The 56297-nt window shown below is 74.3% G+C and carries 47 protein-coding genes (1 of these 47 running past the window's edge); 16 read left to right on the forward strand and 31 right to left on the reverse strand.

From position 1 onward, the window contains the following. Positions 1-233 precede the first annotated feature (233 nt). The 4 genes from ABT048_RS19970 to ABT048_RS19985 form a co-directional block, all read right to left on the reverse strand. Positions 234-1868 (reverse strand): purple acid phosphatase family protein, encoded by a 1635-nt coding sequence (locus ABT048_RS19970; protein ID WP_350522748.1) that lies wholly within the window; start codon positions 1866-1868, stop codon positions 234-236. Between the two features lie 261 nt (positions 1869-2129). Further along, positions 2130-2957: an SAM-dependent methyltransferase gene (locus tag ABT048_RS19975; RefSeq protein ID WP_502894043.1), complete on the reverse strand. Its 828-nt coding sequence runs from the start codon at positions 2955-2957 to the stop codon at positions 2130-2132. Between the two features lie 203 nt (positions 2958-3160). Next, positions 3161-4513: an MFS transporter gene (locus ABT048_RS19980; protein ID WP_350522750.1), complete on the reverse strand. Its 1353-nt coding sequence runs from the start codon at positions 4511-4513 to the stop codon at positions 3161-3163. 160 nt (positions 4514-4673) lie between these two features. Next, complete coding sequence (locus ABT048_RS19985; protein WP_350522751.1) at positions 4674-5027, reverse strand: 5-carboxymethyl-2-hydroxymuconate Delta-isomerase; 354 nt, start codon at positions 5025-5027, stop codon at positions 4674-4676. A 603-nt stretch (positions 5028-5630) separates the two neighbouring features. On the opposite strand from ABT048_RS19985, the gene ABT048_RS19990 reads away from it, so the two are divergent. Further along, a complete protein-coding gene (locus ABT048_RS19990; RefSeq protein ID WP_350522752.1) occupies positions 5631-8081 on the forward strand; it encodes an ATP-binding protein in 2451 nt (816 codons plus the stop codon). A gap of 122 nt (positions 8082-8203) precedes the next feature. On the opposite strand, the gene ABT048_RS19995 is transcribed toward ABT048_RS19990, so the two are convergent. Beyond that, positions 8204-9274 carry a phosphatidylinositol-specific phospholipase C domain-containing protein gene (locus tag ABT048_RS19995; protein ID WP_350522753.1) on the reverse strand — a complete coding sequence of 357 codons (1071 nt, stop codon included), beginning with the start codon at positions 9272-9274 and terminating at the stop codon, positions 8204-8206. 326 nt (positions 9275-9600) lie between these two features. Here ABT048_RS19995 and ABT048_RS20000 point away from each other — a divergent pair, with 326 nt between their 5' ends. Beyond that, positions 9601-10245: a dihydrofolate reductase family protein gene (locus tag ABT048_RS20000; RefSeq protein WP_350522754.1), complete on the forward strand. Its 645-nt coding sequence runs from the start codon at positions 9601-9603 to the stop codon at positions 10243-10245. A 69-nt stretch (positions 10246-10314) separates the two neighbouring features. On the opposite strand, the gene ABT048_RS20005 is transcribed toward ABT048_RS20000, so the two are convergent. Further along, entirely contained in the window at positions 10315-11193 is an 879-nt protein-coding gene (locus ABT048_RS20005; protein ID WP_350522755.1) for a geranyl diphosphate 2-C-methyltransferase, read from the reverse strand. A gap of 59 nt (positions 11194-11252) precedes the next feature. Next, positions 11253-12671, reverse strand: a complete 1419-nt coding sequence (locus tag ABT048_RS20010; protein ID WP_350522756.1) for a family 2 encapsulin nanocompartment cargo protein terpene cyclase — start codon at positions 12669-12671, stop codon at positions 11253-11255. A gap of 597 nt (positions 12672-13268) precedes the next feature. Between ABT048_RS20010 and ABT048_RS20015 the strand changes: the two genes are divergently transcribed. Then, positions 13269-14597, forward strand: a complete 1329-nt coding sequence (locus ABT048_RS20015) for a radical SAM protein (RefSeq protein WP_350522757.1) — start codon at positions 13269-13271, stop codon at positions 14595-14597. Between the two features lie 63 nt (positions 14598-14660). Here the strand turns inward: ABT048_RS20015 and ABT048_RS20020 are convergent, their stop codons facing one another. Beyond that, complete coding sequence (locus tag ABT048_RS20020) at positions 14661-15479, reverse strand: thioesterase family protein (RefSeq protein WP_350522758.1); 819 nt, start codon at positions 15477-15479, stop codon at positions 14661-14663. A 162-nt stretch (positions 15480-15641) separates the two neighbouring features. Beyond that, positions 15642-16619, reverse strand: coding sequence for a sphingomyelin phosphodiesterase (gene sph / locus ABT048_RS20025; RefSeq protein WP_350522759.1), 978 nt, complete (start codon positions 16617-16619; stop codon positions 15642-15644). Positions 16620-16915: 296 nt separating this feature from the next. Here sph and ABT048_RS20030 point away from each other — a divergent pair, with 296 nt between their 5' ends. Beyond that, a complete protein-coding gene (locus ABT048_RS20030; protein ID WP_350522760.1) occupies positions 16916-17614 on the forward strand; it encodes a hypothetical protein in 699 nt (232 codons plus the stop codon). A gap of 83 nt (positions 17615-17697) precedes the next feature. Here ABT048_RS20030 and ABT048_RS20035 read toward each other — a convergent pair whose 3' ends face one another. Beyond that, entirely contained in the window at positions 17698-18969 is a 1272-nt protein-coding gene (locus ABT048_RS20035; RefSeq protein ID WP_350522761.1) for a YncE family protein, read from the reverse strand. A gap of 166 nt (positions 18970-19135) precedes the next feature. Here ABT048_RS20035 and ABT048_RS20040 point away from each other — a divergent pair, with 166 nt between their 5' ends. Next, positions 19136-19708: a hypothetical protein gene (locus ABT048_RS20040; RefSeq protein ID WP_350522762.1), complete on the forward strand. Its 573-nt coding sequence runs from the start codon at positions 19136-19138 to the stop codon at positions 19706-19708. Positions 19709-19812: 104 nt separating this feature from the next. On the opposite strand, the gene ABT048_RS20045 is transcribed toward ABT048_RS20040, so the two are convergent. Then, entirely contained in the window at positions 19813-20532 is a 720-nt protein-coding gene (locus ABT048_RS20045) for a hypothetical protein (RefSeq protein WP_350522763.1), read from the reverse strand. Positions 20533-20942: 410 nt separating this feature from the next. On the opposite strand from ABT048_RS20045, the gene ABT048_RS20050 reads away from it, so the two are divergent. Continuing rightward, positions 20943-22205, forward strand: coding sequence for a hypothetical protein (locus tag ABT048_RS20050; protein ID WP_350522764.1), 1263 nt, complete (start codon positions 20943-20945; stop codon positions 22203-22205). Positions 22206-22327: 122 nt separating this feature from the next. Here the strand turns inward: ABT048_RS20050 and ABT048_RS20055 are convergent, their stop codons facing one another. From ABT048_RS20055 to ABT048_RS20070, 4 genes are all read right to left on the reverse strand, one after another. Then, positions 22328-22534 (reverse strand): hypothetical protein, encoded by a 207-nt coding sequence (locus tag ABT048_RS20055; RefSeq protein ID WP_350522765.1) that lies wholly within the window; start codon positions 22532-22534, stop codon positions 22328-22330. 108 nt (positions 22535-22642) lie between these two features. Continuing rightward, on the reverse strand, positions 22643-23347 hold the full coding sequence (locus ABT048_RS20060) for a ribonuclease H family protein (RefSeq protein WP_350522766.1): 705 nt from the start codon (positions 23345-23347) through the stop codon (positions 22643-22645). Positions 23348-23500: 153 nt separating this feature from the next. Next, on the reverse strand, positions 23501-24253 hold the full coding sequence (locus ABT048_RS20065) for an MBL fold metallo-hydrolase (RefSeq protein ID WP_350522767.1): 753 nt from the start codon (positions 24251-24253) through the stop codon (positions 23501-23503). A gap of 66 nt (positions 24254-24319) precedes the next feature. Continuing rightward, a complete protein-coding gene (locus tag ABT048_RS20070) occupies positions 24320-25324 on the reverse strand; it encodes a GlxA family transcriptional regulator (protein ID WP_350522768.1) in 1005 nt (334 codons plus the stop codon). Between the two features lie 169 nt (positions 25325-25493). Here ABT048_RS20070 and ABT048_RS20075 point away from each other — a divergent pair, with 169 nt between their 5' ends. Further along, positions 25494-26138 (forward strand): DUF4937 domain-containing protein, encoded by a 645-nt coding sequence (locus ABT048_RS20075; RefSeq protein ID WP_350522769.1) that lies wholly within the window; start codon positions 25494-25496, stop codon positions 26136-26138. Between the two features lie 32 nt (positions 26139-26170). Here ABT048_RS20075 and ABT048_RS20080 read toward each other — a convergent pair whose 3' ends face one another. Next, positions 26171-26530: a hypothetical protein gene (locus ABT048_RS20080; protein WP_350522770.1), complete on the reverse strand. Its 360-nt coding sequence runs from the start codon at positions 26528-26530 to the stop codon at positions 26171-26173. A gap of 100 nt (positions 26531-26630) precedes the next feature. Between ABT048_RS20080 and tsaA the strand changes: the two genes are divergently transcribed. After that, positions 26631-27077, forward strand: coding sequence for a tRNA (N6-threonylcarbamoyladenosine(37)-N6)-methyltransferase TrmO (tsaA, locus tag ABT048_RS20085; protein ID WP_350522771.1), 447 nt, complete (start codon positions 26631-26633; stop codon positions 27075-27077). A 41-nt stretch (positions 27078-27118) separates the two neighbouring features. On the opposite strand, the gene ABT048_RS20090 is transcribed toward tsaA, so the two are convergent. The 8 genes from ABT048_RS20090 to ABT048_RS20125 all read right to left on the reverse strand — a co-directional run bounded on the left by ABT048_RS20090 (position 27119) and on the right by ABT048_RS20125 (position 37940). Further along, positions 27119-28276: a baeRF2 domain-containing protein gene (locus ABT048_RS20090; RefSeq protein WP_350522772.1), complete on the reverse strand. Its 1158-nt coding sequence runs from the start codon at positions 28274-28276 to the stop codon at positions 27119-27121. A 124-nt stretch (positions 28277-28400) separates the two neighbouring features. Further along, positions 28401-28814, reverse strand: a complete 414-nt coding sequence (locus ABT048_RS20095) for an ATP-binding protein (protein ID WP_350522773.1) — start codon at positions 28812-28814, stop codon at positions 28401-28403. A gap of 39 nt (positions 28815-28853) precedes the next feature. Continuing rightward, positions 28854-29462: a hypothetical protein gene (locus tag ABT048_RS20100; protein ID WP_350522774.1), complete on the reverse strand. Its 609-nt coding sequence runs from the start codon at positions 29460-29462 to the stop codon at positions 28854-28856. 188 nt (positions 29463-29650) lie between these two features. Then, positions 29651-31963: a SpoIIE family protein phosphatase gene (locus tag ABT048_RS20105; RefSeq protein ID WP_350522775.1), complete on the reverse strand. Its 2313-nt coding sequence runs from the start codon at positions 31961-31963 to the stop codon at positions 29651-29653. Positions 31964-31985: 22 nt separating this feature from the next. Next, positions 31986-36176 carry a HAMP domain-containing protein gene (locus ABT048_RS20110; protein ID WP_350522776.1) on the reverse strand — a complete coding sequence of 1397 codons (4191 nt, stop codon included), beginning with the start codon at positions 36174-36176 and terminating at the stop codon, positions 31986-31988. A 238-nt stretch (positions 36177-36414) separates the two neighbouring features. Then, positions 36415-36786 (reverse strand): STAS domain-containing protein, encoded by a 372-nt coding sequence (locus ABT048_RS20115; RefSeq protein WP_350522777.1) that lies wholly within the window; start codon positions 36784-36786, stop codon positions 36415-36417. A 228-nt stretch (positions 36787-37014) separates the two neighbouring features. Beyond that, on the reverse strand, positions 37015-37482 hold the full coding sequence (locus ABT048_RS20120) for an ATP-binding protein (RefSeq protein WP_350522778.1): 468 nt from the start codon (positions 37480-37482) through the stop codon (positions 37015-37017). A gap of 11 nt (positions 37483-37493) precedes the next feature. Continuing rightward, positions 37494-37940 (reverse strand): STAS domain-containing protein, encoded by a 447-nt coding sequence (locus ABT048_RS20125; protein ID WP_350522779.1) that lies wholly within the window; start codon positions 37938-37940, stop codon positions 37494-37496. Positions 37941-38285: 345 nt separating this feature from the next. Here ABT048_RS20125 and ABT048_RS20130 point away from each other — a divergent pair, with 345 nt between their 5' ends. The 3 genes from ABT048_RS20130 to ABT048_RS20140 all read left to right on the forward strand — a co-directional run bounded on the left by ABT048_RS20130 (position 38286) and on the right by ABT048_RS20140 (position 41092). After that, complete coding sequence (locus tag ABT048_RS20130) at positions 38286-39029, forward strand: hypothetical protein (protein ID WP_350522780.1); 744 nt, start codon at positions 38286-38288, stop codon at positions 39027-39029. A 25-nt stretch (positions 39030-39054) separates the two neighbouring features. After that, positions 39055-39675 (forward strand): GNAT family N-acetyltransferase, encoded by a 621-nt coding sequence (locus ABT048_RS20135; RefSeq protein WP_350522781.1) that lies wholly within the window; start codon positions 39055-39057, stop codon positions 39673-39675. A gap of 535 nt (positions 39676-40210) precedes the next feature. Further along, positions 40211-41092, forward strand: coding sequence for a S1 family peptidase (locus tag ABT048_RS20140; protein WP_350522782.1), 882 nt, complete (start codon positions 40211-40213; stop codon positions 41090-41092). 81 nt (positions 41093-41173) lie between these two features. Here ABT048_RS20140 and ABT048_RS20145 read toward each other — a convergent pair whose 3' ends face one another. Then, positions 41174-44398, reverse strand: coding sequence for a bifunctional cytochrome P450/NADPH--P450 reductase (locus ABT048_RS20145; protein ID WP_350522783.1), 3225 nt, complete (start codon positions 44396-44398; stop codon positions 41174-41176). A gap of 193 nt (positions 44399-44591) precedes the next feature. Between ABT048_RS20145 and ABT048_RS20150 the strand changes: the two genes are divergently transcribed. Next, positions 44592-45260 carry a LuxR C-terminal-related transcriptional regulator gene (locus tag ABT048_RS20150; RefSeq protein WP_350522784.1) on the forward strand — a complete coding sequence of 223 codons (669 nt, stop codon included), beginning with the start codon at positions 44592-44594 and terminating at the stop codon, positions 45258-45260. A gap of 134 nt (positions 45261-45394) precedes the next feature. Further along, the gene (locus ABT048_RS20155) at positions 45395-46558 is read left to right on the forward strand and encodes a methyltransferase (protein WP_350522785.1); all 1164 of its coding nucleotides are present in this window, start codon (positions 45395-45397) and stop codon (positions 46556-46558) included. A 31-nt stretch (positions 46559-46589) separates the two neighbouring features. Here ABT048_RS20155 and ABT048_RS20160 read toward each other — a convergent pair whose 3' ends face one another. From ABT048_RS20160 to ABT048_RS20175, 4 genes are all read right to left on the reverse strand, one after another. Then, the gene (locus tag ABT048_RS20160; RefSeq protein ID WP_350522786.1) at positions 46590-48167 is read right to left on the reverse strand and encodes a PucR family transcriptional regulator; all 1578 of its coding nucleotides are present in this window, start codon (positions 48165-48167) and stop codon (positions 46590-46592) included. Positions 48168-48383: 216 nt separating this feature from the next. Further along, complete coding sequence (locus ABT048_RS20165) at positions 48384-51137, reverse strand: molybdopterin-dependent oxidoreductase (protein ID WP_350522787.1); 2754 nt, start codon at positions 51135-51137, stop codon at positions 48384-48386. Further along, complete coding sequence (locus ABT048_RS20170) at positions 51134-51976, reverse strand: FAD binding domain-containing protein (RefSeq protein WP_350522788.1); 843 nt, start codon at positions 51974-51976, stop codon at positions 51134-51136. The genes ABT048_RS20165 and ABT048_RS20170 overlap by 4 nt, the downstream gene beginning before the upstream one ends. Positions 51977-52173: 197 nt before the next feature. Then, positions 52174-52983 carry an SAM-dependent methyltransferase gene (locus tag ABT048_RS20175; protein ID WP_350522789.1) on the reverse strand — a complete coding sequence of 270 codons (810 nt, stop codon included), beginning with the start codon at positions 52981-52983 and terminating at the stop codon, positions 52174-52176. A gap of 86 nt (positions 52984-53069) precedes the next feature. Between ABT048_RS20175 and ABT048_RS20180 the strand changes: the two genes are divergently transcribed. From ABT048_RS20180 to ABT048_RS20190, 3 genes are all read left to right on the forward strand, one after another. Then, positions 53070-53294, forward strand: coding sequence for a hypothetical protein (locus ABT048_RS20180; protein ID WP_350522790.1), 225 nt, complete (start codon positions 53070-53072; stop codon positions 53292-53294). A gap of 136 nt (positions 53295-53430) precedes the next feature. After that, positions 53431-54126 (forward strand): hypothetical protein, encoded by a 696-nt coding sequence (locus tag ABT048_RS20185; RefSeq protein ID WP_350522791.1) that lies wholly within the window; start codon positions 53431-53433, stop codon positions 54124-54126. 78 nt (positions 54127-54204) lie between these two features. Further along, entirely contained in the window at positions 54205-54780 is a 576-nt protein-coding gene (locus ABT048_RS20190) for a helix-turn-helix domain-containing protein (RefSeq protein WP_350522792.1), read from the forward strand. Positions 54781-54825: 45 nt separating this feature from the next. Here ABT048_RS20190 and ABT048_RS20195 read toward each other — a convergent pair whose 3' ends face one another. Both ABT048_RS20195 and ABT048_RS20200 read right to left on the reverse strand, forming a co-directional pair. After that, a complete protein-coding gene (locus tag ABT048_RS20195; RefSeq protein WP_350522793.1) occupies positions 54826-55728 on the reverse strand; it encodes a dihydrodipicolinate synthase family protein in 903 nt (300 codons plus the stop codon). Between the two features lies 1 nt (position 55729). Further along, positions 55730-56297: the 3' portion of an aldolase gene (locus tag ABT048_RS20200; protein WP_350522794.1), read on the reverse strand. The gene runs 254 nt beyond the window's last position; only the last 568 of its 822 coding nucleotides appear in the window; the start codon falls outside the window, past its right edge; the stop codon is at positions 55730-55732.

The following is a 56297-nucleotide window of genomic DNA, read 5'->3' on the forward strand; positions in this document are numbered from 1 at the left end:
GGCGGCGGGGGCCGGGGTGAGCGAGCGGGCCAGGTACTCCTCGGCGAGCACCTCCAGGGTGAAGGTGCGACGGCCGGGCTTCTCCAGGTAGGCGGGCCGCGGCCCCCGCCCTCCCCGCTCAGCGGCGCAGCTGGTGGGACGTGCTGACCGGCATCTTCCGCCGCTGAGGGAGGGGACCGGGTGCGAGGGCCGGGGGCGGGTGCGTCCCCGCCCCTGGCCCTCACCCCCCGGTCTCAGCCGTCGCGACCGTCCGTCCGGCGCCGGTACAGCGTGAAGGTGTCCACCGGCGTGAGGTCGCCGTGCGGCCCGTCGAAGGTGTAGTAGGTGACCTTCATGGTGGTGGTGCCGCCGCGCCGGTCACCGGGGTCGACCTCGAAGGCCGCGAAGCCGTGGGCGTGTTCGCGGTCCTGGACGGCGGCCCACGGCGCGTCCTCGGTGAGCCAGACCGATTCCCGGTACGGCGCGCCCGGCTTGGGGTCCTCCAGGCCGATGACCACCCGGCCCTTGGGCTGCTCGAAGAGGTCGTCCTGGGTGGTGGCCGCGTTGCCGCCGGCGCCGATGATCATGTGGACGGTTCCCCGCCCGGTGTCGATCATGTCCGTGCGGGTGTCGGTCGGCACCGGGGTGCGGGTGTCGTTGGGCAGGGTGCCGCGGACGGGGTGGGAGCGCTCGTAGTAGTGCTCGTGGCCGCACACCACCAGGTCGACCCCGTAGGCGTCGAACAGCTTGCCCCAGGTCTCGCGGATGCCGAGGTCGCTGCCGGCGCCGTGCATCGAGCTGGAGATCATCGGGTGGTGCATGCACACCACGATCCAGTCGATCGACCGGTTGCTCCGCGCCGCCCGCAACTCTCGCTCCAACCAGCGCTGTTGGGCACCGCCGGAGTAGCCGCGCAGATAGATGTCGCCGGAGTTCTGGATGGCCACGTCGTCGTTGGCGAGGCTGATAAAGCGCACCGAGCCCACGGTGAAGGCGTACCACATGCCCCGGGTCTCCTCGTCGGAGGAGGCCGTGGAGTCGGGGAGGGAGAAGTAGGCCTGGTAGCCGAGCGCGCCGATCGGGCCGTTGCCGCCCTCGTTCTCGTGGTTGCCGACGCAGGGCATCCAGGGGCGCAGCCGGGTGGAGCGGCTGTTGCTGATGAACCAGTCGGCCCAGGTCGCGGTGCGGCTCTGGCCGTGGCGGCCGGCGTAGGAGGAGTAGCAGAGGTCGCCGTTGATCAGGTTGAACAGCGGCCCGATGCGTTCGACGGCGGCGACGATGTCCGCGGAGGCCGCGGTGCCCACCTGGCTGCTCATGAACACCGGGTACTTGCCGAGCGGCGAGGGCATGCCGTCGGGGAACGTGACCAGGCGCCGGAGGTTGGGTGCGGCCTGGTCGCCGAAGCTGGTGAAGGTGAAGGGCGCCCGGCCGCGCGGGGCGGTGGTGAAGGTGCCGGTCTCGGGATTGGCCCCGTCGTGGCCGGCGCTGTACAGGTAGGTGGTGCCCGGGCGCAGGCCGGTGAGGCGCGCGTGGTGGACGTACACCTCGACCTTGTCGATCGAGTCCCGGTAGGTCCGGGTCTCGGCCTGGACGACCCGGCCGAGGCCGCCGTCGGGCGTGCCGTAGCGGACCTGCGGGCGGCGGACGGACTGCGGGGTGAGCCAGGAGACGGTCATCTCCGCACCGGGGTCGTTGCCGAACTGCAGGTGCAGGCCGATGACGCCGGCTGCGCCGCTGCGGTGCGGGGTGGACTGCAGGAGCGGGCTGGTGGGGGCGTCATCGGCCGGTTGGGCGGCCGCGGGTTGCGCGGCCGCCGTCGTGCCTGCTGCCACGAGGGCGGCTCCGGCCGCCGAGGTGCCTTTGAGGATGGACCTGCGTGCAATGGTCATGGGGACTCCGCTTGCCGAGTGGGGGTTCGACAGGCAGTCACTTTAATGACATGCGCACGTAAGGTCGATCGTTTCGGCAAGCTCCCGTTTGACGGTCGTCGAACTGACGGAATATCGGCGGTGGCCGGCCGCGCGGGGGCCGGATCTCGCCGGAGCGGACCTCGCCCGGCCGGACCTCGACGGGCCGGACCTCGACGGGCCGCACCTCGCCCGGCCGGACCTCGACGGGCCGCACCTCGACGGGGCCGGACCCCTGGGCGGTCAGGCCTTGCGGCCCACTCCCCCGTACACCGGGACCTGCTCGTCGGCCAGCCCCGGGGACGGCGCTTCGCCCAGCTCCGGGTGCCAACGGTTGATCAGCACCACACCGGGATCGTCCAGTTCGAGGCCCGCGAAGAAGCGCTCGACGCCCTCCCGCGGCCGCATGTGGACCTCGATCCCGGCCTCCGCGTAGCGGCGGGTGCCGATCTCGGCGCGGTCGGGCGCGGTGTCGCCGGTGCCCGCGGTCAGCGCGAGGAAACTGCCGGCGGGCAGGGCGTCCAGGAGCTTGCGGACGGGCGGGTGCGCGGCCTCGTCGGTGAGGAAGTGCACGATGTTGATCAGCGTCAGCGCCACCGGCTCGTTCAGGTCCAGGGTGCCGGCCACCGCCGGGTCGGCGAGGAACTTCTCCGGATCGCGCAGATCGCCCTGGACGTAGGCGGTGCGGCCCTCGGGGGTGCTGGTGAGCAGCGCGCGCGAGTGGGCGAGCACGATCGGGTCGTTGTCCACGTACACCACGCGGGAGGACGGATCGACCGACTGGACGATCTCGTGCAGGTTGGGCGCGGTCGGGATGCCGGTGCCGACGTCCAGGAACTGGCGGATGCCGTGCACCTCGGCGAGCCGGCGCACCATCCGGTGCATCACCGCCCGGGCGGCGGTGGCCCCCTCGCGCGCGCCCGGGAGGTCGGCCATGACGCGGTCGCCGACCTCGCGGTCCGCCGGGAAGTTCGTCTTGCCGCCGAGCAGGTAGTCGTAGACCCGGGCGGAGTGCGCCCGGTCGGTGCGCAGGTCGACCTGCGGCGGGTCCTCGAACCCGGCCTCGGTCAGCCAGCTCTCGGAAGCGTCGGTGTCGAATCCGCTGTCGCCGAATCCGTCGTCGTCGAATCCGTCGTCGCCGAATCCGCTGCTGTCGAATCCGCTGCTCCCGGCTGCACTGTCCGGTTCGTTGGTGTCCGGCCTGTCGGTACCCACGCTCGCCCTCCCCGTTCGGCGTATGTCCGGACCACTCAACCACAGGCGATGATCGTCCGTCAGGTGGATGCCGGTGAACGGCGGGACACGGCCGCGGTGTCCCGGACGGCGGCCGCGAAGGAGGGCACCTTCATCGCCGTCAGCAGCCCCAGGGCCGGGCCGATCGTGCACACCGTGACGTACCAGGGGATCACGCCGAGCAGGTGCCGGTCGCCCAGCCACGCGGCGAGCAGCGGGAAGGTGCCGCCGAACGCGGCGATGGTGGCCGCGTTGACCACGCCGAGGCCGACCGCCCGCACCTCGGTCGGGAACAGCAGCCCGGTGAACACGTTGAGCGTGCCGAGCACCGTCGCCACCAGCATCCCCAGCACCACGGCGACGACCTGGAACGGCAGCCAGCCCCCGCGCAGCCCGGCGAGCAGCAGCCCGACCAGCGGGATCGGCAGGCCGAACCCGATCCGGGCGACCGGCAGCAGGCCGAAGCGGTCGGCGGCGGCGCCGGTGAGCAGCATGGTGGCCAGCACGACACCGAGCACCACGGTCATGAACGAGGCGGCCGACTCCTTGTCGATCACGTGGTACGCGGCGGCGTACTGCGGGAGGTAGACCAGGGCGAAGTAGTAACCGACCGTCCCGCCCAGGGTGTTGAGGAAGACGGTGAGCGCCGCCCACCGGTGCTCGCGGAGCATCCGCAGGAACGGCGGGCGGCCGCCGGCGGCGGCGTTGGCCCGGGCCCGGTGGAACTCCGCGCTCTCCGGCGCCTGCCGCCGCACCCAGACGGCGGCCAGCCCGAGCAGTGCGGCGACCACGAATCCCCAGCGCCAACCACCGTTCTCCAGCCCGGACTTGCCGATGGTGTGGATCAGCAGTGTGAGCACCCCGAAGGAGAGCAGCGAGCCGAGGATGACACCGCCGTACGACACCGAGCTGAACGCGAACCGGTGCCGCGGCGGGGCCGTCTCCGTCACGTACGCGGCCACGCTCGGCGCCTCCCCGCCGAAGGCGAGCCCCTGCACCACCCGTGCGACCACCGCCAGCACCGCCGCCCAGACCCCGATCGCGTGCCGGCCCGGCACCGCCGCGATGCCCAGGCTCGCCACGGCGATCACCGCCATGCCCAGGCTCAGCGCGGAACGCCGCCCCCGGGAGTCACTGAGCCGCCCGATCAGGTAGGAGCCGACCGGCCGGGCCACGAACCCCACCGCGAAGGTGACGTACGCGCCGAGCACACCGCCGACCCCGTGCTTGCCGTGCCCGAAGAGGTCCGCCGCGAAGTACGGCGCGAGCACGGCGTAGATGTTCCAGTCGAAGGACTCGACCACCGACCCCACCGTCGCCGCGGCCAACTCCCGTCGGCGTCCGCCGACTTCCGACCGCTCACGGAGCGGGACGGCCGCGCTGCTTTCCGTCATGTCCCCAGCATGGCACCGTTCGGCGGTCGACGGAATCGTGCCCGTCGGTGCGGCGCTGCACGGCGCCGCACCGACGGTGACGGACGCGGGCGCGGACGAGGACGCGGACGAGGACGCGGGTGCAGGTGCAGGTGCAGGTGCGGGTGCAGGTGCGCAGCGGTCAGTGCGCGCCGGGGTGGTGGACGAAGCGGTAGGTGTCGCGGTCGAGTTCGGTGACCTGGACGCCGAGGGCGGCGGGCCGGGTGATCCGGGAGCGGAGGATCGTGAGGATCCGGTCCGTCAGTTCGGCGCGCTGCTCGGTGGTGCGGCCGGCCAGGATCTTGACCTCGACCAGGACCGCGGCCTCCCCGGTCGTGCCGTCGCCGACGCGGTGGTGGGCGGCGGGGCGGAAGAGCGTCTTGCAGTGGTCGACGGTGGTGTCGATGACCTCGGTGATCGCCTTGTGGACCTCGTCGGCGAAGGCCGTCCGGTCGAAGTCGAGTTCGGCCGAGTGGTCGACCAGGATCTGCGGCACGGGAACCTCCGGGGAGTGAGATCAGTTCGGTGCCGACGCTACCGCGTGCCGTCCGCCCGGGGCGAGCCCTCCACCGGAAGGGCCGACAAGGCACGACGGGTACGACGGGTACGACGACGGGCGGCACCACCGCGTGGGGTCGGTGGTGCCGCCCGTCGTCAGTCCCTGCCACCGGCCGCGGCCGTTGCGCCGTCGGGTGCCGGGCGGGACGTCGGTGCCGGTCTCCGCACGGGCCTCGGCGATGCCCGGGTCGCACCCCACGAGCCGGAAGAACCCCCGTCCCTTCCGGCTCTCGGAATCCGTCGCTCCCCTCGAACCGGGGTACGCGCGACGGTTCCTGGAACCCGGGTGACGCCGTGGCCCGCTCCCTGGCGGATCCTGGTCACCGCTCGGCGCGCCGCGTCAGGAGACCGCCCTGCCGCCGGTCGCGAGCCGCTGCACGATCCGCATGGTGTCCCCCTCCTCGCCCCCGGCACCGAGCCGGCGGACTTTTCGTCTGCAAAGAAGTCTGCGGATCGCGGCACGGGCACCACAATGTTCTCGGTCGAGTCCGGACGAACCCGGTTGCCCAGCGCGGGCGGCCGGTCTCACAGGGGGAATCGCATGACGGAAGTGCAGCCGCGTCGGCAGGCGGACGAACCGGCCGGGAGCGTGGCCGCCTACATACGTGAGCTGCGTGCGCTGAAGGTACGGGCGGGACAGCCGTCCCTGCAGGAACTGCAGCGGCGCAGCGGGGTCGCGCGCAGCACCCTGTCCGATGCGCTCAACCCGCGTCGGCGCGAACTGCCGCGGCTGGAGGTCTGCCTGGCCCTCGTCCGTGCCTGCGGCGCGGCCCCGGCGGAGCAGGCGCGGTGGCGGGAGCGGTGGCAGCAGATCGCCCGGGACCGTGACGAGTTGCGCTCGATGCCGGCGGCCGGGAGGCCCGACGCGGCGGCGCAGTACCGGTCGGTGCCGCAGGACCGATCGGCGATGCAGGACCGATCGGCGGCGCAGGACCGGCCGGCGGCCCCGGGCCGGACCGTCCCCGAGGCCGAGGTGCCGCGTCAGCTGCCGGCGGCCGTCCGGCACTTCACGGGGCGGGCCCGCGAACTCAAGGAACTGCACGCGCTGCTGGGCGATCGGGTGCCCGACTGCGGCGCGGTCGTGATCTCGGCGATCGCGGGCACCGCCGGGGTGGGCAAGACCTCCCTGGCCGTGCACTTCGCCCACCAGGTGGCCGACCGCTTCCCGGACGGCCAGCTCTTCGCCGACCTGCGGGGCTTCGACCCCGTCGGCCCGTCGGTCGACGCAGCCGGTGTGGCGCGCGGCTTCCTGGCGGCGCTGGGCGTGCCCGCCACCCGGATCCCCGCCGACCCGGAGGGGCAACTCGCGCTCTACCGCAGCCGGTTGGCCGACACCCGGACCCTGGTCGTGCTCGACAACGCCCGGGGGGTGGAGCAGGTGCGACCGCTGCTGCCCGGATCGGCCGGCTGTCTGGTGCTGGTCACCAGCCGGAACCGGATGCCCGCCCTGGTCGCCCTCGACGGCGCGGTGCCGCTCGCCCTCGACGTGCTCTCCCGCGACGAGGCGCTCGAACTGCTGGCGCGGCGCCTGGGCAGCGAGACCGTGCTGGGCCGACCGGACGCGGCCGGGGAACTGGTCGAACTGTGCGCCCGGCTGCCGCTGGCCCTGAACATCGCCGCCGCCCGCGCCGCCGAGCACCCGGGCACCCCGCTGGACGTGTGGTCGGACGAACTGCGCGACACCCGCGCCCGGCTGGACGCGCTGTCCGTCGACGACGCCCACGCCGACGTCCGGGCGGTGTTCTCCTGGTCCTACCACGCCCTGGCCCCGCAGGCCGCCCGCCTGTTCCGCCTGCTCGGCCTGCACCCCGGCCCGCACATCAGCGCGGCCGCGGCCGCGAGCCTCGCGGGTCTGCCGCCGGCCGAGGCGCGCCGCCTCCTGGACGAACTCCACCGCGCCCATCTGATCACCACACCGGACCGCGAGCGGTACAGCTTCCACGACCTGCTGCGCGCCTACGCCGCCGAACAGACGGTCCGCCACGACTCCCCGCGGGAACGGGCCGACGCGACGCTGCGCATGGTCGACCACTACCTGCACACCGCCCACCTCGCCGGACTGCACGCGTACGCCGACGACGTCTCCTGGCCGCCGCTCGCCCTCGCGGAACCGTCCGCCGGGGTGACGCCGGAGAGCCTCACCGACCGCCCGCACGCCCTGGACTGGTACCGGGAGGAGCAGCAGGTCCTGGAGGGCGTCGTCGTCTGCGCGCAGCGCGCGGGGCTGGACGGGCACACCTGGCAGCTCGCCGGGGCGCAGGTGTCCTACCTGCTCAAGTCGGGCCTGTGGCAGCAGTGGCAGCAGGTCAGCGAGACCGCCTTGGCCGCCGCCGAGCGCACCGGGGACCTCGCGCGCCGGGCGCACGCGCACCGCTGGCTCGGCCAGGTGCACCGCTCGCAGGGCCGCCAGCCCCGGGCGCACCGCGAACTGCGCCTGGCACTCGACCTGTTCGCCGAGCTCGGGGACCGCGCGCGGCAGGGCAAGACCCAGCTCGACCTCGCCATCACCCACGGCGAGGAGCACGCCTACGCCGAAGCGGTGGCCGAGTCCCGACGGGCGCTGCGGGTGTTCGAGTCGATCGACGACCTGCACGGGCAGGCCCTCGCGCTCAACAGCGTCGGCTGGTACCTGACGCTCCTCGGCAGTCCCCGGGAGGCCCTGCCCTCCTGTCGGCGCGCCCTGTACCTGGCCCGCGAGTGCGGCAGCCTCCCCGCCCAGTCCTCGATCCTGGACAGCATCGGCTACATCCACCACAGCGTCGGCGAGTACCCCGAGGCGCTGCCCGCGTACCAGGAGTCGCTGCGGCTGCGCCAGGTGATCGGCGACTACTTCCTCCAGGCCGAGATCCACACGCACATCGGCGACACCCACCTCGCGCTCGGCGACCGCGAGTCGGCCGTGCACTCCTGGAGGCAGGGCCTCGCCATCCTGGAGGACCTGCAGCACCGGGACGCCGACGCCGTCCGCGCCCGGCTGGACCGCCACGGCTGACACCCCCGCACGAGGGGCGGGCCCCGGCGCGGGGTGCGTCGCCGGGGCCCGGTCGGGGGGTGGAGTTCAGGCCGGTGGAGGGTGGAGCGGAGCCCGGTGGAGGGTGGAGCGCGGGCCGGACGTCAGCCGCGCGGCAGCACCAGGGACTGCACCGCCGGCAGCTTGCGCCAGTCGCTCGACACGATGCTCGCGTGCGCCTTGGCCAGCTGCTCGGCGCGGGCCCGCGCCTGGTCGGCCGTCGGGTCGGTGCCGCTGATCTCCGGCGCGACCTTGTGGGCGTCGGTCATCACCAGCAGGTAGTGCGCCGTGTCGTACCACGCGGTGTCGATGCCGCCGGTGTACGTGGCGGCGTCGCCGTCGAAGACCACGAACCACGGCCGGATCGAGGCGTCCGCGCCGGTGTACCGGCTGCGCGGGTCGCCGCTGGCGGCGCCCAGCACGGACGGGAACAGCTGGGCCTGGCCGATCCGGCCGGCCGCCGCCAGGTCGCGCAGGTGCCGCCCGTACTCGACGTCGGTGTGCAGGGTGTCGAAGGGGTTGCCCAGTTCGACCGTGCCCGGGATCGCGTACAGCAGCACCTTCCCCGCCAGCTTCGAGCGGCTCGGCCAGTTGCCGGCCCGGACCGCCTCGTCGAGGTTCGCGTACGACCCGCCGCCGGGCTTGGCCAGCAGGTCGGCGGGGCGCAGCACGGCGGAGCCGAGGTGTTGGGCGATCAGCGCGTCCAGCTGGTCGGGGCCCATCCCGAGGTTGGCGGAGAAGCCGGGCTTGAGCTCCAGCTTGACGACCAGCGGCCCGGCCGCCGGGTGCGCGGCGAGCCAGACCCGGACGTCGTCGAGGCAGTTCTCCAGGTTCTTGTTGGTGCCGCCGCCGTAGAGCTGGGCGGGGGTGGTCGCGGCGGTGCAGTTGTTGCTGTTGCCGAGCGGGTTGGAGTGGCTGACCTTCCACTCCTTGGTGATGATGTCCGGCCAGAGGTCCAACTCGATCATCCCGGTGCCGGTGTCCAGGCCCTGGGCCAGGTACGGGAAGGCGGCCGGGTCGTAGGTGTTGTGCAGGCCGACGGTGGTGGCCGAGCCGAACGGCAGCTCGCCCGTCCCGCCCGGGGCGGCGTCCGCCGGGGCGGTGGTGATCAACGCGCCGGCGCCGGCGAGCAGGCCGGCCGCCAGGAATCCGGCCAGGGTGCGGCGTACGGTCATGGGAACCCCCCGAGGTTCGACGTGTCGGCCGCCTCCTCCGGGCAGCCTGACGGAGCATCCCCGATCAAGGCGTGCTCCGCGTGAAGAAGGCACGACAATAGCGTGACGAGTGCGCTGACTCTCCCCCGGTCCCTTCCCCTTCGTCCACACCTCTCACGCGCGCCCGCCCGGTCCGTTCCGGCCGCCGTCCGGTCCGCGTCCGGTCCCGTCGGGTCCGCCACGCCAGGGACGGTGACGGAGCCTCAGGAATCCGGGCCCGCGGGCTAGCGTGGCGCGAACGGGGTGCGGCCCGCCCGCACCGAGGCACCGAGCGGCGGAGGAAGCCGATGTCCCTGGTCCGGGTCCACAACTTCTCGATCTCCCTCGACGGCTACGGCACGGGCGAGGGCCAGACCCTCGACGAACCGTTCGGCCACGCCGGCCACCGGCTGCACGAGTGGTTCTTCGGCACCCGGACGTTCCGGCGGATGCAGGGCAAGGAGGGCGGCGACACCGGCGTGGACGACGCGATGGCCCGCGCCTGGGCCGACGACATCGGTGCGGAGATCATGGGCCGCAACAAGTTCGGGCCGCAGCGCGGCGCCTGGCAGGACGAGGAGTGGAAGGGCTGGTGGGGGCCCAACCCGCCGTTCCACACCCCGGTCTTCGTGCTCACCCACCACCCGCGTCCGACGCTGGAGATGGCGGGCGGGACGACCTTCCACTTCCTCGACGCGACGCCCGAGGAGGCGCTGCGGCAGGCCCGCGAGGCGGCCGGCGGCAAGGACGTGCGGATCGGCGGCGGCCCCCGCACGGTCCGCGCCTTCCTGGAGGCCGACCTGATCGACCACCTGCACGTGGTCGTGGTGCCGATCGTCCTCGGCCGGGGTGAGCCGCTCTGGGCGGGGCTCGAAGGGCTGGAGGGGCGGTTCCGCACCGAGGCGGTGTCCAGCCCGAGCGGTGTCACCCACCTCACCTTCACCCGGCGGTAGCGGCCCGCACGGCCGACGGCGGCCTCCCCGCGGGTGCGGGGAGGCCGCCGTCGGGCGTTTCCGACCGGATCAGACCCGGTCGGCCGCGATCAGCACGTACTGGAACGAACCGTCCTTGTAGGACTCGATGAACGCCTCCTCGATGCCGGTGACCAGCGAGGTGGTGTTCCGCAGCTCCCAGTACGGCAGGGTGTCCGGAGTCAGGTCGATGACGGCCTGCGGCACCAGGCGGTTGTCGGCCATCGCCCGCAGGTACTCGCGGCGGGAGTGGATGTTGCACTCGAAGTGGGCGTTGATCTGCGAGACCCACTTCGACGGCTGGCCGTACTTCGGGTTCCAGCAGCCGGTGATGGTCACGTACCGGCCGCCGACCGAGAGCACCCGGGAGTGCTCGGCGAACAGGTCGTGCAGGTCGACGTACATGCTGGACTCGTTGTTCCACGAGCCGGCGATGCTGCCGTTGGCGAGCGGCATGTCCAGCATGTTGGCGACCCGCGAGCGGACGAACCCGCCGATGCCGAGCTCGGCGGCGCGCTTGTTGCCGAAGTCCGCCTGCTGGGTGGAGAGGGTCAGGCCCTCGACCTTGCAGCCGAAGCGCTGGTGGGCCATCACCATCGAGCCGCCACGCCCGCAGCCGGCGTCCAGCAGGGTGGAGTCGGGCCGGATGTCGCCGAGGTGGTCGAGCAGCACGTCGGCCTGTGCGGACTCCAGCCGGTGCAGCTCGGCGATCACCTTCTTCTCGCGCTCGCTGTCGGCCGGGTCGCCGATCGCGCCGAGGTCGATCTCGCCGATGCCGTAGTGGTGGTGGTAGAGGCCGTCGACGTCGCCCAGGCGAAGGTTGACCGGGCGAGCCTCGTGGTCCCAGTAGCGTGCGATGTCGCCCTGGTAGGGAGTTGCCGGGCCGGGGATGGTGTTGCCGGAAGTGGTGAGGTCGTCGGTCAGGGACATGGGTCAACTCCAAAGGTTCTTACGAAGGGTTACCGGGAACGGTGCCGCCGCCGGGGCGGTCACCAGAAGTCGGGCAGGGTGTAGCGGTGGGTGTTGGTCTGGTGCCAGTAGTGGTTGCCGTCGAGCCACACGGCCACGCCGCGCAGGAAACGTACGAGGGTCGGCACCGGGCAGGCGACGGCCAGCGCGGCCGACTCGGCCTCGAAGGCGTGCATCAGCTCGTTGTGGACCCCGACGGCCTTCAGGTAGCCCTCCTTGCGCGAGACGCCCTCGCATTCGGAGATCACCACCGGCAGGTTCAGGTGCAGTCCGGGGCTGGACAGCTCCTTGGTGTACGAGTACAGGTCGTTGACGATCGTGGTGGCGTTGCCGGCCAGTGCGATCACCCGCTGCATCGCGGGCAGGGCGTGCAGCTCGGCGGGCAGCTCGTAGCCGCCGACGGTGTCGGTGATCGTCGGGCAGGGGCGGAAGTTGTTGAACTGGCGCATGGCCAGGTACTCCCACACCTCCGGCACGTGGTCCGTCTCCGCCCACGCGGCCTCGGCCAGGTACCCCATGTGCAGCCGCGCCATGTCGTGCCGGAAGCGGTCCGCCTGGGAGGGCGTGGAGGCGCGGACGAAGTAGTCCATCGCGGAGCGGTACGAACGCCGGGGCGCGTCCTCGGAGAGCGAGGCCTCCCAGGCGGGGTGGTACTCCGGCGTGGTGTGCAGCGGGTCGAGGGCGGTGTGCGCGAGCAGCAGGCGGCTGCCCAGGCCGACCGGTGATCCGCCGAGGTCCTCGCAGTAGCAGTCGTCCACCGCGTTCTCGGCCACCATCAGGCGGGCCGCGAGCATCAGGTGGTCGATGCTGGGCGCGTCGGGGTGGCAGGCCACCATGTAGCGCCCGGTGGAGAACCCGTCGAAGTCCTTCTCCCACTCCGGCGGGTAGAGCTCGATCTCGTCGATCGCCCAGGCCTTGATCTTCAGGCTGAGCGCCTCCACCCGCGCCGGGTCGGGCTCGGCGATGGGGTGGTGGTACAGACCGGGGATGGGGTCTCCGGTCCTGGGCTTGCCACCGTCCGGCGCCGCGGCGGCCGGAGCCACCCCGAGCGCGGCCATGCCGAACGCGGCCGCACCGGGCAGGGCCGGGACGGTCGGCGCGGGGAGGGACGGGACCGGGACGGACGGGGCCGGGACGGTCGGCGCGGGGGCGGAGGGCGGTTGGACATCGGGGACGGCGGCCTCGGACACCGGGGCCTCCGCAGCCGAGACCTCGGGCACCGGGACCTCGGGCACCGCGACCGTGGCCGTCGGGACCGCGACCGCCGGGGCTTCGACGGCCGGAGCCTCGGCCGCCGGAACCGCGACGGCCGGCGCCTCGACCGCCGGCGCCTCCGCGGCCGGGGCCTCCGCCGCCGGGGCCTGCGGCCTCAACTGCAGCCCGGCGGTGCCCAGTCCGGTGGGTCCGCGCAGGATGCGCTCGATCGCCGGGGAGCTCATGAGCCCACCGCCGCAGCGGCGGCGGACCCTGGTGGTGAGTCCGTTCTGACACGCAGGGGCATGGAGCCTCCTCTGGAATGGGTCGCACGATATGACGGGTCGTCATCTCGCCCGCCGCGAAGAGAACTCCGGGCGACGGGCCCCGTCTCGCTCGGTTCCCAACCGTAGGCGCGAAGGCGCGTTCCGGAACGCAACGGACGATCTTCTACACCCGATAGGGTGAACGTTCGTGCTGACGGTGTTTGGGAACGCCCCTGTCATGCATCGGTCCGGCCCGCGCTGGGGCGCCCCGGCGCCGAACCGGCCGGCCCGACCCGCCCGCGTGCCGCGTCAACCCGGCGACCACCCCCGTGTGCCGCCGACGCCGCCGCGCCGGGGCCGCGCCAAGGGGCCGCACAGGGGCCGTATCCGGCGGAGGCCGTTCGACGGCGAATGACCGGCGGCCCCTGCGCTCCCCGCCGCCGGGCAGCTCCCCCCTCGCCCCCACCGCGGACCGGGCGACCCTCCCCAGCGCGGCCGGACAGGACCGGGCGCATAAGGGGGACGAGAATGGGCACGGCGCCGTGGACGATCGGGGCCAGGAAGGAAGAGCAGCGCATGGAGAGCCAGGCCCGCAGCCGCACCGCACTCGTCGAGGCGCTCATGGAGCGCTATCCCGACGTGCCCCGGGAGGCGGTGATCAAGGAGGACCTGCTGCGCGGCGGAATGGCCTTCGACGAGTCCGCGCTCAGCGGCAGCGCGGAGGCCGACGGGGGCGGCGAGGTCAAGCCGAAGTCGTACTTCATCTTCTCCTTCGACCACCGCACCCTGCCCGAGCTGGGCGCCGCCGCGCTCAACCGGCCGCCGGAGGAGGTCGTGCTGACCGGCGGGCCCTACGGGCTGCGCCGCACGGTGGTGTCGGTGCGGGTCAACCCGGACTCGCCGTACCGCGTCGACGCCGGGGAGGACGGCACCCTCGGCCTCTACCTGGACGGCGCTCGGATCGCCGACGTCGGCCTTCCCCCGATGCCGGACTACTACCGGCACACGCTCGCCAACGGGAAGTCGGTGATGGAGGTCGCCCCGACCATCCAGTGGGGGTACCTGATCTACCTCACGGTGTTCCGGGTCTGCCAGTACTTCGGCGCCAAGGAGGAGTGCCAGTACTGCGACATCAACCACAACTGGCGCCAGCACAAGGCCGCCGGCCGCCCGTACACCGGCGTCAAGCCGGTCGAGGAGGTCCTGGAGGCGCTGGAGATCATCGACCGCCACGACACCGCGCGCGCGTCCCGGGCGTACACCCTCACCGGCGGGGCGATCACCTCGCAGGTCGGCGGCCGGGACGAGGCCGACTTCTACGGGCAGTACGCCAAGGCCATCGAGGAGCGCTTCCCCGGCCGCTGGATCGGCAAGGTGGTGGCGCAGGCGCTGCCGCGCGAGGACGTGCAGCGCTTCCACGACTACGGCGTGCGGATCTACCACCCCAACTTCGAGGTGTGGGACAAGCGGCTCTTCGAGCTCTACTGCCCGGGCAAGGAGCGCTACGTCGGCCGCGACGAGTGGCACCGCCGGATCCTCGACTCCACCGAGGTGTTCGGCCCGCAGAACGTGATCCCCAACTTCGTCGCGGGCGTGGAGATGGCCGAGCCCTTCGGCTTCACCACCGTGGACGAGGCGATCGCCTCCACCGAGGAGGGCCTGCGCTACTTCATGTCCCACGGCGTGGTCCCGCGCTTCACCACCTGGTGCCCCGAGCCCACCACTCCGCTCGGCAAGGCCAACCCGCAGGGTGCGCCGCTGGAGTACCACATCCGCCTGCTGCAGACCTACCGCGCGACCCTGGAGGAGTTCGGCCTCTCCTCGCCGCCCGGCTACGGTCCGGCCGGCCCGGGCAACGCGGTCTTCTCGGTCAGCTCCTTCATGGACTCGCTGCCCGCTTCCTGAGCCCGTACCCGCGCTGCTCCCCCGACGGCGCCGCCACCGCGACCGGTGGCGGCGCCGCCTCCGTCAACTGCCCTGCTGCGGGCGGACGGTGAGGATCTGCTCGGCGCGGCCGACCGGCCCCTGCCGGTCGTGCAGGACGGTGCTGGTGACTCCGTGGCCGGTCGGGCCGAAGCTGACGGCGGTGTCCAGGCCGGTCCAGGGGCCCTCGGGGCGGCGGTGGAGGTGGATCGTCAGGTCGGTGTTGGGGAACATCCACGCGGTGGGGTCCTGGCGCGCCGCGATGCCGTTGGCGGTGTCCACCAGGGCGATGAACGAGGCGTACGGGCTGCTCGGCTCACCGGCGACCAGCTCGACCGGGGTGGAGATCCAGGCGGCGGCGCGGCCCGGGGCCGACTCCCGCCGGCGGACGTCGATCGACTCGATGTAGCCGCCGCCCCACAGCCCGCCCATCGCCCACGGTTCGAACTCCTCGGGCCCGGGCAGCGGCCGGTCGTGCGTCCCGGCGACGGCCGCGGTGTCGAGTTCGGCGAGGAACCACGCGCGGGCCCGGACCACGGCGCGCTCCCCGGCCACCACGGTGGCCTCGACCAGCTCGATGGTGCGCCCGGGCCGGACGGTCTCCACCGTGACCTCGATCTCGTCGAGGGGGATCAGGCCGAGTATGTCGAAGCTGATCCGGGCCAGCGCCAGGGCGCCGCCCGGGCGGTCGGTCCGCGCCCGGTCGGTGCGGTGGCGGTCGATCGCGTGGACGACCAGGCCGCCGAGCGGGCTGAAGTGCTGCTCGTCGGGGTGCCAGGCACCCTGGGCGTGGGCCGTGGGCTTGTAGCGGTTCTCGCCGGTGCGCTGGAAGTAGCTGTCGGGCGCGGCGGTGGGGGTGGTCACGTGCGCTTCTCCTGGGGCTGATCGCTGGGCGCCGGGCGGGCGCCGCCGGGGTACGACGGCGCCTGACCTCGGCGTTCAGGATCGTAGGGGGCCGAACCGCAGGTGGGGCGAGTCGGTGACGCATCCCACATCCGGTGCCCGGCCCCGGGCCCCGCCGCGGTGTCAGTGCGCGGCGAGCGGGTAGTGGTCGGAGAGGTCGGTGTACGTGTAGCTCTTGCCCCAACTGCTCACCGTCCAGGGCGTGCTGTGCACCCGGAGGACCTGGTTGGCGTACTGCTGCGGCCGGGCGTGGTCGGCGCGGTAGAGGACGTAGTCGAGGTCCTCCTTGGGGTCGCCCGGGTAGCGGTAGGCGGCGACGGAGTTGTCGGCGGTGTCGAAGGAGTACGGCCAGCCGGTGCGGGCGGAGGCCGGGGCGAGGTTGCCGTTGTCCAGCAGCGCCTGGTACTCGGAGCCGTGCGAGTCGATGTTGAGGTCGCCCGCGAGGACGATCGGCTCGGCGGCCGGGATCCGCTTGGCGTCGAGGAAGGCGCGCATCGCGCCGAGCTGCCTGGCCCGGATGTCCGCCGCCTGACCGCTGGAGCAGCCCGAGTCGGTGGACTGCAGGTGGGTGCCGACCACGTGGGTGCGGCGGCCGTTCACGTCCAGGACGGCGTAGACGAAGCCCTTGTTGGAGAACCAGTCCGAGCCGCAGGCGTCCTTGTAGACGTACTGCTCCTTGTGCAGGATCGGCCACTTGCTGAGCAGGGTGACCCCGCCGTCCTCGGGCGTGGTGGAGCTGTAGCTGCCGGAGGTGGCGTCCCAGCCGCCGGTGGAGCGGCCGACCACGGGCGTGTGGTACGGGTAGGCGGCCGAGGCCTTGGCGGTCAGCGCGTCGGAGGACGCGTTGTCGAAGGCCTCCTCCAGCACGACCACGTCGTGGCCCTGGAAGAAGTCCGCCGAGGCGATCGCCTGCGCCCGGTACTGCTGGCCCCAGTTGGGGTAGAGCGACGTGCTCATCAGGAACACGTTGTAGGTCAGCACGTCGAGCGGGGGCGCGGTCAGCGGCGCGCTCTCGGCCGAGGCGGGGGCGGCGCCGAGCGTGGCGATCACGGTGGCGGCGGCACCGGCGGCGAGGGCACGGCGGACGGACGACAGCGGCATCTGGGCTCCGTGGGGCGTGTCGTGGACCCGTCGGGTCGCGGGATGTTGTGCATCCAACTTGTTGAGCGGCACGGGCGGCAAGACTTCGGACGAGCTTGGGGTGAACTCGTCGGTAACTTCCGCGCGAACGCCTGGTGGTGGCCGAGGAGCCGGAGATCCGGCCCCCGCCCTTCCGGACCTCCGGAGCTGCGGTCACACTGTCGCAGGCACGCACACCACGCACGACGCACCACGCACCACGCACCAAGCACCAAGCACCAAGCACCAAGCACCAAGCACCACCGGACGGGGGCTCCATGGCGGGGAAGAAGAAGAAGCAGAAGAGACCGCGCGCCGACGGGGTGGTCCCGCCCCCGAAGCGGGTCCGCAGGCTCCCGGCGCCGCAGTTGTCGCCACGGGCCGTCCGCCGGACGGCGTGGCTGGTCGGGGTGCTCACCCCGGTGCTGATGGTCGGTCTGCTGGCGATCGCCACCGACCCGGACTACCAGGTGCTCTGCGCGATCGCGGCGTTCCTGGTGCTCGCGGCGGGCATCACCGGCCTGGGGTTCGTCCGGCCCGGCAACTGGGTGCTCTGGCCGGCCGTCCTGGCGGGCGTGCTGCTGATGGTGCTTCCGACGGCGAGCCTCCGCGCCCAGATCCTGACCCACCGCGGGGTGGAGACCGAGGTGGTGGTCACCGGCGCCCACAGTTCGAAGGACCGCAGCGGGAGGGTCAGCTGGACCTGTGACATCCGCCGGGCCGACGGGCAGCCGCTGCCGCACGGCCAGGTCGGCGGCTTCGGCTGCTCGGGCCGGTCAGACGTCGGCAGCACCATGAACGTGCTGGTCGACCCGGAGGGTTGGGCCCCGCCGGCCCCGCTGGACGACGACCTCTCCATCCTCGGCGGCGGCGTCTACGTCACCGCCGTGCTCGCCGTCCTGTGGGGCCTGCTCACCCTGGCCGCGGCCCGCCGCACCCTCCGGGAGCCGGCCGCGGCCCGGCGGGGCCGCAGGTAGGGGCGCCAGCAGGAGCGGCAGGCCGCGGGCGAGGCCGTCCCCGCGGCCGCCGGGCGGGGTGCCGAACACCCTGCCCCGCAGGATCAGGGCGGCGTGGGGCCGGTCCAGCCGGTGGGCACGTGGCCGAGCCGGACCCGCTGCGGATGCCGGCCGACCGCGACCGAGGCGGTCTTGAGCCCGGTCGCGAAGTCGATCGCGGTGACCCGGTCCGCGCCGCTCTCGGAGATCAGGCAGGACTTCCCGTCGCCGCTCACCGTCGCCCAGTACGGCTTGGACGCGGGCACCAGCGGGCCCTCCTGGAGCGTGGCGCGGTCGACCACCGTCGCGTAGTCGTCCACGGTGCCGGCGACGCAGAGCCGGTCGCCCGACGGGCTCATCGACAGGCCGTGGTGGCGGGAGTCGTTGGGCCAGGTGGTGCGGTCCGTACCGGCGGCCGGGGCGGCCGGCAGGGTCTTCACCCGGGTGATCCGGTCGGCCGCCACGTCGTACTCGACGAAGCCGTTGAAGAACGACACCTGGAAGTAGAGCTTGGAGCCGTCCGGGGAGAAGACGGCGGGCCGGACGGCGTTGGACAACCCGCCGAGCCCGGCGTCGTCGAGGCGCTTGCGCATGTCGATCACCCGGATCGGCGCCAGGGTGGCCGCGTCGACGACGGTGATGTGCCGATCGCCCTTCGTCCAGTCCAGCCACGGTGCGTCCAGGGCGGTTTCGACGTTGCCGATGGACATGTTCCACAGCTGCCGGCCACCGTCGGTGAAGATGTTCTCGTGCGGCTTGTCCCCGGTGTGGAACGAGCCGAGCTCGGTGCCGGTGCGGACGTCCAGGACGTGGACGGTGTTCGCGGTGGAGGCGGAGACCGCCACCCGGGTGCCGTCCGGCGAGAGCGCCATGTGGTCGGCGCGGTAACCCGCCACCGGGAAGCGCCACCTGATCCGTCCGGTGGCGAGGTCGAGGGAGACGACGTCGGCGAAGCTGGGCCGGGAGACGACCACGGCGGTGCCGTCGGGCGTGCTGTACATGTCGTCGACGAACTGGTCGTGGCCCTCGCCGGGGCCGAGCCGGACACCGAGGAAGAAGGCGAGCTTCACCGGGTCGAGGTAGATCTCGGCGAGCCGCTGGTCCTTGTCGGGGATGACGTCGATCCGTCCGACCTTGCCGAGGCCGCCGGAGGACTCGATCACGTCGGCGGTGCCCTCCCAGTTGTTGCCGACGAACATCACCTCCCGCAGGGCCGGCGCCGCGCCGGGCGCGGCGCTGCTGCTGGTGGCGGCAGCCGGGACGAGCAGGCCGAGGGCGGCCGCGAGAGTGCAGAGGGATCGGACGCCGAGGCGGCGCCGGGGACCTGTCCGTGGCATCGTCGCTCCTTCACCGGGTGGCACGACGTCTTGGGAGACCGCCCCAGCGTCTTGTGAGACGGTCTGTCAGCTTGCGCCCTTCGACGGTAGGGAGGGACCGGGCCGCCTGGCAAGACACTCGCACCCCCCTGTTCCGGCCCGGAAGCACAGGCGTAGTGTGCGCCGGGTGAACGAACTGATCTTCCGGGGGAAAGACCTGTTCCGGCCCTCGTGGTCGAATCTCCTTCCGCTGCTCCTCGTCCTCGTGACCCAGTTGGTCCTCGGCGAGTCGAAACTCGGCTCCACCGGCACGCTCTGGCTGATCCTCGGCACCCTGGCCCTCTGCGTCCCGACCTTCGTCCTCAGCTGGCGCTCCTGGAGCCGGGTCGGCGCCGACGGCGTCACCGTCTGCTGGGGCCTCGGACGCGGCCGCACCTACCCGTGGCACGAGATCAAGTGGGTCGACGTACGGGAGACCAAGGCCAACGGCTCGGTGTCCAGCGCGGCACGGATCTTCATGACCAACGGACGCCGCCGCTCGCTGCCGGGCCTGGCGACCAGCCGGATCTACCCGGCCGCCGACTTCCAGACGAACGTCCAGCGGCTGGTGAACTGGTGGGAGTACAGCACCCACCCCACGCAGCGGGTGAAGCCGCCGAAGCAGTTCCGGGACCGGCTGACGCCCACCGTGCTGGGTGTCCTCGGCACGATCGTCATCGCCGCCGTCGCCTTCGCCATCGTCGCCCTGCAGCACTCGTAGGCGGTCCTGGCCGCCGCGGCGGCAGCCGCCACGCGAACCACGCGGCCCCGGCCCCCCATGCGGGGAGCCGGGGCCGGGGCGTGTTCAGCCCTCCCGGGGCGGGGTCACCGCTGCGCGGGGTAGCCCGGCTGGCCGCCGTAGGGCGGCTGCTGCGGGTAGGGCTGACCCTGCGGCGGGTACGGCTGCTGCTGCGGGTACGGCTGGCCCTGCGGCGGGTACGGCTGCGCCGGCGGGGCCGGGTACGGCTGCTGCTGCGGGTACGGCTGGCCCTGCGGCGGGTACGGCTGCGCCGGCGGAGCCGGGTACGGCTGCTGCTGCTGCGGGAACGGCTGGCCCTGCGGGGCCGCGTACGGCATGCCCTGCGGCGCGAGTTCGAACGGCTGCGAGGCAGCGTCGATCGACCCGGGCGGGAAGGCGGTGCTCAGCTGGTCCAGCTCGGCCCGCCAGTAGCGGTGGATGTTCAGCCGGGTCGGCTTGCCGCTGGTGGGCAGCTGCAGGTACATCGAGCTCCAGATCGAGGCCCGCTTGACCCGGCTGACCGGGAAGGCGTGCCGCGGGAAGACCGCGACGACGTCCCCGGGGCGGTTGGTCCAGCGGCTGGCCGAGTTGACCACGATCGAGCTGTTGGTGAGCGTCAGGAAGTAGAACTGACGGGTCAGTGCGACGATCAGGCCGAGCAGCGGCACCTCGTCGAAGACCGCGTTGAGCCACGGGCTGGGTCCGGTCTCCACGTGCACGCACGCGATGAAGGTCTCCCCCGGCGGCGCCACCTGCGAGAGCTTCTCGATGACCTGGGCCTTCTGCTTCGCCCGGCGAATTGCCATGCTTTCGGTACCTCATGCCCCGTCTGTCCGCCGACCTGCCCGGCGGGAAATCGGCTGAGGCTAACAAGGGGTGCCGGGGGCCTGAACACCCCTTCTCGGCAAAGGTTCTGCCATGGTTCGGCATGGTCCGGCCGGGCTCCGGATGCGCGCGACGGCGCGTGGCGCCTCGTGGCAGCTCGGCGCAGACCTCACGCAGGGCGGACCTATCCGGCCATCATGGACGTTTCCGGCCACATCGCTTAAAGTCTGCGCCAAATAATGGTGCGACGGCTTGCTGATAATGTGATCACATGTGTATGCGCTGTGGCGCTGCACGCCACAGGGGAGGGAAGGCCCGGTCGTCCGATCGGGCCCAGTCACACAGGAGTTGCACCATCAACACCGCCATCCGCAAGGCCGCCCGCGGTGCGATGCCCGTCGCCGTCACCGCTTCCGTCCTCGCCACCGGTCTCGCCGCCTGCGGCACCGTCGAGCAGCTCTCCGCCGCCCAGAAGGTCTCGAAGGCCTTCGACAAGGTCGGCGACGGCAAGTCAGCCGGCTTCAAGCTCTCCATCGACGCCACCCCCGAGCAGATCGTCGCCTTCGCCAAGGCCACCGGGGAGAAGGGCGCCGAGGGCGGCGGGATGGACGAGAAGAGCGCCAAGGCGATGTCCGGGCTCTCCATCGCCGTCGCGGTCTCCGCCGACAAGCCGCTCAAGGAGATCGAGGCGTTCAAGAACGCCAAGGGCTCGGCCGCCGACAAGGACCTGACGCTCGACAAGTCGGTGCGCATCTCCTACGTGATCGCCGACCGCAACGGCACCTCGCTGCTGGAGTACCGCCAGGTCGACGCCAAGGGCTACCTGCACGTCGACGCCAAGGGCCTGGTGAAGCTCGTCGGCGAGGACCCCTCCCAGGTGGACGCCGTCAGCAAGGACCTGCCGGCGGACATGGGCGCGGTCAAGGAGGTGCTGGCCGGCAAGTGGATCTCGCTCGACCTCCAGGAGCTCGCCGACGAGGCGAAGAAGAACGACGGCAAGAAGGCCACCCCGAGCGGTGCGCCGACCGCCGACCCGGAGGCCGCCAAGCAGCTCGTCAACTCGCTCAAGGACGTGCTCACCCGCACCGTCACGTACGAGGACAAGGGCAGCAAGGACGGCACCGAGCACATCTGGATGAGCGCCCCGGCCCGCCAGCTGGTGGACGAGATGTTCAAGGCCGTCAAGCCGGTCGCGGACAAGTTCCCGCAGCAGTTCAAGAAGTTCCCGAGCCAGGCCCCGAGCGACGTGCCGGACCGCAAGGTCGGTGTCGACCTCTACCTGAAGGACGGCGCCTTCTCCTCGGCCACCTTCGACTTCGCCCAGCTGGCCGACAAGATCGAGCCGGGCGTCAACTTCCCGGTGAAGCTGGCCTTCGACAAGTCCGCGCCGAACGTCCAGGCCCCGGGCGACGCGGTCAAGACGACCACCGAGGACCTGATGAAGGCGGTGCTCGGCCTCGCCGCCGGCGGCACCGGCCCGCGCCCCGGCGCCGGCCTCGACCCCGAGAACGGCCCGGCCACCGCCGTGGCGCCGCTGACCGACGCCCAGCTCAAGGAGCTCGCCAAGCTCGGCGTCCCGGAGACGCAGGCCCGCGCGTTCAACTCGCTCGGCATGAGCTTCGAGGACATCAAGGAGATCACCCAGCAGGGCTGATCCCACCCGTCTCGCGACACACGACCGGCCGACCGCACCCGCGGTCGGCCGGTCGTGTTCCCGGTACCGGGCCCTCGGGCCGGTCTTCGGACCCCTGCAGGCGGGGGTCCGAAGACCGGCCCTCAGAGCACCCGGGCGGGGCGCACGGCCGGCACTTCCACCCGGCCGGAGCGCAGATGGCTGCGGTGCCCGTCGGTGAACTCCAGCCGCAGACTGCCGTCCGCGGGGGCCGCCACGACGACGGCGCTCTCGACCGCGGCGTAGGACGACTCGCGGTACACCCACACCTGGTCCCCGACGTGGAACTCCGCCGTCTCCGAAACGATCACCGCACTCACCTCCCGGTCCGCTCGGGCCGCTCGGGCCGCTCATCGGGTAGTACGGGCGAGGCGGCCCCGGTGCTCAGGCGTGGGCGGCGACGGTCAGGCGGGCCGGGCTCAGGCGTGGGCGGCCACGCACTCGGGGTGGCCCCAGCCGGCACCCACCTTGGTGATCTTGTCGCCCTTGGCGTACGGGCGGCTGCACGGGCACGTCCCCGGGTAGCGGGCGGCCAGGGTGCGGGAGGTACCCGAGGAGGTGCGCTTCGCGGCGGTGCCGGCCGCGCCGGAACGGGTGCCGGTGCTGCGCGCCGTGCGGGGCTTCGAGGCGGCGGCCGGGTCGGGCTCGGGCAGGTCGGCGGCGGTGCCGGAGGCGCCCTGCTGGGTGCGGGCCGCGTCGCTGGCGGCCTTGTCGGCGACGGCGTTCAGCGGGTCGCCGTCCACCTGGTGCGCCGGCACGTACACGAAGGTGACGTCCCGGTCCTCCAGCAGCGCGTCGATCGCCTGGATCAGCTCCTGGTTGGCGACCGGCTTGCCGGCCGCCGTCTTCCAGCCGTTGCGCTTCCAGCCCTTCAGCCACTTGGTCACCGAGTCGCGGGTGTAGGTGCTGTCCAGCCGCACCTCCAGCGGAACGGCCGGGTCGGTCGCCGCCAGCAGCCGCTGCAACGCCGTCAGCTCGCCCACGTTGTTGGTGCTGTGCCCGAGCGCCCCGGACTCCCAGCGCTGGGGCGTCCCGGCGGCGTCCGCCACCACGTACGCCCAGCCCGCCGGGCCGGGGTTGCCCTTGGCTGCTCCGTCACACGCTGCAATGACTCGTTCGACCATGCCCCGATCATGCCTGGTCGGGCGGCCGGGAGCCAAAGCCGCTCGACGGGGCCGTCCCCGCTGCCGGGCCCCGGCGGCAGGGACGGCCCACCGATCCGGCCGGCCCCGCCGATCGCGCCGAGCCCACCGATCCGGCCGGGCCCGCCGATCCCGCTAGCCCAGGATCTCGGGCACGCCGGGGGTGAGCCAGTGCAGGCGGTCCGCCAGGCCCGCTGCGGCGAAGTGCGCGGTGGTCTCCTCACGCCCCTCGGTGAAGTGCTCCCACGAGGTGTAGTGCACCGGGACGACCCGGCGGGCACCGAGCGAGGCGGTCAGCGCCGCGGCCTGCGCCGCGTCCATGGTGATCAGCTCGCCGCCGCCGAAGGCCTGGATCCGGGCGGCCCCGAGGTGCAGCACGGCCGTGCCGATCGTGAACCGCCGCCCGACCTCGTCCAGTTCGGGGAAGTGGACGGTGTCGCCCGAGACGTAGAGGGCCTCCGGCTCGCCCGGCACCTCCACCACGAAGCCGGTCACCTCCCCGACCGGACCGTGCAGCCCGGGGGTACCGGTGACCCGCAGGGTCCGGCCGTCCACCGTCAGGTCGCGGGTCTGCCACGGTGCCAGGCCCAGCGCGCCGCCGCCGAGCCGGGCCGCGCCGCCGACCGTGGTCAGCACCGGGCGCCCGGAGAGCAGGGTCCGGCCGGTGGCGTCCAGGTTGTCGGGGTGCTCGTCGTGGCTGAGCAGCACGGCGTCCACCGGGGGCAGCTCGTGCGCGCCGATCGCCGGGCCTCCGGTGCTGCGCAGCACCACCGGGTCGTGGCGGTACTCGGCCGGGGCGGGGTCGAAGGCCGGGTCGGTGAGCAGCCGCAGGCCGCCGATCTCCATCAGGACGGTCGCGGTGCCGATGTGCGTGGCCGTGATCTTCACGGTGGTCGTTCTCCTTGGGATGGTCGTTCCATCGGGGTGGTCGGTGATCCGACAGTCGGTGATCCGTCAGTCGGTGGTCGTGAGGCCGAACCGGCGCCGGTAGTCGCCGGGGGTGGTGGAGAGGTGGTCCCGGAACACCCGGTGCAGCGTCTCGACCGAGCCGAAGCCGCACGCGCGGGCGATCCCCGGCAGCGGGCGGTCGGTGCGCTCCAGCAGCCGGCGGGCGGTCTCCAGGCGCAGTTCCTCGACGTACGCCCCGGGTGTGGTGCCGGTCTCGGAGCGGAAGACGCGGGCGAAGTGCCGTTCGCTCATGGCGAGTCGGGCGGCGAGCGCGGGTACCGAGAGGTCGGCATCCGGGTGCTCGCCGATCCAGCGGCGCAGCGTCCGCAGGTCCGCCCGGGCGCCCGGCCCGTGGGCCAGGGGGACACTGAACTGGCTCTGCCCGCCCGGGCGTTGCAGGTACATCACCATGATCCGGGCGATCTCCAGCGCGAGGTCGTCGCCGTGGTCGTCGGCGACCAGGGCGAGGGTGAGGTCCATCGAGGTGGTCAGGCCCGCACTGGTCCACAGCCGCCCGGAGCGGATGAACACCGGATCGGCGTCCACCTCGACGGCCGGGTGGTCCGCGGCCAGCCGGTCCGCGGTCGCCCAGTGGGTCGTCGCACGGTGACCGTCCAGCAGTCCGGCCGCCGCCGCGACGTGGGCGCCGGCGCACACCGAGGCGACCCGCCCGGCGCCGGGCCCGACCTCCCGCAACCAGGCCACCACCGCCGGGTCCACCCGCGGCACCGGCCCGTCCGGGCCCAGGTCCACCCGCCCCGGTACCAGCACCGTGTCCGGGCGCACCCGCTGCTCGGCGAGCGTCGCGGTCACGTGCAGCGGCACCCCCGAGAAGGTCTCCACCGGCCCGCACCGCTCGGCGCACACCCGCACGTCGTACCCGGGCCGCCCGGGCGGCAGCAGCCGTCCGGCCAGCGCCAGCACCTCGGCGGGCCCGGTCACGTCCAGCGCGTTCACCCCGGGGAAGACCGGGATCACGACCAGGTGCGGCAGGCGGAGTGCGTCGTCCATGGCCCCAGCCTCGCCCGGCAGCGGTGGTGGCGGCAATGACGGGACTCTGCAAGATCCGGCCATCCGGGACGGCCGCACCGCGTCGTACGGCCTACGTCCCCGGCCCGACGGTCCCTGCGACCACCGCCCGATGGACGGCCCGCCCGCCCGGCGCAGCAGGATGGACCGCATGTGGAGCAAGTGGATCGACTGCCGGGTCCGGGCCGGCGCCCGCGAGGCGTTCGCCGCCGGCCAGCGCCGCTGGTCGGCGATCTCCGACCAGCCCGGCCTCGTCGGGCAGGGCGGCGGCTGGGCGCCGGACGGCGACCGGGCCCTCCTGCTCGCCCTGTGGACGGACGAGCCCGCCTACACCCGGTTCATGCGCGAGCGCCACGACCTCGTCGCCGACGAGGCGGCGCAGCACGGCAGTTGGACGGACCTGCGGATCGCCGCCGGCCCGGTCGTCCGCGCCCTGCCCGGCGCGGCCGCCTCCCCGGCCGACGCCCTCGCCCGCGCCACCGTGCTGCGCGCCGCCGACTGCCGGCTCCGCCCCGGCCGCGCCGCGCACTTTCTGGACGTCCAGGACCGGGTCTGGACGCCGGGCATGGCGGCGGCCGAGGGCATGCTGGCGGGGGCCGTCACCCGCCTCGCCGCCGACCGGTTCCTCGTCACCACCCTCTGGTCCACCGCCGCGGCCCACGGCGCCTACGCCGCGCACCGCCTCCCGGCCCTCCTCGCCCGCGCCGACGTCCCGTCCGACATCCACGCCCTCACCGGGCACCTGGTCCCGCTCGAACCGGCGTGGCTGGTGCGAGGCCAACCGGGTCCGTCCTGACCTGGGTCAGGGGGCGCGCCCAGCGGACGCACTCAGCGGGCGCACTGCGCCAGGCGGGCCCGGCAGGTGTCGAGCGCCTCCGCGACGGTCCCGCGCCCGTCGCCGTCCGCCGGGTCGAGGAGCTCCCCGGCGGTCACCAGCGCCGCCCAGAACTCCTGCGGCCGACCACGACCGGTCCGGGGGCCGAAGCGTACGAGCGTGAGGAAGGCGCTCACCGTCTCGCCGCGGACGAACCGGCGGGACAGACCGGCGCCGTGGCCGCTGCCGATGCCGCCCATCGCCCCCAGGGCCGCCCGCAGGTGCTCCGTGACGGCCTGCGCCCGCTCGTCGAGTTCCTCGGGGACGTCGAACGCGCCGATCCTCTCCAGGAGGAAGTGGCCCGGTGGCAGCACGGCGGCGGCTCGGCGGGGCCCGGGGTGGACGGTCGGACGTGCGGGCGATCGGGCCCGGTACGGTGCCTGCTGACGGAGTGTCGGGTATGCGGAGGGCGCGATGACGGGTCAGGGTTCCCAGGGGCGGGGCGGGCGCGGGCGGAGCTTCGAGGTGCGGGCGATCGGGCGGGTGGAGTCGCCGCTGGTGGAGCGGGCGCAGGCGCCCCGGCAGGGGGACGAGGGCGGGCCGGACGCGTGGGTGGTGTTCGACGCGTCGGTGGAGCGGGCGCTGCGGGACCTCGCGGTCGGGCAGGACGTGCTGCTGCTGACCTGGCTGGACCGGGCCGACCGGGAGGTGCTGGCCGTGCACCCGCGCGGCGAGCGCGACCGGCCGGAGACCGGGGTGTTCGCCACCCGCTCGCCGGACCGGCCGAACCCGATCGGCCTGCACCGGGTCACCGTCCTGGCCGTGGAGGGCCCGCGCCTGCGGGTCAGTGACCTGGAGGCGATCGACGGCACCCCGGTGCTGGACGTGAAGCCGGTCCTGCCGGGCAGCTCCGAGCGGTAGCGGGCCGGCGGACCGGCGGCCCCGGGGAGTCGGTGCGTGACTCAGGCGGGCCAGCGCAGGACCGCGCCGAGGCCGCCGGGCGGGCCGGCGAGGGCGTCCGGGACGAGCAGGGCCTCGGCGTCGCAGGCCGCGCCGGCGCGCAGCAGGGCGTCGGCGGCGGGGGCCTGTGCCGGGTGGGCGACGCCCATGCCGCGCAGTTCGGCGCGGTGGACGCCGATGTGCTCGGGCTCGGGGCCGGTCCACACCGGGCGGTCCGGGTCGTGGCCGCTCGACTGGAGGAGCAGCGCGGCGAGTTGGTGCTGCCGGGCCGCGCTGATCACCGCGGGGATGCCCTGGGCGGCCGGTCCGGGCGCGGTCTCGGTGCCGGCGCCGTCGGTGCCGTGCTCGCCGGGGCGGCCGAGGGCTGTGCGGAAGGTGTCCAGCACCTCGGTCAGGTGCCGGGCGCGGTGGTCGTTCCAGGCTGCGGCGAGGCGCCGGTCGAAGGACTCGCGGGCACTTCCGTCGGCCCGGCCGCCGCCGTCCAGTTCGACGGTCAGGGACTGCAGGTGCCCGGGCAGCTTCGCGGCCACGGCCCGGCGTTCGCGGATGTCGCCGGTGAGGACGAGCAGGTGGGCGCCGCTCTGCGGCCAGGTGCGGGCGAGGTGGTCGGCGATGATCCCGGCGGTGCGGTCCCAGGTGTCCTCGACGCGGTGCCGGTAGTGCCACTCGTGGCGGTCGGCGGGCGGGGCGCGGTGCCCCCGGCCCTGCCACTGCGGGGCCTCGACCGTGCCGGCCGGTGTGCCGCGGCCGAGTCGGTAGCGTTCCAGCGCGGCGCCGGTGCGGTCGACGGCGGCGACCAGGCAGGCGGGTACGGCGTCGTCGAGGAGGCCGACCAACGGGCCGGTGTGCGGGAGCGGGGCCCAGGTGGCGGTGACGTCGGGCGGGGAGGCGGCGAGCGGGACGTCCAGGGCCACCTCGCCGTCCGCCGCGAACAGCGCCCGTCCGGGCGGGGAGCCCGCGGTGGGCTCGGCGGCCAGGTGGTCGCGGACGGCCGCGCAGGTGCGTTCGTCGGTGCCGGCGTCGGCCAGCCGGCTGACGGCGGCGCGGTCGATCAGTGCCCGGCGCCGGGCGGCGTCCTCGGTGGCGCGGTCGGTGTCGAGGTAGACGGTGGCCCAGGGGCCGGGTCGGTCGAGCAGCGGGGTGAGGAACGCGAGGTCCATGGTGGCCTCCCGTGGTCGATGGGCTTGTTGCCCCCGAGGGTGAGCTTGTTCGCGGGCGGGAGTCGCGGTCGCCGTGCCGTGGCGGCTCATCCGGGCACCTACCCGTCCGCGGTGGTCGGACACGCTACGGCGGCACCCGCAGCTCGCACCAGACCGTCTTGCCCGGTCCCAGGGGCCGCCAGCCCCAGCGTAGGCTGAGCCGCTCCACCAGGTGCAGTCCGAGGCCGCCCGATCCGTTGTCGGTGTACGGCGCCCGGGGCACCGGCGCGCGGCGGCTCGGGTCGCTGACCTCGATCCGCAGCGCCCCGTCGCCCCGGACGAGCAGCAGCGCGCCGGGGCCGGCGGTGTGCCGCTGGGCGTTGCCGACCAGTTCGGAGACCAGCAGCACGGCGTCGCGGACCAGTTCCCGGTCGGTCACGTCGGCCAGGAAGCGGGCGGTGACGGCGCGTGCTTCGGCCGCCGCTCCGGGCCGCTCCGCGAGCGGCAGCCGGACCGCCTTCGCGGCCCGGAGGACGGACGGCGCCCGGACCCCCGACATGCGATCACTCCTCCTCCGTACCGGTGGGACGGACGGTGCTCAGGGTCCGAACAGGTGCCGCATCCAGCCTCCCGATCGTGCCGGTTCCTCCCGGCCGCCCTGTTCGGCGGCCTGCTCCTCCGGGGGCGCGACCTCCTCGTCGCTGCCCCGAGCCCCGCTGCCCCGAACGTCGCTGCCCCGAACGCCGCTGCCCGGCGCGTCGGTGACCGGCGCAGTGGAGACCGGTGCGGTGGAGACCGGTGCGGTGGAGACCGGCGGGTCGGTGGCCCTGCCGTCCTGGGCGGGTGTGTCGTCAACGGGTCGTTCGTAGCCCGGCTCGTAGCCCGGCGCGGCGCGCTCCGCCGGTGCGGACCGCCGTACCGGCTCCACGGGTTCGGCCTCCCGGTAGCCCGCCCGGTGCCGCGCCGACCGTGCCGCGCCGACCGGGCGCGCGGTCCGCCGCCGGGACGACCACATCAGGGCGAGGCCGAGGCAGAAGAGCAGCGCGAGGGCCACACCGGCGAGGAAGACGCCCAGGGTGTTCAGCCGTACGAGGTCGGTGCCGAGGATCGTCACCTGGTATTCGGGCCCGCCGGAGAGGTTGTCCGCGATCAGCAGCCCGACGAACGCGCCGGACGCCGCCATCAGCAGGAGTCCCAGCAGCAACATGGGGGATCCGTCCTTTCCGTGCCGTTCTCCTCCCCCGACGGGTCGCGCCTACCCGGGTCGCGCGGTCCGTAACGGCCGCGGCCCGTAACGGCCGCGGCCCGGTCCCGTCGCACCGGACGGTTCCGTCGCACCGGGCGATCCCGTCCGACCGGACGGTCCGGCTACTCGGTTCCCACCGGACGGTTCCGCTACTCGGTCTGGACGGCGATCAGGCAGGTGTCGTCGTCGGTGTCCGCGGGGCTGAGTTCGAGCAGCCGGTCCAGGTACTGCTCTAGGTCCGGGCCGGGGGCGCCGGCCGCGCGGATCAGCTGCTCGACCGACTCCTCGACCGGCCGGTCCCGGCGCTCGACCAGGCCGTCGGTGTAGAGCAGCAGGACGTCCCCGGGGTCGAGCCGGGCGGTGCGCTCCTCGTACTCCGCGTCGTCCAGCGCGCCGAGCAGCACCCCGTGGGGCAGCGGCAGCACCTGGGCGCCGGCCGCGCCGAGCCGGATCGGCGGCAGGTGACCGGCCCGGGCCCAGCGCAGTTCGCCGCCGCCCGGGTCGAGCAGCACGCAGACGGCGGTCGCGGTGACCTGCCCGGGTTCGCGCAGGGCGACGGTGTTGGCCCACTCCAGCAGCCGGGCCGGGCCGGCGCCGGTCACCGCGAGGCCGCGCAGGGCGTGGCGCAGTGCGACCATCCCGGTGGCGGCCCCGACGCCGTGCCCGGCGACGTCGCCGACCGCGAGCAGCACCCGCTTGTCGGGCAGCGGCAGCACGTCGTACCAGTCCCCGCCGACCCGGTCGCGCTGGGCGGCGGGGCGGTAGCGGACGGCGGCGTGCACCCCGGTGACGCCGAGCGGGGGCGGCGCGGCGGGCAGGATCGCCTGCTGGAGCCGGAGCGCCAACTGCTCGCGTTCGGCGGACTCCTGCTCGCTGTCGGCGAGCCGCTCCCGGGTGGCGCCGAGCGCGACCTCCGTCCAGTGCTGGGCGGACACGTCGTGGTAGGCGCCGCGGACCGCGGTCAGCTGCCCGAGGTCGTCCAGGACGGGCTCGGCGATGACCCGGGTGAAGCGGTGGGTGCCGTCCGGCCGGTCGAGGCGGACGACCGCCGAGGCGGTGCGGTGGCGGTGCCGGACGGTGTCCAGCAGGCGTCGGATCGCGGGCCCGTCGTCCGGGTGGGCGTGCCCGGCGAGCCGGGCCAGCGGCACGGGGTCCGCGTCCGGCGGCAGCCCGTAGAGCTCGTGCAGGCCCTCGCTCCAGCGGATCCGGCCCTCGCCCGGCCGTTCCTCGAACCCGGCCACCCGGGCGAGCCGCTGGGCCTGGCGCAGCAGCGCGGTCCGCTCGTCCTCCGCGGCCCCTGCGTCGTCGAGCTGCCAGCTCGCCAGGAGCCGGTCGCCGAGCGGGGCGACGGCGAGCAGGACGGCGGTGGGGACGGCCTCGGGGGTGGCGGCCCCGGTGGCCCGGAAGGCGAGCCGGACCTGCTCGGCCGCCTGCGGAGTGCCCGTCTCGTGGGCCCTGACCAGGCGTTCGAGCAGGCCTGCGGCGACGGCGACCGGGTAGGTCTCCAGCAGCGAGGCGCCCTCCAGCGTGTCCCGGGGGCGGCCGAGCGGGTCGCGGAACCGGGCGTTGACCCGCCGGATGGTGAAGTCGACGGCCCGGCCGTCCCGGACGACGGGCTCCAGCAGCACGGCCGGGGTGAGCAGCCCGTCCAGGAGGACGTCGGTCTCCTCGGGTGTCACGGGTGCGCGGGGCGGGCCGAGCAGGGTCGCGCAGAGGTCGGCGAGCGCGCACAGCCGGCGGCGCTCGGGCCGGCCCAGGTCCGGGGCCGGCCCGGGCCACACCAGCTCCAGTGCGCCCCGGCGGCGGCCCCGGTCGAGCAGCGGGAGGACGGCCCGGGCGGAGCCGGTGCCCACCGAGGGCGCGTCGGTGCCCGGCTCGCCCGGCCACAGCTCCGCGCCGTCGGCGACGACCCGCTGCGCGGGGGTGGGCACGCCGGGCGGCACCCGGTCCCAGGCGGTGGCCTCGTCGGCGGACAGCCCGGCGTGCGCGGCGAGGGCGAGCGCGCCGCCGGGCAGCCGCAGCCAGACGGCCGCGGCGCGGGCGCCGAGGGCCGCTCCGGTCTGGTCCAGCACGGCCTCGACGGCGCGCTGCAGGTCGGCGGTGGCGGCGAGCGCGGGGGCGACGGGCGGCCCGGTGTCGGGCAGTCCGGTGGCCGGGGCGCCGGTGTCGGGCGGCCCCGCTCCGAGGGCGCCGAAGTCCGCTCTGTCCGGCTCCGGCAGTCCCGCGATGTCCGCCGCCAGCGCGACGGCCGGCACTCCGGCGTCCCGGGCCAGCCGGGCGAGGTGCACGGCGGCCTCGGCGCACGGCAGGCCGAGCCGTTCGGCCAGGATGCCGGTGGCGAGGTCGACGGCGGTCCTGGCCCGGGCCTCGGCGTGGATGCGCACGGCGGTCCCCTGGAGCCGCCGGACCGCCTCGGCCAGGGCCCGGGCGGTGGGGTCCGTGGGCTCCGGCCCGGTGGTCATGACGGGTCCGGTCGGCTGGTGGTCATGACGCGTCCAGCCAGTCCCGCATCCGGTCGAACAGCCGGGCGGTGTCCACCGGCTTGGTGACGTGGTCGTCGGCGCCCGCCGCCAGGCTGCGGTCCCGGTCGCCGGGCATCGCCTTGGCCGTGACGGTGACGACCGGCAGCCGGTCGAAGCGGGGGTCGGCGCGGATCGCCTCGATGGCGGCGTAACCGTCCAGGCCGGGCATCATGACGTCCATCAGGACGAGGTCGGTCTCGGGGTGGGCGCGCAGCAGGTCGAGCCCGGCGCGGCCGTCGTCGGCGTGCCGGACGATCAGCCCGTGCTGTTCCAGGGCGGCGGTGAGCGCGAAGACGTTGCGGATGTCGTCGTCGACGATCAGGACGGTCCGCCCGGCGAGCGGGTCGTCCTCGGGCACGGATGCCGGGCCGGACGTGGGGACGGGCGCCGGGCCGGACGCGGCCGCCGATCCGGGTGCCTCCCCGGCCCGCCGGCCCGCACCGCCGCCGTCACCGCGGCCCTCTGCTCCGTCCTCGCCGCCGTCGCCGCCGGGCCCGAGCAGTCCGATCACCCGCTCCCGGAGGTCGTCCAGCCCCGAGGCGCGCTCCACGCCCGCGGGCGTGTCGCCGTCGCCCCCGTACCCGAGCACGGGCGTGCCCGCCGCCACGGTGGCGGCGAGGGCGGGCGCGAGGTCCCCGGAGCGGGCGAGGTCGAGCAGGACGCACCGATAGGGCCCGTCCGCCAGGGCCGCCCGCAGCGCCGTCTCGTCCCCGGCGCCGTCCACCCGCGCGTGCTGCGCCGTCCCGCCCGGTTCGGCCGCGGCGGAGCGGGCGAGCTGGGAGAGCAGGGCCGGCGGGTCTGGCTCGACCACCAGGACGCGCGGTGCGGTCCGCGGGTCGTCGCCGGGCCGCCGCGCGGGGCCGGCGAGCGGCAGGTAGAGGGTGAAGCGGCTGCCCTGCCCGGCGGTGGACCGGACGGTGATGGTGCCGCCGAGCAGCCGGGCGAGTTCCCGGCTGATGGACAGCCCGAGGCCGGTGCCGCCGTAGCGCCGCGCGGTGGAGCCGTCGGCCTGCTGGAAGGCGCCGAAGATGGTGTCGAGGTGGGCCGGTTCGATGCCGATCCCGGTGTCCTCGACGTGGAAGGCCACCGCCTCCCTGGTCCGGCCGAGTTCGGGCGGCAGGTCCGCCCCCACGACGTGTTCGATCCGCAGTTCGACCCGGCCCTCGTCGGTGAACTTGACGGCGTTGGAGAGCAGGTTGCGCAGCACCTGGCGCAGCCGGGCCTGGTCGGTGACGACCCGCTCCGGTACGGACCGGTCGACGGTCACCTCGAAGCTGAGGCCCTTCTGGTCGGCGAGCGGCCGGAAGCCGGACTCGACGTACTCCAGCAGTTCGCGCAGCGCGAAGGGTTCGGGCGTCAGCTCCATCTTCCCGGCCTCCACCTTGGACAGGTCGAGGATGTCGTTGATGAGCTGGAGCAGGTCGGTGCCGGCCGAGTGGATCACGCCCGCGTACTCGACCTGTTTGCTGGTGAGGTTGCCGCCCGCGTTCTCGGCGAGCAGCTGGGCGAGGATGAGCAGGCTGTTGAGCGGGGTGCGCAGCTCGTGGCTCATGTTGGCCAGGAACTCGGACTTGTACAGCGAGGCCCGGGTCAACTCCCTGGCGCGTTCCTCCAGTTCCTGGCGGGCCTGCTCGATCTCCAGGTTCTTCGCCTCGATGTCCCGGTTGCGCTGGGCCAGCAGGGCGGCCTTCTCCTCCAACTCGGCGTTGGAGCGCCGCAGTTCTTCCTGCCCGTCCTGCAACTCCTCGGACCGGGCCTGGAGTTCCGCGGTGAGACGCTGGGACTCGCCGAGCAGTTCGTCGGTGCGGGCGTTGGCGAGCAGGGTGCCGATGTTGACGCCGCAGGCCTCGGCGAACTGGTCCAGGAAGTCCCGGTGGACCTGGGTGAAGGGGTGGACGGACGCGAACTCCATGACGCCGATGAGCCATTCCTCCAGCGCGATCGGCAGCACGACCACCGAGCGGGTGTCACCGGCGCCCGTGCCCGAGGTGACGGCGGCGTAGCCGGGCGGCAGGTCGTCCAGCACGACGGTGCGCCGGCTGCGGGCGGCCTGGCCGACCAGGGACTCCCCCATCCGCAGCCGTCGCTCCTCCCCGGCCGGGCGGCCGTAGGCGCTGATCAGCACCAGTTCGGGGCCGGCCCCGCCCTCCTCGGCGAGGAAGAACGCGCCGTACTGGGCGCCGACCAGCGGGGTCAGCTCGTCGGTGATCATCTCGGCGACGGAGCGGATGTCCCGGCGGGCCTGGATGGCGGCGGAGAAACGGGCCAGGTTGCTCGTCAGCCAGTCCTGTTCCTGGTTGGCGAGGGTGGTCTCGCGCAGCGAGCCGACCATGGCGTTGATGTTGTCCTTGAGGTCGGCGACCTCGCCGGAGGCGTCCACGCTGATCGAGCGGGTCAGGTCGCCGGACGCGACGGCGCCGGTGACCTCGGCGATCGCCCGGACCTGCCGGGTCAGGTTCCCGGCCAGCTCGTTGACGTTCTCGGTGAGCCGTTTCCAGGTGCCGGAGACGCCCTCCACCCGGGCCTGGCCGCCGAGCCGGCCCTCGCTGCCGACCTCCCGGGCCACCCTGGTCACCTCGGCGGCGAAGTCGGAGAGCTGGTCGACCATGGTGTTGACGGTGGTCTTCAGCTCCAGGATCTCGCCGCGCGCGTCCACGTCGATCTTGCGGGTGAGGTCGCCCTCGGCGACGGCGGTGGTGACCGAGGCGATGTTGCGGACCTGGCTGGTCAGGTTGTGCGCCATGAAGTTGACGCTGTCGGTGAGGTCCTTCCACGTCCCGGCGACGTTGGGCACCCGGGCCTGCCCGCCCAGGGTGCCCTCGGTGCCGACCTCGCGGGCCACCCGGGTGACCTCGTCGGCGAACACGGACAGGGTGTCCACCATGGTGTTGATCGCGTCGGCGAGCGCCGCGACCTCGCCCTTGGACTCGACGGTGATCTTCCGGGACAGGTCGCCGCGCGCCACGGCGGTCGCCACCTCGGACATCGAGCGGACCTGACCGGTCAGGTTGGAGGCCATCACGTTGACGTTGTCGGTGAGGTCCTTCCAGGTGCCGGAGACGCCCCGCACGGTGGCCTGGCCACCCAGGTTCCCGGCGGTGCCAACCTCGCGGGCCACCCTGGTCACCTCGTCGGCGAACGAGGACAGCTGGTCGACCATCGTGTTGATGGTCTCCTTCAGGTCCAGGATCTCCCCGCGCGCGTCGACCCGGATCTTCTGGGTGAGGTCGCCCTCGGCGACGGCGGTGGTGACCGAGGCGATGGCGCGGACCTGGGCGGTGAGGTTGTCGGCCATGACGTTGACGGACTCGGTCAGCGCCTTCCAGGTGCCGGAGACGTCCCGGACGTCCGCCTGGCCGCCGAGCCGGCCCTCGGTGCCGACCTCCCGGGCCACCCTGGTCACCTCGGCGGCGAACGAGGACAGCTGGTCGACCATCGTGTTGATGGTCGTCTTGAGTTCGAGGATCTCGCCGCGCGCGGCGACCGAGATCTTCTGGGTGAGGTCGCCGTCGGCCACGGCCGTCGCGACCTGGGCGATGTTGCGCACCTGCCAGGTCAGGTTGCCCGCCATCGCGTTCACCGAGTCGGTCAGGTCGCGCCACGTCCCCGCGACGCCCGGCACCTGCGCCTGGCCGCCGAGCCGGCCCTCGGTGCCGACCTCCCGGGCCACCCTGGTCACCTCGGCGGCGAATGAGGACAGCGTGTCCACCATGGTGTTGACGGTGTTCTTCAGCTCCAGGATCTCGCCGCGCGCGTCGACCTCGATCTTCTGGGTGAGGTCGCCGCGGGCCACCGCCGTGGTCACCTGGGCGATGTTGCGCACCTGCCAGGTCAGATTGCCCGCCATCGCGTTCACCGAGTCGGTCAGCTCCAGCCAGGTCCCGGTCGCGTCCGGCACCTGCGCCTGGCCGCCGAGCCGCCCGTCGGTGCCGACCTCCCGGGCCACCCTGGTCACCTCGGAGGTCACCCGGGCCAGCTGGTCGGCCATCCCGTTGAAGACCTCGGCGATCTCGCCGAGCACCCCCGGCCGGCCGGGGGCGAGCCGGGTGCGGAAGTCCCCGTCGCGCACGGCCGTCAGCCCGGCGAGCAGCCCGCGCAGCGCCTGCTCGGCCGAGTCGGCCGCGGGGCCGCCGGGTACGGGGTGCTCGTCCATCCGTCCCACCGTCCGGATTCACCGCTCACGCGGATCCGTCACTCGCGCGGATCCGTCACTCTCGCGGGTCCATCGGCCGCGCGGATCCGTCACTCGCACGGCCCGGTGCACCGTCCGGGCACCCCGGAGCCGCGGGCGGCCGGTCCGCCGCCCTGCTCCCACTCTGCCACCGCGGGCCCGGCGGCGGCGGTCGGGCGGGCCGAGGTCCGGCGGCGGTCCGGCGGGCCGAGGTCCGGCGTCAGTCCGGCACGGTCTCGCGGATCGGGAAGGCATCGGTGGCCCCGGTGAGTTCGAGCATGCGCAGGATCAGCGGCCGGGGCCGGGCCAGTTCGGTCCGGCTGCCCGCGACGGCGGCCCGGGCCCGGGCCCGGAGCAGGGCGTTGAGCCCGGTGGAGTCGCAGAACTCCAGCCCGGCGCAGTCGATCACGAGTACGCCGGGGCGCCCGGCGAGGGTCCGGTCGACGGCCGTCCGCAGGTCGGCGACCGCGTCGAGGTCCAGCTCGCCGTACAGGGCGAGCACGGTGCCCCGGGCCCACGGCCGGGCGTCGACGGTGAGCCCCCCGGCCCGCTCGGCCGCCTGATCGGCGGACTGCTGCGGGCGCTGTGTCATGGCCGCAGGCTCCTCTCGCTCCGTCCGGGCCGTGCGCCGACGGGAGCCCGGTGCTCTTCCCGCCCTCCGGTGCCCCTCTACAGCGCGGCTGTCCCGTACGGGCGGCCGGAAACGCCCCGGGAGGAAGAAAAACGCACGCGCGGGCCGACGCAGCCGGCGGAAGTCGGTCCTCGCGGCCTCGGTCCCGGCCGTCGGCCCGGCCGTCGTGTCCCGGCCTCGGTCCCGCCCTCAGTCCCGGCCGTCGGCCCGGGAGTCGGCCGGCGGGGCCGGCACCTCCAGCCAGACCAGTTTCCCGTCGTCCTCGGGCTGCGAGCCCCACGCCAGGGAGAGCCGGTCCACCACCCGCAGGCCGTGACCGCCGGGCCGGCTCGGGTCGGCGTACGGACGCAGCCTCGGCAGCACCGGGCTGGCGTCCGCGACCTCGACCCGCAGCCGGGCGCCGTCCCACCGCAGCCGCAGCTCGCGCGGGCCGCCGGGCGCGTGCAGACAGGCGTTGGTGACCAGCTCGGAGACCATCAACAGGACGTCCTCCACGACCAGCCGCCGCTCCTCGTCGACGGTCGGCAGCCAGTGCCAGGACAGCAGCGCCTGCCGGCTGAACTCCCGGCTGCGCTGCACCGCGCCGGCGCTGCCCGCGAGCGTCAGCCGCCTGGTCTGCTCCGGGCCGGGCGGCCGGCCGGTGCCGGGGTGGTCCACGGCCCGCCCCCTCAGGCCGGGCCGGACGAGGCAGGGCCGGACGGGGCATCGCCGGCGGAACCGGGCGGCCCGGAGGCTTCGAGCGCCGTGCCGAGGTCGGGGTGGATCCGCAGCACGCCGTTGGCACCGGTGATCGCGAACAGTCGCGCCACGACGGGGCTCGGGCCGGCCACTTCCAGCCGGAACCCGGCCGCCTCCGCGTCCAGGCGTGCCCGGAGCAGGACGTTCAGCCCGGTCGAGTCGCAGAAGCGCAGGTCCGCGAGGTCGACCACGATCCGCTCGACGCCGGGCACCGACGGCCGGGCGAGTGCGGCGCGCAGCCCGTCCGCCGTGTCGTGGTCCAGTTCCCCGGCGGCGGTGACGATCCGCACCGGGCCCCGGTCCAGCACCTCGACGCGAAGACCGCCGGACTCGTTGTGCCCGGTCGGCTCGCAGGGTTCCTCGGATGGCCGTGGCATGGCTCGCTCCCGGTCCGTTCGGAACGGCGTGGCACCGTCGTGACCATCATCGCGCGCACCGTACCGCGCCGCGCGCAGCGCCGTGCCCGTCCCCGTCCCCGGCCCCGGCCGCCCCGGAACCACGGCGGCGGGCGGCGTCGTCCGTCGGTCGTCCACAGTCGGCGTCTGCCCCGGCCCGGGCGGCGCAATCGCGGCGCCGGGGCGGCGCGGGCCCGGGGCGTCACGGGGCATCACGTCCGTCCAGGGTCCCGGCCCGGCCCGGCTCGGCCCGGACGGCGCGGAAGCCGGGACGGAGCCCCGAGAAGGGTTCACCGCCGCCCCGCCGGCCTGGCAGGATCTCTCCCCATGACACCGAGCGAGCCCCCTCCTGCCGGCCCCCGTGGCTCCCGCGGCCGGCGTGTCCGGGGCAAGGACGACCCGCCGTGGCCGCGGCGCCCGCTGCTGACGGCCCTGTGGATCCCGGCCGCCGCCGTCCTGCTGCCGCTCGGCGGGGCACTCGGCGCCTTCGGCCCGTGGCTTCTGGTGCCCTCGCTGGTACTGGTCATCACCGCACTGATCGGCCTGCTCCACACCCTGTTCGCCCTCTGCCGGTCCGGTCCGCTGCGGATCGCGGCGATGACGCTGGTGCTCGCCCCGGTGCTCGGCGTGCCGCTGCTGAGCATGCACACCGCGCAGGCCACCGTGCTCGGGATGCGCGGCGTCGCCCACCAGGGCACGGTCACCGGGGTGCGGGTCAGCCACGGCAAGACGACCACCTACCGGTGCGCCGTGCGCTACGAGGACGACCCGGGGCGCGGCGGCTCGGTGGAGTGCGGCGCCGGGGACGCCGTGGGCGAGCACGTCGGCGTCACCGAGGACCCGGGCGGCCTGGTCGATCCCGAGTTCACCGCCGCCGCGACCGGCGGCCGCGCCGACCTCCTCCTGGTGGGCTTCTCCGACGCCGCCCTGCTCGTCGTCGCCGGCACGGCGGCCGGTCTCGGCGCCGCGCTCCACCTCGCCCGCACCCGCGGCACCCGCCGCCCGCCGGAGCCCCTGCAGCCGCCGTATCCGCCGACGCCACCGACGCCGCAGAATCCGGTTGCCCGTTGAGCCGGGCACGGACCATCCTCGCTCCATGGAACCCCTGCAACCCCTGGAATCCCCGGTGCCCCTGGCCGAGCCGGCGCCGCCGGAGTCCCCGCAGCCGGTCATCGACCTCGGCGGGCTGACGCTGCGCCGGTTCGCCGGCGAGGCCGATCTGGACGAGTACGCCGCCGTCATCGAGGAGTCGCTGGAACACCTGCGGCCGTGGATGCCGTGGGTCGCCGGGCACAGCCGCACCACGGCCGCCGAGTACCTGGCCACGCGGGCGGAGCGCTGGGCGAGCGGCGCCGACTTCGCCTACGCGGTCGTGCTGGACGGCGCCGTCGTCGGCGCGTGCGGGCTGTACCGGCGCGACGACTCCCCGGCCGACGTCCGGGAGATCGGCTACTGGCTGCACCCCGCCGCGACCGGGCGCGGGCTGGCCACCCGGGCCGCGGCGGCCCTGGTGGAGCAGGCCTTCCGCCTCCCCGGGGTGGAGCACGTCGACATCGTGCACGACGCGGCGAACCGCACCAGCGGCGCCGTCCCGGCCCGCCTCGGCTTCACCGTCCTCGTGCGCCGCCCCTGCGAGGCGGTCGCTCCTGCCGAGAGCGGCGAGGAGCAGGTGTGGCGGCTCTCCCGCCCGCGGGGCGCCGCGAACGCCGGGCGGTGACCCCGGCGGGTGACCCCGGCGGTCCGCCGCAGGGAGGGAACGGACGGACCGCCGGGTGCGCCCGGCCGGACGGGACGATCCGGCGGCGCCGGGAACGGACGCGGCGGAGGCCGTGCCTCCGCGCGGAGCGCCCCTTGTCGAACTCCGCATCCCCGCCGCGGACCCTCACCCGCGGCTTCGTGCGTCCGTTCCCGTACCTGGGAGACCGCAGCGGGCCGCGCCGATAACACTTTCTCCGGATCGGTCCGCCCGGCACCGGCCTGACGACCGGCCAGGGCGCCGGAAGGCTTCACCGGAAGGCGGCACCGGACCTCCGAACGGCGGACGTGCAGGCTCGGCCGCCCGCGCGCGGCTCCGCCGACACCCGGCCAGGAAGCTTGTACCGAACTGTCCGTTTCCTGATACTTCCGGTCAGCGCCTGTCAGGGGCAGATCATCCGTCGTGCTTCCGGACAGCACGCCGGAGTCCGCCCACCGTCTGACCGCGCCTCACGGCCCCCGGACCCCGGAGGGGCCCCACTCCCAGGAGGAGATCGGTGAGGACCAAGCGCGGGACCCCCCGCCCCGGCACCACACGACGCCGCACCCGCCTGATCGCCGTCGCCCTCGGCCTGCTGACCGCCACCGCGGTCGCCGTGCCGAGCGCCGCGGCCGCCCCCACCCCCCAACCCGAACAGCTCGCCGCCATCAGCGACGCCGTCCTGAACGCCGAGGTCAACGGCACCGCGTGGTACGTCGACGAGGCCGCCGGACGCGTCGTGGTGACCGCCGACAGCACCGTGTCCACGGAAGCGCTCGACCGGATCACCCAGGCCGCCGGCGCCGACGCCACCGTCCTCACCGTCCGCCGCGTCCCCGGCACCCTCCGCCCGCTGGTCTCGGCCGGCGACGCGATCTACGGCGGCCAGTACCGCTGCTCGCTGGGCTTCAACGTGATGAGCGGCAGCACCTACTACTTCCTCACCGCCGGGCACTGCGGGAACGTCGCCTCGCAGTGGTACACCAACGCCTCCCACACCACGCTGATCGGACCGACCGTCAACTCGGTCTTCCCCGGTCACGACTACGCGCTGGTCCGCTACGACAACTCCGCCCTGAGCCACCCCGGCGGCTTCACCTCCGCGCCGAACGCGGTCGTCGGCGAGGCGGTCAAGCGCACCGGCTCGACCACCGGCACGCACAGCGGAAGGGTCACCGGGCTCAACGCCACCGTGCGCTACAGCGACGGCAGCATCGTGCGCGGCCTGATCCAGACCAACGTCTGCGCCGAGCCGGGCGACTCGGGCGGCCCGCTCTTCGACGGCGCCAAGGCGCTCGGCCTCACCTCCGGCGGCAGTGGCAACTGCACCGTGGGCGGGACGACCTTCTTCCAGCCGGCGAACGCGGCGCTGGCCGCGTACGGGGTGCACGTGTACTGACCCCCGCCCCGGCCCTCCGGGCCCGGCCGTCGGCCCGCTGCATCCGCGCAGCGGGCCGACGGCCGTTCCGGGCGGGCGCGCTCAGCCCGCGTACACGTCCTCGACGTACCGCCCGGCCTCGACCAGCCCCTGCAGCCAGTCCTGCGCCCGCCGCTCGTCGGCGCCCGGCGTCCGCTCCCGGTACAGCTCCCGGAAGGCCGCCCGGACACCCGGCGCCATCCGCGCGCCGTCGCCGCACACGTACACCTCGGCGCCCGCCGCGAGCAGCTGCCAGACCTCGGCGGCCTCCGCCGCGAGGCGGTCCTGCACGAAGCGCCGCCCGTCCTGCGGCCGCTCGCTGAAGGCCGGCCGCATCGACACCGCGCCGGCCCGCTCGGCCGCCTCCAGCTCCGCCCGGTGCAGGTAGTCCCCCGCCGGGTCGTCGCAGCCGAAGTACAGCAGCGCGGGGGCGAGTTCGGCTCCGTCGGCGAGCAGCGCACGGCGGTCGGCGACGGCGCCGCGGAAGGGCGCCAGGCCGGTGCCGGCCGCGATCATGATCACCGGGGTGCGGTGGCCGATCCGGAACGCCTCCCGGCAGGGCCGGACCCGGGCGAGCACGGTGTCGCCGACCGCCACCCGGGCGAGGTGGCCGGAGCCGGTGCCGCGGAAGGTGCCCCGCCCGGAGCGGGCCGGGGCGCTGAGCACGGAGACCATCAGGTCCACCTCGTGCGCACCGGCGGCCGGCGAGGAGGAGATCGAGTAGTGCCGGGGCCGGATCGGCGGCAGCAGCTCCAGCAGCACCGGCCAGGTCAGGCCGCCCTGCAGGGCCGGGTGGTCCTCGATGAGGTCCAGCAGGGTGCGCGGGTCGTCCTCGGGCACGGCCCGCAGGGCGCCCTGCTCGGGCGGGCAGGGGTTGAGCGCGGCCAGCACGGCGCGCTGCCCGGCGGTCGGGCGGTCCTGCAACTCCACGTGGTGGGTGAGCAGTTCGCGCACCGTCAGCGGGCGGTCGACGGTCAGGCCGGTGCGCCGGTGGGCGACGATGTTGAGCACCGTCCGCGGATCGGCGCCGAACAGCTTCGCCGCACGCTCGACCAGGGCCGGGTCGTTGGCCGGGAGCACCGTGAGGTGGTCGGCGGTCCGGTAGCCGGTGCCCTCGGGCAGGGCGAGGCGGACCAGGCGCTTCACCCGGGGGTGGCCGGGATCGGTCAGGCTCTCGACGGCGGTGACGGTCAGCTCGGTCATGTCGTGCCGGGCGGCCGGCGCGGCCAGCGGTCCGCCCGTCACCTCGGTCACCGTGTACACGGCATCCGGGCGCGGCGCGGCGGGGGCGTCGGCGTCCCCGTACCGCTCCAGCAGGGCGGCGCGCAGGTCCTCGGTGAACTGCCGCACGGTGCCGGACAGGTCGCCGGAGGCGTCGGCCTCGGCGCGGGCCACCAGCCGGGTCGCGCCGAGGGCGGCGAGCCGGTCGTCGATCAGGGCGGGGACGCGCTGGTAGGTGGCGGCGTAGGTGCGGTCACCGATGCCGAGCACCGCGTACTGCACGCCGTCCGCGGCGCCGTCCTCCTGGAGGCGGCGGACGAACACGGCCGCGTCGTCGGTCGGCTGCCCGTTGTACGAGGCGGCCGTGATCACCACCGGACGGTCGGTGGGCAGCCCGTCCGCGTACGCGTCCAGCGGGGCGATCGCGGTGTCGCAGCCGAGGTCGGCGGCGGCCTCCGCGAGCTGCCGGCCGAACTCGCGGCAGGCGCCGTAGTTGGAGCCGTGCAGGAGCAGCAGCCCGGTGCCCCGGCGGACCCGGCCGGGGCGCCCGGCGGCGGCTCCGGTGCGCGCGGCCGGGCCGGCCGCCGGCCCGGTGGCGGCCGTGGGCGCGGGCGTGCGCCGGGCGAGGCCGACGGTGAACTCGTCGGGCTTGATGGTGAGCGTCTGCTTGATGGTCAGCCGGTAGTCGGCGTGGTCGATCAGCCGGTAGCGGTGGACCAGCATGCCGAGCAGCATGGTGGCCTCGTGCAGGGCGAACTGCCGCCCGATGCAGGCGCGTTCGCCGGTGCCGAAGGGCTTGAAGGCGTGCGGGGAGCGGGCCGCCTCGGGCTCGGCGTCGAAGCGGGACGGGTCGAACAGCTCGGGGTTGTCGCCCCACACCGGGTCGCGGTGCAGCATCGGGGTCGACACGAAGACGGTCTCCCCGGCGCGCAGCGGGATCCGCCCGCCGAGCAGGGTGTCCTCGCGCGCCTCGCGGCTGAAGGCGGGCGCGGTGGGCCACAGCCGCAGCGCCTCGTTGAGCACCTGGCGGGTGTACCGCAGCCGTCCGACGTCCTCGTAGGACGGCTCCGGGTCGGCCCGGTCCCCCCAGAGCGCGTCCACCTCCCGCTGGACCTCGCGCAGGACGGCCGGGTGCTTGACGAGGTAGTACATCGCGAAGGACAGGGCGCCCGAGGTGGTCTCGTGACCGGCGATCAGGAAGGTGATCACCTGGTTGCGGATGTTCTCGGCGTCCAGCCGGGTGCCGTCCGAGGGGCGCACCGCACCGAGCATCAGGGCCAGCAGGTCCTCGGCCGGGCCCTGCTCGTCCTCGCCCGCGCGGGCGGCGATGACCTCGTCGACCACGTCGGCCAGGTAGTCGGCGTCGGCCCGGAAGGCGGTGTCGCGCTCGCTGTGGTCCTGCTCCGGGTCGCGGGTGAGCCTGGTCATCGCCCACTCCAGGCAGCGCACCATCGCGTCCACGAACGGGTGCGGCTCGTCCCGCTCGAAGGAGCCGAAGTCGAAGCCGAAGCCGGCCAGTCCGATGGTGTCCAGCGTCATCCGGGTCATGTCGCCCGGCACGTCCACCGGCAGGCCGGCGGCCTCCCGGCGGTCCCAGGACTCGATCAGCCGGCGGGCCACCCGCAGCATCACCGGGTGGTAGGTGCGCATCGAGCCGAGGGCGAAGGCGGGCATCAGGATGTCGTGCGCCCGGGCCCAGTTGGGCTCGTCGTTGTACGCGGTGAACAGGCCGTCGCCGGTGAACCGGCGGACGTTCTCCAGGCCCGGGCCGATCGACTTGGTGAACCGGGTCTCGTCGGCCAGTTCCTCGACCAGCTCCAGCCCGGTGACCACCAGGGTGTCCCGGCCGTGCAGCCGCTGGACGAAGGCCGGGCCGTGCTCTCTGGCCAGCTCCATGATCCGCAGCATCGGGGCGGCGACCGGCGGCGCGGAGGAGATGTCCACCAGGGGGACGCCCCGGGGCCCGGCGGCGGGTCCGCTCCCGGCTTCGACCCGCGCCTCGTCCCGCGCTCCGGCCGTTGCTCCGGCCGGTGCTCCGGCCGGTGCTTCGGTGATGGTGTCGGTCATGGTGGTCCCTCCCGCAGCAGATGGTTTTCGGCTCCCCCCACTCTGCGCCCACCGGAAGGGAGTCCCGGCTGTGATCACTACATGATTGTGTAGTACCCGGGACATCCGCGGACTTGCCGACGAACCGTCAGCTCTGCCACGCACGTGCGCGTCGGCCGACGAGAGCGCGGACGCCACGGGAGGAGGAGCAGACATGCGATCGACCGAGGGCTGCGGTCCGGCACCGGGGAGCCGGCCGGACGCGGCGGTGATCTGGCGCAACCGGGCACTGCGCCTGCTGGACCACGTGCCGCTGCCGATCGCGGTGGTCGAGTTCGGCGGCCGGACCCTGATCGTCAACCGCGCCATGGCGGCCGAGTTCGGCCTGCTGCCGGGGCAGTTCCGCGACCGGAAGATCCTGGAGTTCTTCACCCTCCGGGACAGCGACACCCTGCAGGCACTCGCCGAGGCCGTCCGGATGCACCGGCGCTCGCAGTACCCGGCCCGGGTCTCCTGGACCCCCGCCCGCGGTGACGAGCGGCACGGCGAGATGACCGTCGACCTGGTCGCCGACACTCCGGAGCAGACCCCCGCCCTGCTGCTCTCGCTGCGCACCGTCGAGGCCCCCCGGGTGGTGCCGCCGCCGGGCCCGCGCGCCGAGGTCAGCCCGGTCGAGGGCCGGATCCTCGCCGCGGCCGCCCGGGGCGCCACCACCGCGCAGATCGCCCGCGAGATCGGGCTCGGCCCGGACGGCGTCAACTACCATCTCGCCCGGCTCTCCCGGCGCTGGCGGGTGCCCAACCGCACCGCGCTGGTCGCCCGCGCCTACGCCACCGGCGTCCTGGCGGCCGACACCTGGCCACCGGAACCCGCGTCCGACTGACCGAAGTTGACGAAACGTCAAAGCCGTTGCCGCCGAGGGCGATCAAAACCACCCGGCCGGGTGACGGCGGGCTTCGGTCCGGCCGCTCCTGGGCAGTCTCCCCCGGCGGGGGCCGATTCGAGGAGGAGGACGGCATGCGGCAGGACGAGGACCGGACCACCGGCGACCGGACGGCGGCAGGGGCGGCGGACGGCGCCGGGGCGCGCCCCGCGGCACCACCCGGGACGGCAGCGGGCAGCACGGCGGAGACCACGGCGGGCATCTCGTCGGGCATCACGGCGGACGAGCGGGAGGCGGGTCTGCGGCAGTCCGCCGCCTTCCTCGTCGACGAGGCCCTCGGCTTCCTGTTCCCCGCCGCCCTGCGCGCCGCCGCCGAGGTCGGGGTCGCCGACCACCTCGCGGACGGCCCCCGCACCCCCGCCGAACTCGCCGCCGCGACCGGCACGGACGACCGCAACCTGTACCGGGTGCTGCGCCTGCTCGCCACCCGGGGCGTCGTCACGGAGGACGCGCAGGGCCGCTTCGCCCTCGCACCGGCCGGGCAGGCCCTGCGCAGCGGCGTCCCGTACTCCGTCCGGGCGGCCGTCCTGATGCTCACCGACCGCACCATGTGGCGCCCCGCCGGAGAGCTGACGCACTGTCTGACCGACGGCACCACGGCCTTCGAGAACCTCTTCGGCGTGCCGTTCTTCGACCACTTCGCCAAGGACGAGCGAACGGCCGCCGTCTTCCACGTCGGCATGGCGGCGATGTCCGACCCGGAGAACGCGCTCATCGCGGCCGCCTGCGACCTCCCGGCGACCGGCACGGTGGTGGACATCGGGGGCGGCCACGGCGGCCTGCTGCTGGAGGTGCTGCGCGCCAACCCGGGCCTGGAGGGCGTCCTCTACGACCGCGCCCACGTGCTCGCCGGGCACCGGCTGGCGGCGCACGGGGAGATCGCGGGCCGCTGGACGCCGCAGGAGGGCGACTTCTTCGCCTCCGTGCCGGACGGCGACGTCCACCTGCTCAAGCGGATCACGCACGACTGGGACGACGAGGACTGCGTCACCCTGCTGGGGCACTGCCGCCGCGCCCTGCGGCCGGGCGGCCGGGTCCTGGTCCTGGACGCCGTGGTCCCGCCGGGCAACGCGCCGCACCAGGCGAAGACCCTGGACCTGATGATGATGGCCTCCCTCACCGGCCGCGAGCGCACCGAGGCCGACTTCGCGGAGCTCCTCGGCCGGGCCGGGCTGCGGCTGTCCCGGGTGCTCCCCACGCCGACGGTGCTGTCCGTGGTCGAGGCGGTGGCCGCCTGAGCGGACCGGCGGGCGGGCCCGTGCCCCGGCGTCAGGCCGGTGTGCAGCGCAGCGCCGCCCACAGGTCGAGACGGTCCTCCAGCTTGAGCAGGCTGCGGCCGGTGAGCTCCTCGATCCGTTTGACCCGGTAGTGCACCGTGTTGACGTGCAGGTGCAGCGCCTCCGCCGTCCTGGACCAGGAGGCGCTGTGCCGGAGGAAGGCGTCCAGGGTGTCCAGCAGGGAGACGGTGTTGGCCCGGTCGTGCTCGATCAGCGGCGCGAGGACCCGGCGGCGGAACGCCGCGGTGATCTCGGCCGGGACGCCCCGCAGCAGCGCTTCCAGGGAGGTGATCCGCGAGCAGCGGCCGACGGCTCCGGGCGGCTCGACGTCGAGCGCGTAGCGGGCCTGGACGAGCGCGGCCCGGAGCTCGTGGGCGAGCGGTTCGACGGTGGCGCCGATGCCCAGGCGCAGCCGCCGGCCGCCGGTCAGGGCGGCTTCCAGGCGCGGGAGGACGCGCTGCAGGGTCTCCGCGATCCGGTCCTCCGGGGCCGGGGACAGGGCCACCGCGCCGCCCCGGCCGTCGGGGGCGGCGACGAAGGGGGCGGGCAGTTCGTGGAGGGCTTCGGCCAGGGCCGCGGCCGGCCAGGTCGCGGGTGCGCCGTCGATCCGCGCGGCGACCGGGGTGAGCCGCTGCTGCGGGGGCAGGCCGGAGAGGGCGAGTGCGCGTTCCGCCTCGGCCTCGGTGTCGGCGCCGGAGTCGAGCAGTTCGATCAGCCGGGTGCCGGTCTGGCGCTGGGCGGTGGCGGTCGCGCGGTCGCGGGTGGCGAGCGGGGCGAGCAGCTCGGCCAGGCCGTGCAGCAGGGCGGTGGCGGTCGGGCCCGGTTCGGTGTGCGGCTGCAGCAGCCAGCCGTCGAACGGCGAGTCGGCGGGCGGGCCGACCGGGACGGGCGTCGCGGCGGTGCGCGGGGCACGGCGAGGCGGGGTGTGCGCCGCAGCGGAGGCCGGTGCGTGCGCCGGGCCGTGCGCGGAGCCATGGGCCGGTGCATGCGCGGAGCCGTGTGCCGGGGGCTGCGCCGAGGTGGCCAGGACCCGGCCGGAGCCGGTGGTCAGGGAGCACCCGGGCAGTCCGAGGTCGGCGACCGCCCGCCCCAGGAGCTCGTCCGGGGAGGCCTGCGCGCGCAGCAGCTGGGTCAGGGCGCGCCGGGCGGCGGCCGGGAGGGCCGCCTGCCCCTCGGCGTGCGCCTGGAGGTCCCCCCACAGCCGGAGGTAGACGCGGTCGGTGACGGAGCGGAAGCTGGTGCCGGTGGGCACCGACAGCAGGGGGATGCCGTGGCGGCGGCAGGCCTCGACCAGTTCCGCGGGGACGGTGCCGTGGGTGCCCTCGCCGGCGAGGAGCGCGGCGACCTCGGCGATGCGCAGCGCGTTGGCGAAGCGCATCGCCGCCTGGCCCTCGTCCGGCCGCCACCAGACCAGCCCGGAGAGGACCAGTTCGCCGCGCTGCAGGTAGCGGGCCGGGTCCTGCAGGTCGGTGGAGGTCACGCCCGTCACCTCGCGGTCGAGCAGGTGGGGGCTCGCCCAGGCGACCTCGATGTGGAGGTCGTCCAGCTCCAGGAGGTCTCCGACGATCATGCTGTGCTCCTTGTGCACCATGGACGAGTGGGGGTCTCGCACATGCGATGGCTGACGCGTGTCAGGCATCGTAAACACAAGGCGGACGGGGTGGTTCGGCTCTTGTGGGATCACCTGACGACAGGGCGGCGGACGGGGGTGCGCTCCGGTGGTCCCGACAGTGGACCGCCCCGGCGCCGACCCGGTCCGGCCCATCCCCGTCCGGCCGGGACCGGCTCACGGTGACGCGGGCCGCCGCCGGTGCTCGTCGAGGGCCCGCCAGACCTTGTCCCGCAGGAACGGCGCCTCGGTGAAGCGGATGCCGGTGGCGTCCCGCAGGGCGTTGGCGAAGGCCGGCGGCACCGGGTTGAACGGGCTCTCCGACATCGACTTGGCACCCAGCGGCCCGATCGCGTCGGAGGTCTCGGTGAAGTGCACCTCGGTGCGCGGCACGTCCGCGAACGCGGGCAGCCGGTAGCGGCGGAACGCGGCCGTGGTGACCTCGCCCCGGTCGTCGACCAGGACCTGCTCGAACAGCGTCGCGCCGAGCGCCTGGGCCACGCCGCCCTCGACCTGGCCGCGGCACTGCAGCGGGTTCATCACCCTGCCGGCGTCGGCGCCGTGGACGCTGCGCAGGATCCGGATCTCGCCGGTGTCCGGGTCCACCGCGATCCGGAACCACTGGGAGTTGAACGCCACCGAGCGCGGCGAGCCGCCGAAGTGGCCGTCGGCGCCGAGCTCCACGCCCCGCCCGTGCGCGGCCTCGTACACCTCCTTGAGCGGCACCGTCCGCCCGTCGCACTCCACCGCCTCGGCGGTCAGCCGCAGCAGGCTGCGCGGGGTGCGGGCGTACTCGGCGGTGAAGGAGAGGATCCGCTCGGCGAGCGCGTTGGCGGCCTTCATCACGGCCTTGCCCGCGACCACCGTGCCGGCCGAGCCGAACGCGCCGGTGTCGTGCCTGACGACGTCGGTGTCGGACTGCCGGACGGCGATCCGGTCCACGGTGGTGCCCAGCGCGCCCGCGGTGATCTGCTTGTGCACCGTCGTGGTGCCGTTGCCGAACTCCGCGGTGCCCACGGCGATGTCGTACGTGCCGTCGGCCAGCAGCTTCACCGTGGCGTCGGCGATGTGGCCGCCGGGCGGGCCGCAGGCGATGGCCGCCATGGCGAAGCCCTGGCCCACCAGCCAGCCCTCGGGGGCGAGTTCGGCACTGGTGTCGTCCGCGAGGGCGTCGCGGACCACCCGCAGGCACTGGTCGAGCCCGTACGAGGCGATGTGCAGGTCCTCCTCCTCGCCGAGCGGGCCCTCCATGTGCTCGCCGGGCCCGATGACGTTCCTCTCCCGGAGCACCAGCGGGTCGATGCCCAGCCGGCGGGCGAGTTCGTCCATGGCCGACTCCACGGCGAAGGTGACCTGGCCGAGGCCGTAGCCGCGGAAGGCGCCGGCGGGCACCGCGTTGGTGTAGACGGAGTAGGCGTCGACCTTCTTGTGCGGCGCCCGGTAGACGCCCATCGACTCGCCGATGCTGTGGAACATCACCGCCGGCCCGTGGTTGCCGTAGGCGCCGGTGTTGGCGACCACCCGGAACTGCAGGGCCGTCAGGGTGCCGTCGCTCCTGGCGCCGAGCTTGACGGTGACGGTGAACGGGTGCCTCGTCGTGGCGCCGAAGAACTGCTCGGCGCGGGTGAACTCCAGCTTGACCGGCCGGTGCAGGCGCAGCGCCGCCAGCACCGCGATGTCCTCGGTGAGCATCTCCTGCTTGCCGCCGAACCCGCCGCCGACCCGGCCCGCCACCACCCGGACCTTGTCCATCGGCAGGCCGTGCAGGTCGCACAGGGCCCGCCGGGTCAGGAAGGGCACCTGGGTGGAGGAGCGCACCACGATCCGCTCCTCGCCGGTCTCCTCGTTCTCCTCGAAGTAGGCGACGCAGCCGTGCGTCTCCAGGCTGGCGTGCTGCACCCGCTGCGTCCGGAACGTCTCCTCGTACACCACGTCGGCCTCGGCGAAGCCCTGCTCGACGTCGCCCAGTTCGCCGTGCGCCTCGCCGCAGACGTTGTCCTGCGGGCGGGCGATCCGGGACTCCGGGCCCTTGGGGTGGATCACCGGGGCGCCCGGGCCCATCGCCTCCTCCGGGTCCAGCACGTACGGGAGCGGCTCGTACGTGACGACGATCCGCCGGCAGCCCTCCTCGGCCGCGCCCTCGCTCTCGGCGACGACGGCGGCCACCCGCTGGCCGACGAAGCGGACGGTGTCGTCCAGCAGCCGGGTGTCGTCCGGGTCCTCGGTCGGGTGCTCGTGGCGGGCCGAGGAGTACAGGGTGTCCGGCACGTCCTCGTGGGTGAACACCGCGACCACGCCGGGGACGCGCAGCGCGTCCGCGGTGTCGACGGCGACGATCCGGGCGTGCGGGTGGGGCGAGCGCAGCAGCTTCATGTGCAGCAGGCCCGGGACGTCGACGTCGAAGGTGTAGCGGGCGGTGCCGGTCACCACCTGGGGACCGGCGGGGGCGCCCAGGCTGCGGCCGACGGCCTGGCCGGCGCACGGCCGTTCGGTGTGCCGCACGCCGCGGACGGCGTCCTCGATCGCCCGGTAGCCGGTGCAGCGGCACAGGTTGCCCTTCAGTGCGCGCGGCAGGTCGGCGAGCTGTTCCTCGTCGAGGGCCGAGGCCGTCATCAGCATGCCGGCCGTGCAGAAGCCGCACTGGAAGCCCTGGGCGTCCAGGAACTTCTGCTGCAGCGGGTGGAGTTCACCGCCCTCCTCGGCCAGTCCCTCCACCGTGGTGACGGCGCGGCCCCCGGCGCGCAGCGCCGGGTAGAGGCAGCTGTGCACCGGCTCGCCGTCCACCTGGACGGTGCAGGCGCCGCAGTCGCCGGCGTCGCAGCCCTTCTTCACCCCGAACCAGCCGCGCTCGCGCAGGTAGGTGCGCAGGCACTGGCCGGCGCGCGGCTCGGCTTCGAAGTCCTCGCCGTTGACCCGGACGGAGAAGCTCATCGTCCGTCCTCCTCACCGCTGCGGTGCTCCTGGACGATCTCGCGGCGGATCTCCTCGGCCAGCCGGAAGGTCATATGCCGCCGCCAGGCCGGGTGTCCGTGGATGTCGTCGAAGTACTCCTGCGGCTCGATCCCGCGGGCGATCGCCTCGTGCACCGCCGCCGCGTTCGGCGGCAGCGGGAAGCGCAGCCGGATCGGGCGCACGGTGGAGGCGGTGACGGTCAGCACCAGCTCGCCGTCGAGCGGGTCGCGGGTGCCGATGATCAGCGCGGCGGAGCGGCCGAGCCCGTAGAGGGAGGCCTGCCGGAACGCGGTGCGCCGCGCCAGGGCCCGGGCGGGCAGGCGGATCGAGCGGAGCAGTTCGCCGGGGCGCAGGTCCTTCACCCCGGCGCCGACGACGAAGTCCTCGACGGGCAGTTCGCGCACCGCGCCGTCCTGGGCGAGCAGGGTGCAGACGCCGTCCAGCGCGGCGGCCAGCGAGATCATCGGCCCGGCGGGCAGCCCGTTGCACAGGTTCCCGCCGACGGTGGCCATGTGCCAGATCTTCCAGGAGGCGAGGAAGGCCCGGCAGCACTGCTCGACGAGCGGGGCCGCCGGCCGGTCCAGGGCCTTGGCGAAGCGCGACAGTTGGGCGATCGTGCAGGTGGCCGCGATCTCCAGGTCGCCGTCGGGGGTCAGCCGCACCGGCTCCCAGCCCATCCGGCTGAGGTCGATCAGCCGGCGGATGTGCGGCTGCGGCTCGGAGAACAGGTACGTCCCGCCGCCGAGCCAGGCGTCCCCCTGGCGCCAGGGCCCGCGCCGCCGCGCGTCGCGCAGCTCCACCACCGTGTTCAGGTCCACGTTCCGTCACCGTCCTCGATTGATCGACACGGCGATTGAAGCAACGCGAGACCTGGCGGAACGAGTGGTCGCACGCACCAGGCGCGGGCGCCCGGACTGGGTGATCGACCAGCGCATGGACATGACGGCCGACCGGCCGGGGGCGGCTCGACAGCGGGGCGGGGGCCCGGCGGCCGGGCTGCCCCGTGGCGGCGGGCTCAGCCGTCCGCACGCCGTACGGCCTCGATGAATCCCCTGGTGGTGGGCCGCGACAGCGGGCGGCCGTACGTCTCGCCGAGGCCGTCCAGGGCGGTGAGGGCGGTGGTCCAGCCGTGCCGGTCGAGCCAGCCGTGGGTGTCGGGGCCGAGGCCGCCGCGCCACAGCCCGGTGATGTGGGCGAGCGCCGGGTCGTGCGGCGTCGCCTTCACGTCCTGGCCCTTCTCCAGCAGCAGCCGGCTGCCGGGGGCGGCCAGGCCGGCGACCGCCGTGAACAGTCCGGCCGCCTCCTCGGGCGTGAAGTAGACCAGCAGTCCCTCCGCCAGCCAGGCCGAGCGGCGCGCCGGGTCGAACCCGGCCCCGACCAGCCGGGCGGGCCAGTCGCCGTCGAGCAGGTCGGCGGGCAGGGTGGTGCGCCCACTGCTCGGCACGGCGCCGAGCCCGTCGAGGACCAGCTCCTTGAAGGCCAGCACCGGGGCCAGGTCGAGCTCGAACACCCGGGTTCCGGCGGGCCAGTCCAGCCGGTACGCGCGGGTGTCGAGCCCGGCCGCGAGCAGCACCACCTGGTCGGCCCCGGCGGCGAGCAGGCGGTCGTCGTAGAAGCGGGTGCGCAGGATGCCGTGCGCGACCAGGGCCTTGGCGAGGTCGCTGCCCGGCCCGGAGGCGGACATCGGCGCGTCGGCCGCCGTGACGAACGCGGCGGCGTACGGGTCGACGAACAGCGGGTCGGGGCGGGAGCTCTCGTAGGCCCGGACCCGGGCGACGGACAGGGCGGTGCGGGACACCGGGCTCAGCGGTTCGGAGGTCGTCATGGCGGCAATGTACCGACCCGAACGCGCCGCCCGTCCGGCGGATCCCGTCACCGCGACTTCCACAACTGCGTCACAAGAGCGCCGAGTTGCTCCCCGCCGACCGGCCGCCCTGGAATCATCCCGCTGGGCGCCCGGGGAGGTGCCCGGGACGCGATCGTGGGGGTGGCGCGGGCTCCGGCCTCGGCACCGGCTTCCTCGCCTTCGTCGGCGGCTCCCCGCTCCTGCAGATGGCGTTGCCGCTCGCCGTCACCCTGGGCATCCCCCTCCTCGGCTGGGTCGCGCTGGTCGCCACGGCCGCCGCGATCCCCTGAGCGGACCGGCCCCGTCGACAGAAGTTCCACAACTGCGTTACAAGAGATTCGAATTGACTTCTCCCGCCGGGAGCCTCCCTGGAATCATCACTGCTGGGCATCGGGGAGGTGCCCGGGACGGGATCGAGGGGGTTCGATGAACGCACGGATCGAGGACGCGAGGCCGCCCGGCCGGCCCCGGCTCCACTGGGTGATCGTCCGGGGCCTGGCCCGGGCGCTGCTCGTGGCGGCGGGCCTGGCCACCGTCCTCCTCGCCTTCAGCTGGTTCGTGGACGCCTACCGCTCGGTGGACGCCTACCGCGCCGCCCCGGACTGCGGCACGGCCGCCGCCGCGCCCGGCGGCCCCTGCGTACGCCACGAGACCGGCAAGGTGACGGCACGGAAGGTCGACAACAGCAGCGACTCCACCACCTACGACCTGACCGTGGCGCGCGAGACCGCACCCGGCCGCACCTTCAGCGTCGGCGAGGCCTTCTACCGGGAGGCGAAGATCGGAACCGACGTGGACGTGAAGGTCTGGAACGGCCGGCCGGTCGAGGTCTCCTGGCACGGACACCGCGCCTCGACCCCCGACATCCCCTGGCTGTCCACCCTCAAGGTGGCCCTCCTGGTCGGCGCCGGGACGGCCCTGACCGCGTACGGCCTGGCCTGGCCACGCGACAGCTATCTGGGGACCCCGGTGGTCGCCGCCGTCTCGATCTTCATCCCCACCTACATCGGGGCCCTGATCCTCTGCCTGGCCCAGTGGCCGCTCATCGTCACCCTGGTGATCCCCGGGCTCGCCTGGCTGCTCCTGACCGCCACCGCCGTGGCCGCGTCCCGCGAGGCCTGAGCACCGGGACCACCCCGACGGCCCGTGCGTCCGCGATGGGATGATGGACGGGACGATTCCGCGGGTGAGAGGTGGCGCATGAGCAGCAGACTGCGGGTGCTGCGGAAGCAGAACCGGCTCAGTCTGGAGGCGCTCGCCGAGCAGGTCGGCGTCACCAAGAGCTACCTCTCCAAGGTCGAACGGGGTCTCAGCGACCCGTCCATCTCCACCGCGCTCAAACTGGCGCACGCCCTGGGCGTCGACGTCGGCCGGCTGTTCTCGGACGAGGTGGAGCCCGAGCTGGTGACCGTCGTGCGCGCCGGCGAACGCACCCCGATCGCCGGCGGGACCGGCCCGGGCACGCCGCACTACGAGGGCATCGCGACCGGCCTCAGCGGCAAGCAGATGGTGCCGTTCGTGATGTACCCGCCGACCGACGCGACCGGCTCGGCGTACAAGTCCCACGCGGGCGAGGAGTTCCTGTTCGTCCACGCGGGCACCGCGGAGCTGGAGTTCCCCGAGCGGACCGTCCGGCTCGGCCCCGGGGACAGCGTCTACTTCAACTCCGCGCTGCCGCACCGCTGTCGGAGCACCGGGGCGGAGCCGGCCGAGATCCTCGTGGTCATCCACGACGACCCGGCCGGCCCCTCGGACCGGGTCCCCACCCTGCCCTGACGCACGACGGGTCCGACGGACGGCGGTGACGCCCGGCGCGCGGGCTCAGGCCGGCGGGACGGCGCCCGCCTCGGCCAGCAGCGCGGCCAGCCGTTCCGCCCGCTCCCCGGCCAGCGGCAGCAGCGGCCGCCGCGGCTCGCCGACGTCCAGGCCGCGCAGCGCCAAGCCCGCCTTGACCGTGGTCGGCAGGCCGCCGCCGGTCAGGAACTGCAGCACCGGCAGCTGCCGGTAGAAGACCTGCCGGGCGGTGTCCAGCGCTCCGGCGCGCACCGCCCGGTACAGGGCCAGGGTGAGCTCCGGGATCAGACAGGGCGCCGCCGTGCACCAGCCGGCCGCGCCGGCCGCGAAGGCCTCCAGCGCCAGCGGGTTGGAGCCGTTGTAGAAGGGCAGGGCGCCGTCGGACAGTTGGGCGAGCCGGTGCATCCGCTGGATGTCGCCGCTGCTCTCCTTGACCATGGTGATGTTCTCCACCCGGTCGACCAGCCGGTGCAGGAGTTCCGGCGGGAGGTCCACCCCGGCGGTGGCCGGGTTGTTGTAGACCATCAGCGGGATGCCGATCGCGCCGGCGATCTCCTCGTAGTGCCGGGTGACCTCCCGTTCGTCCAGCCTCCAGTAGGACAGCGGCAGCACCATCACCACGTCGGCGCCGACCTGCTCGGCGTACCGGGCCCGGCGGACGGCACTGCGGGTGGTGAGGTCGGCGATGCCGACCACGGTCGGCACCCGGCCCGCGACGGCGGCGACCGACGCCTCGGTGACGTCGAACCACTCCCGGTCGTCGAGGTAGGCGCTCTCGCCGGTGGACCCCAGCGGGGCGATCGCGTGGCAGCCGGAGGCGACCAGCCGCTCGATCAGCTCGGCGAGCCGGGTGAGGTCCGGGCTGCCGTCGGTGCGGGAGAACGGGGTCACCGGGTAGGCGATGATCCCGTCGAGGACGGTCGCGGCCATCTCAGGAGTCCTTCCGGGTGGGGGCGGCAGCGGGCAGGTGGTCCACGGCGTCGCCGTGCCCGGCGCGCAGTGCGCGGCGGGCGTAGTAGGCGAAGTTCGCCTGGCCGCGCTTGGGGGTGGAGATCCAGTCGTGCGCCTCCTGCGCCAGCAGCTCGGGGATCTCCCGGATCCTCCCCGCGGCGCTCGCCAGCAGCTGGAGCTTCGCGGCCCGTTCGAAGAGCAGGGCCAGGGTGCAGGCCTCCTCGACGGTCCCGGTGGCGACCAGCTGGCCGTGGTGGGCCAGCAGCAGCGCGCGCTTGTCGCCGAGCGCGGCCGCGATGATCTCGCCCTCCTCGTTGCCGACCGGGATGCCGGGCCACTTCTCCAGGAACGCGCAGTCGTCGTACAGCGGGCAGGTGTCCATGTGCGAGACGACCAGCGGGGTTTCGAGCATGGACAGCGCGGAGATGTGCAGCGGGTGGGTGTGGATGATGCAGTTGACGTCCGGTCGGGCGCGGTAGACCCAGCTGTGGAACCGGTTGGCCGGGTTGGCCATCCCGTCGCCCTCCAGGACGTCGAGGTCCTCGTCC

The organism is Kitasatospora sp. NPDC096140, from assembly GCF_040303045.1.
GTDB lineage: Bacteria > Actinomycetota > Actinomycetes > Streptomycetales > Streptomycetaceae > Kitasatospora.

Bases quoted from the DNA above. Each gene is read 5' to 3' on its own strand.
- ABT048_RS20050 (WP_350522764.1), top strand. From the start codon at position 20,943: ATGCCCGTCGCCGTCACCGCTTCCGTCCTCGCCACCGGTCTCGCCGCC.
- ABT048_RS20160 (WP_350522786.1), bottom strand. From the start codon at position 48,167: ATGATCGTCGGAGACCTCCTGGAGCTGGACGACCTCCACATCGAGGTC.
- ABT048_RS20075 (WP_350522769.1), top strand. From the start codon at position 25,494: ATGTGGAGCAAGTGGATCGACTGCCGGGTCCGGGCCGGCGCCCGCGAG.
- ABT048_RS20190 (WP_350522792.1), top strand. From the start codon at position 54,205: ATGAGCAGCAGACTGCGGGTGCTGCGGAAGCAGAACCGGCTCAGTCTG.
- ABT048_RS20045 (WP_350522763.1), bottom strand. From the start codon at position 20,532: ATGGCAATTCGCCGGGCGAAGCAGAAGGCCCAGGTCATCGAGAAGCTC.
- ABT048_RS19980 (WP_350522750.1), bottom strand. From the start codon at position 4,513: ATGACGGAAAGCAGCGCGGCCGTCCCGCTCCGTGAGCGGTCGGAAGTC.
- ABT048_RS19995 (WP_350522753.1), bottom strand. From the start codon at position 9,274: ATGACCGTACGCCGCACCCTGGCCGGATTCCTGGCGGCCGGCCTGCTC.
- ABT048_RS20090 (WP_350522772.1), bottom strand. From the start codon at position 28,276: ATGGACCTCGCGTTCCTCACCCCGCTGCTCGACCGACCCGGCCCCTGG.
- ABT048_RS20095 (WP_350522773.1), bottom strand. From the start codon at position 28,814: ATGTCGGGGGTCCGGGCGCCGTCCGTCCTCCGGGCCGCGAAGGCGGTC.
- ABT048_RS20175 (WP_350522789.1), bottom strand. From the start codon at position 52,983: ATGACGACCTCCGAACCGCTGAGCCCGGTGTCCCGCACCGCCCTGTCC.
- ABT048_RS20185 (WP_350522791.1), top strand. From the start codon at position 53,431: ATGAACGCACGGATCGAGGACGCGAGGCCGCCCGGCCGGCCCCGGCTC.
- ABT048_RS20145 (WP_350522783.1), bottom strand. From the start codon at position 44,398: ATGACCGACACCATCACCGAAGCACCGGCCGGAGCACCGGCCGGAGCA.
- ABT048_RS19970 (WP_350522748.1), bottom strand. From the start codon at position 1,868: ATGACCATTGCACGCAGGTCCATCCTCAAAGGCACCTCGGCGGCCGGA.
- ABT048_RS20155 (WP_350522785.1), top strand. From the start codon at position 45,395: ATGCGGCAGGACGAGGACCGGACCACCGGCGACCGGACGGCGGCAGGG.
- ABT048_RS20130 (WP_350522780.1), top strand. From the start codon at position 38,286: ATGACACCGAGCGAGCCCCCTCCTGCCGGCCCCCGTGGCTCCCGCGGC.
- ABT048_RS20165 (WP_350522787.1), bottom strand. From the start codon at position 51,137: ATGAGCTTCTCCGTCCGGGTCAACGGCGAGGACTTCGAAGCCGAGCCG.
- ABT048_RS20125 (WP_350522779.1), bottom strand. From the start codon at position 37,940: ATGCCACGGCCATCCGAGGAACCCTGCGAGCCGACCGGGCACAACGAG.
- ABT048_RS20110 (WP_350522776.1), bottom strand. From the start codon at position 36,176: ATGGACGAGCACCCCGTACCCGGCGGCCCCGCGGCCGACTCGGCCGAG.
- ABT048_RS20010 (WP_350522756.1), bottom strand. From the start codon at position 12,671: ATGAGCTCCCCGGCGATCGAGCGCATCCTGCGCGGACCCACCGGACTG.
- ABT048_RS20135 (WP_350522781.1), top strand. From the start codon at position 39,055: ATGGAACCCCTGCAACCCCTGGAATCCCCGGTGCCCCTGGCCGAGCCG.
- ABT048_RS20035 (WP_350522761.1), bottom strand. From the start codon at position 18,969: ATGCCACGGACAGGTCCCCGGCGCCGCCTCGGCGTCCGATCCCTCTGC.
- sph (WP_350522759.1), bottom strand. From the start codon at position 16,619: ATGCCGCTGTCGTCCGTCCGCCGTGCCCTCGCCGCCGGTGCCGCCGCC.
- ABT048_RS20030 (WP_350522760.1), top strand. From the start codon at position 16,916: ATGGCGGGGAAGAAGAAGAAGCAGAAGAGACCGCGCGCCGACGGGGTG.
- ABT048_RS20005 (WP_350522755.1), bottom strand. From the start codon at position 11,193: ATGTCCCTGACCGACGACCTCACCACTTCCGGCAACACCATCCCCGGC.
- ABT048_RS20070 (WP_350522768.1), bottom strand. From the start codon at position 25,324: ATGGACGACGCACTCCGCCTGCCGCACCTGGTCGTGATCCCGGTCTTC.
- ABT048_RS20060 (WP_350522766.1), bottom strand. From the start codon at position 23,347: ATGGTCGAACGAGTCATTGCAGCGTGTGACGGAGCAGCCAAGGGCAAC.
- ABT048_RS19990 (WP_350522752.1), top strand. From the start codon at position 5,631: ATGACGGAAGTGCAGCCGCGTCGGCAGGCGGACGAACCGGCCGGGAGC.
- tsaA (WP_350522771.1), top strand. From the start codon at position 26,631: ATGACGGGTCAGGGTTCCCAGGGGCGGGGCGGGCGCGGGCGGAGCTTC.
- ABT048_RS20195 (WP_350522793.1), bottom strand. From the start codon at position 55,728: ATGGCCGCGACCGTCCTCGACGGGATCATCGCCTACCCGGTGACCCCG.
- ABT048_RS20100 (WP_350522774.1), bottom strand. From the start codon at position 29,462: ATGTTGCTGCTGGGACTCCTGCTGATGGCGGCGTCCGGCGCGTTCGTC.
- ABT048_RS20115 (WP_350522777.1), bottom strand. From the start codon at position 36,786: ATGACACAGCGCCCGCAGCAGTCCGCCGATCAGGCGGCCGAGCGGGCC.
- ABT048_RS20150 (WP_350522784.1), top strand. From the start codon at position 44,592: ATGCGATCGACCGAGGGCTGCGGTCCGGCACCGGGGAGCCGGCCGGAC.
- ABT048_RS20105 (WP_350522775.1), bottom strand. From the start codon at position 31,963: ATGACCACCGGGCCGGAGCCCACGGACCCCACCGCCCGGGCCCTGGCC.
- ABT048_RS20000 (WP_350522754.1), top strand. From the start codon at position 9,601: ATGTCCCTGGTCCGGGTCCACAACTTCTCGATCTCCCTCGACGGCTAC.
- ABT048_RS20015 (WP_350522757.1), top strand. From the start codon at position 13,269: ATGGAGAGCCAGGCCCGCAGCCGCACCGCACTCGTCGAGGCGCTCATG.